The sequence below is a fragment of the Mesorhizobium sp. dw_380 genome, from assembly GCF_018588885.1.
In the GTDB taxonomy this organism is placed as follows: domain Bacteria; phylum Pseudomonadota; class Alphaproteobacteria; order Rhizobiales; family Rhizobiaceae; genus Mesorhizobium.
The window spans coordinates 56,001-112,842 of the sequence record NZ_JAFFIW010000009.1; the positions used below are offsets into that span (position 1 = coordinate 56,001).

The following is a 56,842-nucleotide window of genomic DNA, read 5'->3' on the forward strand; positions in this document are numbered from 1 at the left end:
AAGTCGCCGCGCTCGGCCAGCGTCTGGGCAACCTGCCATTCATTGATGCCGCCGCCGAAAGCCTTGATCGCACCCTGGTCGCGCAGCGACAGCAGCCCGTAATAGCCCGAGCGCATGAACTCATCGATGCGCTGGTCGGACGCCTCCTTGCTGCCATGGGTGAAGATGTCGACATCGTGCACGAACAGGATGTCGATCCGGTCGACGCCGAGGCGCTCGAGCGAGGCTTCGAACGAGCGCATCACGCCGTCATAGCTGTAGTCATAGACCTCGCGCCGCGACGGCGTGTCGAAGAACTTGCCGATGCCGGTGCGCTCCTCCGGCGGGCAGGCGCGCATGATGCGGCCGACCTTGCTCGACAGCACATAGTCGTCGCGCTTCTTCGAGCGCAGGAATGGGTTGAGCCGTGTTTCCGACAGGCCAAGCCCGTAGAGCGGGGCGGTGTCGTAGTATCGGCAGCCGGTCGCCCAGGCGGCGTCGAGCGTCGCATTGGCATCCTCGTCCGAGACCGCGCGATAGAGATTGCCGAGCGGCGCCGTGCCGAAGCCGAGCTCCGTAAAAGTGATGCCGCCATTGCCGATGCGGTCGAAATGCCGTGTCTTCATGTCCTGCAGTTTTCCCGGATTGATTTGCTGCCATGACACTACCACGCCCGTGGCCCGGAAAAAGCACTGGTGGGCCTTGGACCGGCATTTTCGCGGTTGCCAGCATGGGCGAAATCAATTTGTTCGTGATAGAATCCCAGGATGATTTCGAGGGCGGGTTTGCTGTGAGCGACCGGAACGAAAGCCTGTTCAAGACCGCGCTCGACGAACTCGGCGGCGTGCTGGCGCGTGTGGATGAAGGCCGCATCGACGCCGCCTGCAAGCTGCTGGCCGATGCCGGGCGGATCGTCGTCTATGGATGCGGCCGCGAGGCGTTGCAGGTCAAAGGCTTCGCCATGCGGCTCTATCATCTCGGCTTGCCGGTCTCGGTGGTCGGCGACATGACCACCCCGCCGCTGGGGCCAGGCGACGTCTTCCTGGCCAGTTCCGGACCGGGAGAAACCTCGACGGTGCTCACCTTGATGCGCGTCGCGCGCGATGCCGGCGCGACCAACCTGCTGTTGACCGCCCAGGCCGGCGGCAGCGCGGCGGGGCTGGCCGACACCACGCTGCTCATCCCGGCCCAGACCATGGCCGATGACCAGGGACCGCAGAAAACTTCGGTGCTGCCGATGGGCTCAGTGTTCGAAGGGGCGCTGTTCCTGCTGTTCGAGATAATGGTGCTGAAGCTCAAATCCCTGACCGGTGCGTCGCCTGAAGCCATGCGCGCCCGCCACACCAACATGGAATAGATCATGCGCTATGAACTGATGCTGCCGCACCAGATCCGCACCGCGATCGCCGAGAATTGGCCGGTCGCGCTGCCGCTCGGCGTGCTCGAATACCATGGCGAGCACATGGCGGTCGGCATGGACACGCTGGCCGTCATCAAGACGCTGGAGCTGTTCGAGAAGGAGAGGGAGATCGTCATTCTGCCGCCCTTCTACTACGGTGCCGCGAGCTATGCGGTGGCGCCGCCGGAAGGTACTGGCTCGGTGCAGGTCGGCGGCAATCAGCTGGCGCCCTTCGCGGAGGAGCTGTTCTACAGCCTGCTGCGCATCGGCTTCCGCAACATCCACGCCATCATCCATCACCAGACCGAGAATTTCGCCGCCGGCATGCCGACCGATCTCGCTTTCAAGACCGCCGGCCGTCAGGCGATCTTCCGCTTCCTCGAGAAGCAGCGCGGCGAGGGCTGGTGGGGTTCCCCAGCGATGGCCGACTACTATGCCGGACATGCCAAGGGTGAAAACTTCTTCAACTGGGTGCAGGTGCATCCGCTGATGCCGGCCGCCATGAACGGCAAATACCCGTTCGACCATGCCGGCATCGGCGAGACTTCGCTGATGCTGGCGCTATGTCCGGAAGCGGTGGATGCCGCCCATTTTGTAGACAATGCCGGCTGGTATACGGCAAGCGCGCCGGACGCCTCCGCCGAGCTCGGGCAGAAGGGCGTCGCCATGATCCTCGATCACCTGCGTGCGACGCTTTTGCGCTAGCCGGTACCCTTCGAACGGCAGGAAGCCCCTCCGTCTATATATTAGCAAGTTCGAATAATGTATATTGGTTCCAACTAAGCTTGGAGCCGCTCTGTGCACGCGGTCGGAAAACGACGCATGACAAGCGTGGCAGGCGTGATCGCCACGGCTGCAGCACTTCAAAACGTTTCTGCGTTTGCGCACAGTACCGACAGCGGCTGGACTTATCCGCCAGCCTGCTGTCATGGCGATCTAGTGGCAGGCGAATGCGGTAGAATTCCCAGCATCACCGTTACACCACAGGCCGATGGCTATGTGATCATCTTGCGGCCGGGAGACCATCGGAAGGTCACTCACCAAAACCGCTATTTTGTTCCTTACGACAGTGTCATTCCGTCAGGAGACGACAACTTCCACATCTGCCTGCATCCGACACAGGAGCACGAAAACTGCTTCTTCGCGCCGTCGGAGGCGATGTAGGTGAAAACCCGCGGCATGCTTGCCCTACCGCGCTCGGCCCCTATACCCGGCGATCAACAGCCGATCAGGGCGCCGACCGGCATCGCCATGCCTACTTCACCGCTCCGGCCGTCATGCCCATGATCAGATAGCGTTCCAGCGCGATGCCGATGACCGCCAGCGGCGCGATGGCCGCAGTGGCAAGCGCTGCCATCGACCACCAGTTTATGCCTTGCGAGCCGGTCTGGCTCGCCACCATGACGGGAATTGTCTTGGCATCGGTCGAGGTCAAAAGGGCCGCGAAAAAATACTCGTTCCAGCACAGCACCATCGCCAGGATGAAGGCGGCGACCATGCCGGGAAGGGCGATCGGCATGACGATGCGGAAGAATGCGCCCCAGATCGACAGGCCATCGACGAGCGCTGCTTCCTCGAGTTCAACGGGGATCGAATTGAACTGGTCACGCATGATCCAGATGACGATCGGCAGCACCATCAGCGTGTAGAGCAGGATCAGCCCGATGCGCGTGTCGAGCAGGCCGACTTCCCGGTAAAGCACCAGGAAGGGCAAAGCGAGCACCACGGGCGGCAGGATCAGTTGCGACAGGAAGAAGAAGGAGATGTCCTCGTTCTTGAACCAGGCGAATCTATAGCGGTAGCGCGTGAGGCCGTAGGCCGCCAAGCTGCCGATGATGATGGCGAGGCTCGACGCGCCGACCGAGGTGATGACCGAATTCGTGAAGCGCTTGAGGAACTCATCGCGCACCGTGGAGGTCTGGAAGATCGAATCCGGCGAGAGGCCGAGCGATCGCCAGCCCTTCCAGTCCGGCTGGAAGTCGACGAAGGGAATCAGGTGACCCTGGGTGACATCTACCGCCGTCTTGAACGAGGTGGTTATCGTCCAATAGATCGGGAACAGGCAGATGAACGCCCAGAAGGCGAGGGCGCCGTAGACGAAGACGCGGCTGGCGACGAAGCTCGCCGGTGAGCGGATCTCCGAGGCGACGTATTCAGTGGTCTGGACGCTCATCTTGTTTCAATTCACATTGCGCACGAAGCGGTTGGCAAATTTCAACAGCCACGTGACGAACACGACGATGATGACCAGATAGGCCATCGCCAGCATGGTGCCGTAGCCGACATTCGAGCGGTCGCGGTATTCGCGGTAGATGAAGCTGGAGACGGAATCGGTGGCGCCGCCCGGGCCTCCGGACGTCACTGTGATGATGATGTCGGCAAGCTTCAGCTTGAAGATGATGCGCAGGATGACGGCGGTCACCGAAACCGGCAGCATCAGCGGGAAGGTGACCTGCCAGAAGGTCTGCCATGCATTGGCGCCATCGACCCGTGCGGCTTCGAGTACCTCGCGCGACATCGCCTGCAGCCCGGCCAGCAGCATGATCATCATGAACGGAATGAAGGTCCAGGCATCGAGCAGCATGATCGCCATGCGTGCAGTGATTGGATCAGAGAAGAAGGCGGGATTTTCCCAGCCGAGATGGCGCGCCAATGTGGCCGCCGGTCCGAACCGGTACTCCATCAGCGATTTGCCGATCATCCACGACACCGCGACCGGCGACAGCATCAAGGGCAAGAGGAAGACAACGCGGAAGAATTTTCGCGCCCGAATCTGCGCGTTGAGCAACAGCGCCAAGCCAAAGGCAATGACATATTCGACCGCCACCGCCAGCACATAGAGCACCATGTTGAGCAGCGCGTTGCGGTAATAGGGGTCGGCCAGCATCTGCCAGAAATTGTCGAGGCCATTGAACCTGCGGCCGCTGAAGGAACTGAGATTCCAGTCGGTCAGCGCGATGTAGAAGCCGAACAGCGTCGGGAAGATCACCATGGCGATTGTGAAGAGCAGCGCCGGCAGCAGGAACAGCGCGCGCTGGCCGTCCTCGCCTCGCGTCAGCACTTGGCCGATGCCGAGCGCCACGCCCCATAGCACATAGGCGTAGACGACGGGACGCCAGGTCTCGAAGCCGATCGTGTCGACCTCGCTCTTGTACAGGATCTCAACCACGATCGTCGCCAGCAGGCCGAGCGTGGCTGCAGCCATCAGCGCCCATCCAAGCCGTTTGCGGGCTGGAGAAATCAGATCGTAGGGGACGGCATCTGCCGGCCACTGGTTCGCGGTCGAAGTCTGGTCTGCCACAAATCTCGCCCGTTTGGGGGCTCCTCACAGAGCCGGAGCCGGAAGGCTGTGGTCCGGCGTTGCCGCCGGACCACGGTTCACAATGCAGCCTACATGCCGAGCGAGGCCTTATAAAGCTTGACCTGCTTGTCGCGGCCGATCTGGTCGGTCAGCTTTTCCCAGGCGGCGGCGATTGCATCGGCGCCTTCCTGGGCCTTCATCTTGCCGGCGAATGTGTTGGCCAGAATGTCCTCGGCGGCGGAATAATATTGGAAGATGCCGGGGATGCGTGGCTCGATCGCCGCGTTCGGATGGTTGTAGCTGTCGCCTTCCGACTTGAGGTACGAGGTGATGAAGGCCTCGTCATATCCGGCCGCCACCCATTCCGGAATGTCGAAATGCGAGTTGCGGTAGGGCTGGAAGCCGGACGGATACATCGCCGTCCAGATCGACAGGTCCTTGCCGCCGAGATGGGCTGCGGCCGACCATGCCGCCTTCTTCTTCTTTTCGTCGCTGTCGACTCGGGCCATGACATAGACGCCCCAACCGAGATAGGCGCAGTTCGGCGAATAGTTCGGGCCGCTGGCGAGCTTTTCCCACTTGCCGGTCTTGGAATTATAGACATCGTCTGAACCCGGCAGGATCGAGAAGCCGGTGACGTCGCCGACCACCGAGGTGTCGTTGGTCTTGACATTGGAGCCGACGTCGCCCCACCACGCCACCATCGAACCCGTACCGCCGAGAAACTGGCTGAACGCGGTCTGATTTGGGTCGGCGTTGATTTGATCTTGCGGCTCAGAAGGCAGCGCATCGATCACGTCCTGAATCGCTCGCACCCAGGCCGGATTGTTGACGCGCGGCTTCATCGTGTCGGCGTCGAACAGCCAGGCCTTGTCGTCGGGATGCTTGGCATAGGCGGTGGCGCGGCTGCCGAGGAAATAGAAGCCGAAGCCGCCCCAGGGCTTGGGCGCATCGAGATAGCCGTAGACATCCTGCCCCTTGAACTTCTTGCCCTTGAGGAACTTGGTTACGGCCTGCACCTGCTGCCAGGTCTTCGGCACGCCCCATTCACCTTCGCCGCCGCCATCCTTCCAGGCCTTGGCGAGATCGGCATCGGCGAACACGTCGGTGCGGTAGTTGAAATTGTGCGTGTCGCCGTCCACGGTCACGCGATACTGCTTGCCGTTCCATGTGCCGACCGGAGGCTTCAGATAGGCCACGAGGTCGTCCATATCGATCTGCTTCTTGACCCAGTCCGGCATCTCCGAGGTCAGGCCCTTGCCGCAGACATCGCCTTCGAAGGGCGCACCCATCTCTACGATATCAAAATCGATTGTATTGGTGGCAATCGCTTGCTGCAGGCGCGGATTGTAGTCGGCCTGCGCCAGGTCGATCCAGTTGATCTTGGCGCCGGTATAGGCCTCCCACGGCTTCAGGAAACCGCGGAACAGCACATTGTGCAGGTTCTGATTGTTGAGGCCCATGAAGGTCAGCTCAACGCCGGCAAATTCGCCTTGCTTGACATTGGCCTTGGTCGCGTCGAGGCAGAGCTCGCCCACCTTCTGGAAATCGGAGTCGGTCGGCTGGCCTTTGCCAACGCCGGGAATCTGCAGGATCTTGGAACGAAGTTCGCTTGCCGCGGAGGCAGGACGCGTCAGGGCGCCGAGCCCTGCGCCGGATGCCGCCGCGATCGCGGCCATGCTGGCCGCGCCCTTCAATATGTCGCGCCTTGTAGCGCCGGCACGGATCAGTTTTTCGTAAAGATCGACTCTCATGTACTATTCCTCCCAGAACAACAGCCGTGATTGAAATGCCAACTTCTTTCGGACGCCGGAACGTCGACGGTTCTCCTCGATAAAACAGGGACCTGAGACCCCACCCAGTGTCCGCCTGGAACTCCGTCTTCCGGGTCAAAGGTCCGGCATTCGGAATTGGCGATCATCACTATTCTCGCAACGTGATGGCGTGTCAACGAGAATGGATTTTATCTATAGGAGATCGACTTGCCCTGACAGGTCGCGTTGGTTAGCTTCTGCGCCTACGGCTAATGAAAGCCGATGGGGGAGACATGGCGCAAGTCGCGATCAGCAAGGTGGCCAAGGCGTTTGGAACCGTCAAGGTTCTGCACGAAGTCAGCGTCGATATCGCCGACGGGCAGTTCGTGGTGCTGGTCGGCCCTTCAGGTTGCGGCAAGTCCACGCTGCTCAGGATGGTGGCCGGGCTGGAGACCGTCTCTGGCGGCACGATCGCCATCGGCGACCGCGTGGTCAATCATTTGCCGCCGGCCAAGCGCGACATCGCCATGGTGTTCCAGAACTACGCGCTCTATCCGCACAAGACGGTGGAGCAGAACATGGCCTTTGCCCTCAAGCTGCGGAAAACCGATCCGGCCGTGGTCGCCGAGCGGGTCAAGCGCGCCGCCGACATCCTCGATCTCAACCCCTATCTGAAGCGCTATCCCCGGCAGCTCTCCGGTGGCCAGCGCCAGCGTGTGGCGATGGGGCGCGCCATCGTGCGCAACCCGCAGGTTTTCCTGTTCGACGAGCCGCTCTCCAATCTCGACGCCAAGCTGCGCGTGCAGATGCGCACCGAGATCAAGGAACTGCACCAGCGGCTGAAGACCACCACGATCTACGTCACCCACGACCAGATCGAGGCCATGACGATGGCCGACAAGATCGTGGTGATGCGTGACGGCCGCATCGAGCAGGTCGGGGCGCCGCTGGAGCTGTTTGACCGGCCGGCCAACCTGTTCGTCGCTGGTTTCATCGGCTCGCCTTCGATGAACCTGCTCAAGGGTGTTGTGCGCAAGGGCGACAAGCCGGGCGTCGAGATATCAGGCACACTGTTCCCGCTTGCCCCAGGCAACGCCGCACAGGAGGGGCAGGCGATCGTCTATGGCGTGCGCCCGGAGCATCTCGAAATCCATCCCGATGGCGTGCCGGCGAGGATTTCGGTGGTCGAGCCGACCGGCTCGGAGACCCTGGTCTTCCTGCGCTTCGGCGAGGGCGAGATGGTGGCGCTGTTTCGTGAGCGTCACGACTTCAAGCCCGGCGACACGCTCACGCTCCGGCCAAGGCTCGACCACATCCACCTGTTCGACGCCGAGACCGGCAAGCGTCTCTGATCTCAAACGCACTTCACGAGGACTATCATGCTCAAAGGCATCAATCCGCTGCTCAATGCCGACGTGCTGCAGGCGTTGCGGGCGATGGGGCATGGCGATGACCTGATCATCGCCGACACCAATTTCCCGTCCGATTCGGTGGCGCGCCAGACGGCGCTCGGTCGGCTGCTGCGCATCGATGCGTCGGCGGCGCAAGTCGTCAAGGCGGTGCTCTCGCTCTACCCGCTGGATACGTTCGTCGATGATTCCGCCGCGCGCATGGAGATCGTCGGCAAGCCGGACGAGATTCCGCCCGTGCAGAAAGAAGTGCAAAAGGAGATCGACGCCGCCGAAGGCAAGTCCTGGCCGATGCTGCCGGTCGAGCGTTACGCCTTCTACGAGCGCGCCAAGCAGGCCTATTGCGTCATCCAGACCGGCGAGCGCCGCTTCTATGGCTGCTTCGCCTTCCGCAAGGGCGTCGTCCCGCCGGATGCGGAGTAGCGGCATGGGCTTGGGCAAGCCGATCGTTATCCTCGGTGTCTTCGTCGCCGATACCGCTTACCGCGCCGATCGCCAGCCGAGGCTGGGTGAAACGATCCTCGGCAACTCTTTCAAGCTCGGGCCGGGCGGCAAGGGATCGAACCAGGCGGTGGCCGCCGGCAAGCTCGGCGCTGACATCACCTTCCTGACCCGGCTTGGTGTCGATGCCTTCGCGGATATGGCCAAGCAGACCTGGAAGGATGCCGGCGTGAAAAGCGCCGTCATCGATACGCCGGACAGCTATACGGGCGCCGCCTACATCTTCGTCGAGGAGGGAAGCGGCAACAACGCCATCATCGTCAGTCCCGGTGCGGCCATGCTGATCTCGCCAGCCGATATCGAGGCCAATGCCGATCTGATCCGTGGCGCCGGCGTCTTTGTCACGCAGCTCGAACAGCCGATCGACGCGGCGCTCAGGGCGCTGGAGATCGCACGCGGGGCAGGGGTGACGACCATCCTCAATCCGGCGCCGGCGGCAAAGCTTCCCGAACACATCTACACGCTCTGCGACTATCTCACGCCCAACGAAACCGAGGCGGAGGAATTGACGGGACTGAAAGTCTCCTCGCTTGACGACGCTCGAGCCGCTGCCGGAAAGCTGCTCGAAAAGGGCGTCGGCACGGTCATCGTCACGCTCGGTGACAAGGGCGCGCTGCTGCACGCGAAGGACCGCTCAGAGCATGTTCCCGCCATCAGTGCCGGTCCCGTGGTCGAAACCACCGGCGCGGGGGACGCCTTCAATGGGGGCTTTGCCGCCGCTTTGTCGCGAGGCGTCGAGCCGCTGCAAGCGGTGCGCTTTGCCTGCGCCGTAGCTGGCATCTCCGTGACGCGACACGGCACGGCACCGTCGATGCCGACATTGCCGGAAGTCGAGCTGCTGCTGGCCAAGGGCTGAAACCCATTGCCTAGAGTTTGCCGGGCGCCCGTGACGCCCAGCCTGCTCTAGCCCAGATGGCTCGCGACCAGCGGTGTGAAGAAGCTATTGCCTGACATAGCAGCGCTTTCCTTGACCGGGCGCGGGATCGCCGAATGCATCATTGTCGCATTCGACACCGTTGCGGAACACGTCCTGCGTGAACCGGCCGCGCGCGCCATACCTGACCACCTTGCGGCCATAGAAGTCGCAGAATTCGCCTTCTTCGGCACAGACGGCCCAACTGTCGCGGCGAGGCTGATCGTAATCGTCATTCGACTCGCCCCGGTCGCGCATCACGATGAAGCATGATTTTCCTTGGCCTGGCGCGGGGTCGCCGAACACGCGGTTCGAACAGGGTACCGCGTTTCGCTCAAAATAGCGCGAGGTTGTACGGCCGTTGGCGCCGTAGACGACCTCTGCGGGATACGGAAGGCGGCAGATTCCGCCCTCGCGCGCGCATCGCTGCAGCCGGTCGGCCGACGCGGCGGCGGGGAAAAGGACGGAGGCGGCCGTCGTCGCGCCGCCCAGGCAAATTAGCGTGAATATCGTGCGCAGAGAATTGTTTGGTGCAATTGACATTGTCTCCTCCATGCCGTTCCCGCAACATACTGCAACTTAGTACCTTAGTACCTGCACATGAATCGAGCGCTTTGTGGGCGAATCCGCAAGTGGATTCGCAGCGATAGCTCGTCCCGGCCTGCTCCACCGCATCGGCCGTCGCTTGTCAGCCTATTGGAGCCGCGTCTTTCCACATTGTCGGTGGTGTTTTTGGGGCTGGCTGTTCCTGATCGAGCCAGCAAACGATGGCAGGTGTCAAAGGGAACGCCAGGCCGGCGAGGTCTTCGGCACATCGTTTCTGAAAGAGGACTTTGACAATTCATGTCGACATTTCCCTGGTGCCAAGGATCGCGATCCTTGAGGGAAATGGCGCGAGTGACGGGGCTCGAACCCGCGACCTCCGGCGTGACAGGCCGGCACTCTAACCAACTGAGCTACACCCGCGCATTGACGAGCACGTGTCAGCCGTGTTCGTCGTTGGGGCGGTGGATAAGGGGTTCGCCACTGGGTGTCAAGCGCACGAAACCATCATAACGGCAAACTGGAGAAGGTTTTTTGACAGCCGGCGTTTTGTTCGCAAATACGGCCCGCAACCGGGGCGCCCCACGCTCATTTGGCCTTGCGAAGCCGATCCCGACCGCTTAAAGGTCCGGCCCGGAGCGGGCGATTAGCTCAGTTGGTAGAGCGCTTCGTTTACACCGAAGATGTCGGCGGTTCGAGCCCGTCATCGCCCACCATTCCAATCTTAGAAGAATAGCGCTCTTCTGCTCCCAAAACGCTGAAAAATCAGTTGCTTGCGCAATCTACGACATTTTGAGGTCGCACGTCAAACAAGTTGACTTACTGAGCTAATCGCCCGCCAAATTCGGACCGAATCGCTGTCAGTTGTGACCCCATTGTGACAGGGACGACTGGCGCTTCTTGATGATCGAAAGGGCTTTGGTGAGGTAAACCAGGAGGACAATCCCCATTCCCAGGCGGTGTCACAGAAGGAAAATGGGCCCCATCGACGGCTGCAAATGCCCCAGGGCTGTCATGGGACTGTTTAACGGGCCGAGCAGGGATAAACTCTGCATTTCCATGATCTGAGGCACGAAGCCATCAGCAGGCTCTTTGAGCGAGGTCTTCACTATGCCCGAAGTGGCATCGGTTAGCGGACATCGCGACACGACAATGCTCTTACGAAACGCTGATGCTTGATACGAAAAGCGTCCGCTGCAAACTGGACAGAAAAAAGTTACGGATCGATCCAAATGCCCTACCGAACTCCGACTATTGACGACTTTCGCCATGCCAAGTGGCTAAGAAGGAACTTACGGCTCGGCGAAGGCTTTGATCGATTTGTCAACGAGATGGCGGAAAGGGTGAGGGTCAGGGCCGGAAGAGCAGACAGGATTGACGTAGTCGGAAATTTGAGAAATGCACTAAGTGTAATAGTGGCTAATCTATATAAATCTCATTTAAACGACGAGAATAGATATGTAATAATAGATCGAAGCAATGATGGTTATCCAACAGGCCCGTACAATCCCTTGAGAATAAACAGGAGAGCAATTCAAGATTGTTTGGATTACCTGTCTAATGATCTCCCCAGCTATGTTGAACAGAGGGGAGGTAACTTTGATTCTATTGCTGGTATCGGATATACCACAAGATTCAGATCCACGATAAGGCTGGTATCGGAACTAGAAGAGTATAATATACCAGAGGAAATACAACACGATATTGATCCGGCGGGTATTATTAGGAACACTTTAAGGGACAACCCCCAATCTCCTTTGCTTTCATATCTCTTCAGAGCGGAGCCTTTGCCTTCAATAAGGCTGAAAGGTGAAAAGCCTGCCAGAGGCTCAGCCCTCCTTCTCAATTACGAACCAACTGACGATACCATGCGGATGGAAGCTAACCTGAGAACGTACAACAGATTCCTTTTCGATCATCACTGGCTAGACATACTCATTTCTAACGAGGAATTCCGAGACCTTTCAAGGCTGGTGGACGATGAACCTGACGAGTTTGGTGATGAAGACGATCGTCGCTGGGATCTCGACATTCTATGGAGAAACACGCTGTACCGCGTATTCAACAACGGGCGCTTTACTGATGGAGGAAGATTTTATGGTGGTTGGTGGCAGGGGGTGCCCAGCCGTCTCAGAAGGCATTTGACGATCAACGGCTATCCGACTGCCGAACTGGACTACTCAAACATGCAGATCGTCATGCTGTATGCCGACGAGGGATTGGAGCTTGAGGGCGATGCATATGAGATTGAGGGCATTCCCCACGCATACCGCAAGTTAATCAAGCGGACCGTATTCAAAATAGTCAATGCCGATGGGCAGATACGCTCAGCGAAAAAAGCCGAGCTTCCTGTGGGATGGACCTGGCGACAACTCATGGATGCAGTGAGAGAGAAGCATCGGCCTATCGCTAAGTATTTCGGCACAGGCGAAGGCATCAGGCTTCAAAAGAGGGATGCAGACATTGCCGAGAGTGTCATGCTCACGATGATGGACGAAGGAACCCTAGTTCTCCCCATTCACGACAGCTTTGTCATTGAAGATGGCCGCCAGGATCGCCTCAGAGAGGTGATGGTTGCTGCCTACAGGCGCCGTTTGGGTTTTGACATTAATGTAGACGCCAATCCCACGTGGTTGGAGCAACTGCCGGCGCAGGCGATAGAACTGGACCGGCTTGGTGTACGAGATCTAACTGATTGGATCGCAGAGCTAGAGCAGCGCCCTCAGTACGAAAACTACCGCGACCGCAAGGCCGCCTTCTTGCAAGCCAGAGGTGAAACATGGGGCCATGAGCATCATTTCTTTTATTAACTGCAGCTTATACAGGTTATAAAGTCATTATGCCTCTATATGACACACAGGAGCCCGTACAGAGCCGTAATCATAATTCGGCATACACATAGCCGAAAATAGGAGGGGCGCTCCTAAGGACTTCTATTGCCACGACAAGACATATGGCGAATATAAATTTAAAACTGCGTGAAGCTACGATTTGAGATACATACCGATATAAATTAGAATTCAAAAGTTTACAATTCCACGCTTCTTCCCTTCGATTAGTGAGCGGGAACGATGGTGTCGGGTATTATCGGCAATTCACGATACAGCGTTCTAGCTGCCTCGCTAAGTGGCTTAAGCGGATTTTGATCGCAATATTTTAGTATAAACGCTAGCTGTTCTGAGACCGATGTGGCCGATAAATCGTGCCTCGTGTATGCTCCTGCTTCCTCAACGAGTTCAGCTTGTTTGTTTTTCCCAAGCAAGACTTGCTCCCACCACACATGAGCCATGTTGATCCCGCTCAAATAGCCATCGGCCCAGGACAGGATCATGTCACCGCTATCGTTTTGGTCAGTCGGGCCCCATCGGAGGATCTCAGCGCAGGCGGTGTTCCCTACCCCCATCATGGTGGAAGGCCCATCAGCCAGCGATACGGTGCAAGACATTCCGAGCAAGGCTATGGCGATCGCCCACTTCATACGCAGTTCTCCCGCTGTCCGATCACGACTTTTGTTTAATATATCGAGGTGCGTATTTTGAGCAACTGGGTTCGTTTCCCGCATGGACTTGCGGGAAGTGCTTGCTGCGAATTTGCGCCGATTGAGACACCTAAGAGGGCTGTCTCAAGACGACCTTGCGTATGATGCAGGGGTTAGCCGGAGTTACCTTAGCCAGATCGAGAAGGGTAAATATTACGCAAGCCTAAAGTTCCTCGGGAAGCTTTCGGTCGTGCTCCAGGTTGAAGCATGGGAGCTTCTGAAGCCGCCAGACGGCAAGGAATAGGGCTAGCTGACCGGCCGATTCATCCCTCTGATTCGAGCGTATGCGTCAGCTGCCCCCTGCGGATTGTGCGTAGGTTTACAAAACGGAATTTCCCAAATTGCGCAGAGACCGTATACGATACCGGTACCCCCCGGCCTACCACCTTCGGCTTTTCCCAGCGGCCCTTGGATTCACCGGTTCATGATGCCGATGACTGTTCCCTGAGGTTCTATGACGCTTTTAGGGAAAAGGTTTACAGCGCAGAAAATGAAGGGGTGGGTGGCGGTTTGATGCATACGTTTGCACGAGGCGCTCTGTAAACCTATTAGGTCCCTGCTCCCTCACAGATTGCGCCGAACAGACTTGGGATGCTGCATCGGCAAGCCGTTCATAAAACCCCTGTGAAATTCCTTCAGCTGACCCGTTGATTTCCTTGACTTTGAACGAGCCCAATCGGATGTTCATAAATGGAGTGTATTCTGAACGGGGACGCTAAACATGAAACGGGCAGCGCTATATCTGAGGGTGAGCACGAAAGAGCAGACAACCGACAATCAGCGGATGGAACTCGAACGAGTTGCGCAGGCTAAAGGGTGGAATATAACCGTCATTTACGAGGACGAGGGTATCAGCGGCGCAAAGGGTCGAGACAAACGCCCAGGTTATGACCAGTTGCTGAAAGACGCGGTCAGAGCCAAATTCGATGTGGTCATGGCTTGGGACGTATCACGTTTGGGAAGGAGCTTGGCAGGGCTTGTAACTGCTCTGGACGAGCTTCACGCTCATGGGATTGACCTCTATCTGCATCAACAGGCGATCGACACTACGACCCCGTCTGGCAAAGCGATGTTTCAAATGACCGGGGTGTTTGCTGAATTTGAACGGTCGATGATCCAAGAGAGAGTGAAGGCCGGATTGCTTAGAGCGAAGGCAGCAGGCATCAAATTGGGAAGGCCAACAAAACTTCTCAATACAGAACAGATAATTGCCGACAGAAAAACAGGAAAGACGACAAGGCAGATTGCGCAAAAATATAATATATCGATCGGGAAAGCACACAACATTATAAAAACTTCGTCGGATGAGATCCTGCGGCTCCCATGAAGTGATCTCACTTCAGAAGCTTGAGCGTCCTCGTATCGTTCTAAGCGCCAGCCTTTGGCAATGTCCTTTTTTTGCGATTCTTGTCTGTTAGTGAAGCAGAAATGGCGTCTAAAAGCTCGCGTGTCGCCTTGCCCATTTCATTTTTGTCAAGAAGGGCCGAGTAATCGACCAGAATGGAAAGCAAATGGCTTGCCGCCCTGTCACTACCAATATTGACACGGTTGCGTTCAACCAATTTCTCCATCCGCAACTCACTCCAGAACAAAATAATGTATATGAAGAAGGCCTTTGCCATAGCCTCATCGTCATGACGAATTTTCTTCCCTGATGCATCTTTCAGATGAAAAAGTCCCATCATTTCGTCTATCAAACCATGAGCGCGCCATATCTGACTGTCTGTAATTACCTCCCCTAACCTGTCTTCCTGCCAAATTCGCAACAAGTCTTCTGACAACATGCTGAGGATGGCAGATGCTTGCTCCCTGTTGAATGAAAACTCAGAATAATTGCGATCCGATCGTTTTTGAAGCGCAGAAACCGCTGCTGCTACAATAAAGTAAGGCAATGCACCAATTGTAAATGGCACTAAAGATGACGAAAACATGAAAACCAGTGGCAGCTTAAACCGTTCATACAATTCTACAATGTTGTCATTGTAGACGTAGATATAGGATCTTGCCTCAACAGCATCGATCTTAGCTCGCTCCCACTGGTCTTTCTTAGTTTCAATTCGGCTCCGCTCAAAGGTCTCCCAAACCAATGCAGAGGGAGCATAGAAACCTGAACGCTGGGACCGATACCCGGAGTTCCGTGCACCTATCATGTACAAGGTAAAAGACCGCGCGGGTGAACTCGTACCGTGCAATATCGGCTTAGCGAGTTGGACGAGCCTGGTCCCTACGTAGCCATGGCGCCGGCTGCATGAATTAAGAACGTCATGGATAACCTCGATCGCCTCTAGATTAAAGACAGATCCCAAGTGTACGACTCGAGAGAAAATGAAATCGACAGCTTCCCTCAGCGTAGACTCGGGTACAGTGAGATATTCGAGTGCCCGCGCCACAAACGTAAGGAAATTAAGTTCCTGCTTCGGCTCGTTTCTGGCATCCAATCCATATTTTAGCAGAGCATCGAGAGCCTGAACTGACTTTGGCCCACTTCGGAAAGTCGCGATCTGAACGGCTAAGTGGCTGACCACATCCCACTGCGCGTCTACCACCTTGGATATCAATCGGGATTGAATTAGAGGAGCTACACCTCCCGCTTCTTCCTCAAGGCGCCTAGCAAAGAAGTATTCAAGAAATGTCCTATGAGTGAATTTAAACACCCCCGGGCCTATCTCACACATCACCCACGCTCGACCCGTAATAAATTCAACAAGTACCTTAGCCGCAGCTACTGATCGAGCCCTGTCTTCATACCACATATTGAAAAATGATCTGAGACGATCGCTCAACCAACTCTCTGAAACGCCATCCTCGGTTTCTGCGTTCCCAAATATTTCAGCTGCGAGATAACCAAAGAGATCTAGAAGATCAAAATCTGCGGGAAATTGAAAAATAATGCCGCGCCTCTGATCCCACTTTTCAAACATTAAAAGCGAGCACTCCTTGTATATCTCTGGACGATTGCTTGGAACCTCTCCCCGTGCATTAAAAATATAAACCATAAGTCCAAGAAGAAGTGGGTTTTCTCGGAGGTCTCCTGCGGCTGCTTCAGTTTGCCGCAGAAATTCCACAGCTTTCTTCTTCGCTTCAGCCAACGTCACGCCCGCGACAGCTCGGATAAGGAGTTCCGAGAATTTTCGCACTTCATCTGTATTGAATCTAGATAAAGTAAACGCTTGGAACTCCTCGCTAAGTGGTGCGTCTCTATAGCCAACAATTCTAGAAGTGACAAGCGAGGGGCAAGACGCATACGCATGCGTAAACTGTTCAATAAGACCAGCCATAGCTCTTCTTGAGCCAATATCTAAAATCTCATCTAGCCCATCAAACAAAAGTATACCTTCGCCTAGAGTAAATAGCTGCTTCAGAAATTGAGAGGCGATATCTTCATTATTATCGCAATAAACCTTTATCTCATCAATAAAATAATCGAAGATGCTATATGATGGGTTTTGCTGCTGCCGTTTTTCAAGAGTCCTGAGAACGACCTTCAATGGAAGGCAAAGATCTCTTGAATCAAATAGCGGATGCCTTGGAGTTGTAGATTCTAAGCCGATTTGAGAGGCCAGATCGTAGCAGAGCAATTGCGTAAGCGTCGACTTCCCCCCGCCGGGATCTCCTAAGATTACCGCGCGGTTAAATGCTCTACGAAAAGGGACATACCCAGTCGATTGTTGCTTTGAGTAGGGATAGTCTCGATGTGGAGAAGGGATGTCGGCTTTGCTCCCAACAGCGTTTAGCCGCGCAGGTATAACAAGTTTCAATATGTTTACTTTTCTCGTTCCTTGCGTTGTCTCAACGTTAATCTGTCGGTTCCCATTTTCTACACCTTTAGCAATCTTGATACGCAAGTCTGCAAACTGAGATGCTGGAAGTGGGTACAACGATCCTGCATTACGAAGACAGGCGCTTAGGGCATCAATACGCGAAGCCAAATCACCGCTATGAGCTTTAAAGGCTTCGAATAGGACCTTCTCTTCAACCGCTTGCTCTAGTCGGGTGCTAATAGCTACGAATAGGGCTTCAAAAAGGGCCTTACTCGAAAATGGCAGCAAATCATATGATTTGTAGATCAAGTCGAAGGCCGGGAATACAGCAGATGAGTCATGACCACAAAGAGCGAACTGCTTCAATGCGTCAGGTATAGCGCTTCGTTCTACTTCCTCTAGAAAAGTCGCGACGTTTGTATCATATAATCCATTGTCATTACCAATGACTTTGATAATGTCCTGTATCGCAGGATTTGCGTTTGATTTCGATATAAGATCTGGTTGAGTTCCCAGTGCGCGATTTATGTTTTTTCTCCGCGCGACAGCGTCAACTAAACCTTTGTAGGGGCGCTTCAATCCGTCGTATATAATCGACCCTAAAATGCCGGTGACTATCTCCACCCCAACTGTCATCTGCAAGTCCCATCCCGACGATCCCAAGAAAACTTGCTCAATCCGTGCGTCAGAATGTCATGGGAAGTCAAGGGTGGATATGTCTTGAAGCACAGAGAATTGCACTAACGGAGATTGTGCAACTGGGCAGGGTACATGATCGTTCGACGGTTGCTATCACTCTGAATTGATCTTGTTGCGGTTTTCAAAATCTTTTCCTGCGGGCTTGTCTTGGAAGTGCCTGGCTTGGCGCTTGCCCCCTAATAGTCTCCTGAGTGGCGCGTGAGTACCTCATTAATTGAGCGAGGATCCTGTGGCCAGATCTCAAGGCGAACTCGCGGACGTAGAGACGAGCTGAGCGCTTTTTCCTGTTAAGGATTGAGTGTAGCAAAGAAAGATCGTAGACTTCGTAAGCGGTTGAATTAATGCAATCTTTCGACAGGAGCGAAGGCGACGTTCAGCGGGCGAGCACTGTATCGACATTGTAGGGGTTACAGGTTCAACCCCTCTCATCGCCAACCATCCGCGTAGTGGCTAGGACCAGCTACACCGAGGGCTTATTACTTCATTTCGTTTCAGGATGATCCCAGCCAAGGGGCAGGCGCATATAGGTCTCGCTCATGTCCGAGCTTTTCGCGCTTCTTTTTGAGATCGCCTTCAGGCAGAAGATGCGTTTCTATCCGGATTTCGACCCAAGCAAGATCTTGCGCCAACGAGTCAAGCTCTGCTGTCGTGAATTTCCTTTCCGTTCTTTCCGGTTTGTATAATGGAGCGTATAGTACATGAGAGTCATTGCCGCTTTTGTCCCATATCCAATGAATTAATTGATTACGCGACGCAGTTAATTCCCTAAGATCGTGGAATATGTCCTTCAAATCTTCCACTATGATCCTATGGACATTAGATGCCTGTGCCAATTTAATTATATCTTGAGTCAATCGGCTTGGGCGCATCTCTCCCGTCACGATCTGACCGCACTTTTCAGACAGATTTGCGTATTTCCAATGCATGGCATGCAGGCAGTCTTCTATTCCTGCGGCGACAACTGCAATATAGCCAATTGCCTTCAGAACGTCATCTGTAGGGACCAGGTTGGGATCTTCAAATGCGACCGGTCTTGGTGATTTCAGCATATTCCCCCCCCAAAAGGCATCTCAGATATGTGTTGGTGGGACGCCCGCTTCCTCGACTGAGCGATTCGAGGTCGGTTAGTTAACGCTGCAACGGGGATTAGTTGTCGGTCAATGGTGAGAGGATTCGCCAGTTTCCGGACCTTGAAGCTTGGTTCTTACTGTCTCCTGATTGGCGTGGCTGTACCTCATCAATTGAGCGAGCGTCCTGTGACCTGAAATTGAGGCAACCTCAGGAACGGTCAGACCGAGTTCGAACAGCCTAGAAATGGCCTCGTGCCGAAGGTCGTGGAAATTTAGACCGTCTATCCCGGCCCGTGCAGTCAGCCTGTCCCATTGGAGTCTCAAGGCTATCGGTGTGATAGGAAAGGCTAGGTCCGTAGGCTTTGCATCTTCTAGCCGTAGGGCCTCCAAGATCGCAACGGCCCGCCTCGTCAGTGGGATGACCCTCGAATAGCCCGATTTTGACTCGGGGATGACCAAGGAGAGGCGTCCGAAGTCGACATGGCGGAACTGGATCGTCAGTATCTCTCCACGCCTCATGGCCGTCTCTAGGGCAAACAGAATGATAGGTGCGACTAGTTTGTTCCGACCCTTCTTTGTAGATTCGAGAAGCCTGTCGAGTTCACCAACCAGGAGCCTCCTTTCCCGCTTGTTGTCGACCACTCGGAGCTTCAACCCGTCGAGCGGATTTCTCAGAGGGATTTCCCATTCGACTACCGCATGACGGAACATGTGGGAGAGGGGAGAAAGCTCACGCTTCAACGATTTGGGAGTGACCGGCTTGTCTGATCGGTGCTTAGGCTCCTTCAACCGTTGATCCCTGTAGGCCGCGAAGTCAGCCGTTGTTAGGTCGTTCAGCGTCTTCTGGCAGATCGGGTAGCGGAGGAAGCGGTTTAGTAGAATCGTCTCGACTGCCGACCCCCGCTTTTGGGGGACGATTTCGTCCCTGTATCGGGCGACAAGATGAGCAAGGGTGATAGACTTCAGGGCTTTTCGGTCGGGACCAAGCTCTTGTCTGTCCTGCTGACGTTCAATCAGCCTCGCCCATTCGTTGGCATCTGCCTTCGATCGGAATGAGCGCGATTGGATAGGAAAGCCTTGGCGTCTGACCTGGACCTGCCATCTGCCGTTACGCTTGCGAAGAGTAGCCATTCTTAGCTCCGGTGTGACTGTGCTGTGACAGCAACCGATCCGGTCAGCTTCTGGCTATTGAGGAAAAGAGCTATATCTTTGATTTTATGAGGGGAATATCGCTAAATGATATCGCCTCAGTTGGTAGAGCGCTTCGTTTACACCGAAGATGTCGGCGGTTCGAGCCCGTCATCGCCCACCATTCCATCCCTTTGGTTTCCTTGTGGAATCCTTGGGATGATCCCTCCTGAAGATCGACGAATTGGCTGCTGGTCACACTCTGGTCACAGCAAAGGTTTGTCATGACTTCAATCCGCAAACACAGGGACAAAAATATCAGGTCCAGGTACGCAGGCAGGGTTTCCCTTCCACGTCCAAATCCTTCAATGAGGGCTAATCAGACCATAACCTTTGTCAACTACGATGGCCTTTGAAGGGAACCAGAATGAGCCCGTTTCAAATCGCCGTATCCATAGCCTTATTGGCCACCGCTGCCATGGGTGGTTGGATGTACCGATACGACACCAAGCCATCTCAATACGGAACAAGCATCGTGTTGGACCGATGGACTGGTGAGGTGTTTCAATGTGGCGTTTATGCGTATGAGCCCGACACAAGCCGCCTAGGATGCGTCCGCCAGAACTGACCAGACCGGGGCCGTTCCAACTGTCTTTATCGTCTCAACCTCAGCACACCATCTTTTTCAATAAACCCATGAGATTGCTTTAGGCCGAAGGCATTGTGGATGAGGTCGCTCAGTTTTCTCGCATCCTGAATATCATAGGCTCCGTTAATAACGCGCTCGGGCAAGAGCACATTGGGTGACGGTGTTCGGCTCCTAGGCTCGCTTATCGTCTCGTGTTGTCCATAGTTCAGCCGATGGCTAGTGAGACGGATCAGGCTGACAAGGATGTAGTAGGGGCCGTCAACATTCTCTCTCGCGAGCCGTTCCAGATAGCTTGGAACACTATAGCAGAGCGTCTCCTCAATCTGAGATGCGTATACAAAATCGGTCTGCTTTGAATAGTGACCTAGGTGGTCCACCGCCTCAACAATGCCATTGCGGAAGAGAAGACCGTAGCCGGCATGTTCTCCTTTGTCGTTGAGGCTCCCTCCTGCACTTATAAATCCTTCCAGTGAATAACGGATGTGCCGGCCACCTGTGGACGCACCCGGTGGCGAGATCCCGGCTTCATTCGTGCCGAAGGCGATTTCAGGTGGAGCGGTAAATGAGACAAGAGGAACGATGTGGACTACGGCTAGCGGACCAGACAATAGTGGGAATGGGTCTCCCCGCGCTCGATCATCGCTAGGCGGTGTAATGGAAACCTCTTGATCCGTTCAAATATGGTCTCAGAGAAGGTGAATGCCTGACGGAGTTCGGTCACGTCCATCGCGTATTTCCCATTGCTGTGTCGTGCCCAGAACTTGTGGTTCGGCTTGACGCGGTGTGGTGCGATCCAGCTGCGAGGAATCCTTACCGCGATCACTACATGGCCATTGCCGAGACCTCGAACGGATGGTTATCCCTGATATGGGCGGTTCGAGGTTGTCCCTCAGGATGCTCTGAACCCTCAATAGCTCCGCATCAGGATCAGCCAAATCTAATCCGGCGACATCAACAGCTTTCCCGGCTTCCTCCCTGATACCGAACAGAAGGTCACCGCCTCCCGTGTTGGCAAAGGAGGACACATCGGCAAGTAGTTCCCGTTTCTGCTCGTCATTGAGCGTTCGTGACCGTCCATTGGGATGACCGTAGTCAGCTTTGAATTCCAGAGTCCGGCTTTCCTCCACCCCGTTCTCAACAAGCTGACGAAGGTGATCCGCTGTGATTTCGTCAAAGGCCTGTCTGAGCATTCTACCCCTCCGCTTTAGTGACGAGGCTATCACCTCTGCCGGTTTTAACGGAGCCCTTTGGTTTCAGAATTTCTGTGAGCGATTGTGACGTAGCGCGGACAGCTGCCAAATTGACCGGCAGGATTTCTGGGACGATAAATCCTGAGAAGAGGGGCGGGGATGGATGTCCCCGCCCTGGTGTGCCTTTAAGCCTTGATGAATTTCAAATTCGAAGACGGCCAGATCTTTTCTTCTTTGCCGAGCCAGACAGCCTGTGTCGAACGCTTCCTTCACCGCATCTTAGCGGCCCCAAATTCCCTGGCCGGATTCGTGGGGGGCGGACTGGGTTTGCACTGTCGTGCTGTCAGCGCTTTGCTCAGACGTGAACAGCTCGCCGATCGACGCGGTAGACGGGCTGTCGACGTCGTCGGAAGTGGCGACCGGCTGGTTGGAGCCGTAGTTTTCGCTGCCAGCGAGAGCGGCTCCCGTGGCAACGAGGGAGGCGGCCGCAAGCGCGATAGCCTTTGTGATCGTAGTGAGCTTTTTCATTGGATACTTCTCCCTAGACGTATTATGCCCCGGGCCTTCTGGAATTATAAGACTCCTAGCGAGGGCGATCTATTCACCATTCGATATATATCGAACGATATCCCCCGCGGGAGGTCACAGGGAAGGAAGCCGAGTTACCTGCTGTTGGCGCGGAAGCTTTAGCGATGGCTAATGTTTGATGCTGGCGGAAGGCGGTGACACCTCCATCGCCTGCCGAAGATCGGGTCTCCGATCGGCCCGGCGTCCTCCGCCAGAGGCGCGGGCTTTCACTCACGGTCGGGAAAGACATGACCGGCAAGCAGGGCACGACCTATGGCGTCAGCGTTTTTGAAAAGCCCATTGGCGCACTGTGCTGACTACCAAAGACAAAGCCAAAGCCAAAGCGCCGTCGATGGCCAAGGAGATCGGCGACAAGGCCCGGATTGAAGAGATGGCTCCGAAGAAGCGTTAGCCAAAATGATGGCCGGCGCCCGTTGGGCGGGGGGCTTGGGGTAAGGCGCCGGCCAGGCGGAGCAGGTCCGCCGCCAGATAAGCTAACGGGCGGGCCGCTCGGGCCTATGGTGCGATCGCGGAAAGAGGCCGTTGGCCTTGCAGGTGCTCGCCAAAGCCTGTGCGCTGTTCAAGGATCGGGCCGTCGGGATCGGTCGAGAGACCGGCCTCTTCTGGGCTGATCTCTCCTGCCTCGCCCGACCTGAGCTCTCAAGGCGGCAGCAGCCGGAAATCATTGCCCTCGGGCAGCAATTGGCCGCCGTCGACGATAATGGTCGTGCCGGTGATGTAGCTCGCGTCGTCCGAGGCGAGGAACAGGAAGGCGTTGGCGACGTCGCGGGGGCTGCCGAGCCGGCCGAGCGGGATGGAATCCTCCATGTTCTTGATATAGGCGGCGCCGCGATGCAGCTCAATCGCTTCGGTGAGGATGTTGCCGGGCTCGACGCCGTTGACGGTGATGCCGTAGCCGGAAAATTCCAGCGCGGCCGCGCGGATGAAGCCGTTGATGCCGGCCTTGCTGGCCGAATAGTGGCCGTGGCCCGGGCTGGTCACATGCGGACCGGTGATCGAGGAGGTGTAGAGCATGAGCCCGAAGCGCTGCGCCTTCATCGGCACCAGCGCCGCGCGGCTGGCATTGAAGGTGCCGCGCAGATTGACGGCCATGACGCGGTCCCAGTCGTCGGCGCTGGTGTTTTCGATAAGCTGCCAAGGATAGATGCCGGCATTCTGCACGATGATGTCGAGGCGGCCGTGGTGCTTCAGCGCCAGCGCCACCGCCGCCTCGGCGTCGCTCATTTGCGAGATGTCGGTGCGGATGAAGGGGACGCCGAGTTCGTCCGCTGTCGCTTGCCCGGCCTCGACCTCAGTATCGGCGAGCAACAGCTGCGCGCCTTCTTCGGCGAAGCGCAGCGCGATGCCCTTGCCGATGCCCCGCGCGCTGCCGATGATCAGCGCCACCTTGTCTTTCAGTCGTCCGGTCATGCCTGCCGTCCTCTCATGCGAGTCTTTGGCGAATGGTTTGCTTGAAGGCGTCGAGCAGCACGGCGGCCAGCACCAGCAGGCCATGGATCACCTGGGTGAAGTTGGCCGGCAGCCCCATCAGGTTGATCGCGGTGTTGATGGCCGAGAGCAGAAGCACGCCGGCATAGACGCCGGGCAGGGTGCCGACACCGCCCTTGAGGCTGACGCCGCCGATGACCACCGCCGCGAAGGCGTTGAACAGCAGGCCGACGCCGAGATTGGCGGTGGCGCCGGAGGTGCGGATCGCCAGCAGCCAACCGGCAAGGCCGGCAATGGCGCCGGCAAGCACGAAGGCGATCACGAGGTTGCGGTTCACCCGGATGCCAGCGCGAAAAGTCGCCGTCTCGTTGCCGCCGATCATCACCAGATGCCGGCCAAACGGTGTCTTGGCCATGATCAGAGAGAAGACGACGAAACAGGCGATGGCGATCCAGGCTGTGAGCGGCAGGCCGATCAGGCGCTGGATGCCGAACCAGCGGATGGCTGGCGCCAGATCCTGCGCCGAGCGGCCACCCGAAATGACCAGCACCAGGCCGCGCACCCAGATGTAGGACGCCAATGTGATGATGAAGGCGCTCATCTTCACCCGCACCACCAGAAACCCGTTGAAGGCGCCGATCAAGCCGCCAACCGCCAATGCCAGCAGCAGCGACACCGGCACCATCAGCCATTCCGGATGCAGTTGAATGCCAAGGCCGATGCCCGAGGAACAAAACAGGATGCCGACCGCCATGGCGCTGAGCGCGGCAACCGATTCGACCGACAGGTCCATGTGACCGGCGATGATGACCAGCGCCAGGCCGATCGACATGACGCCGAGCACGCTCGATGCCTCGATGATGTTGGCGAAGATACCGAGCTGAAAATAGTTCGGGATGAAGAGGGAAAAGACCACCAGCACGAAGACCAGCATGAACCAGACGAGGTTGTCGAGGACGAACTCCAGGGCGTGGCGCGTGCGGAGGTTCATGGCTGATCCGGCTGGCGCATGACCCGAAACTCAATTTTCGGTGACGATCTTGCGCGGATTGGAGTTGCGGAGAGCGGCTCCGGACCGGGTGGCCCGGAGCCGCTTATGCGACGGCCTATTCGACCGATTTAACAGTGTCCGTCGGCGCTTTCTGGTTGCCCCAGAAGGCCGGATTGTCGACGTTTTCCTTCGTGATGGCGGCACCCGGGATCTTGATGTTCGGGCCCCAGGTTTCCTTGGTGACGACGGATTTCAGGCCGAGCACGGTGTAGTCGCCGGGCTTGATCTCCTGCTTGTTGGCGACCTTGTCCATGAACATGGCGACGGCCGCCGCCTGCGCGTAGAGCGGCTGCTCGACTTCGACGTTGAGCCAGCCCTTGCGGATCAGGTCGAGGCCGACCGGAGCGCCGTTCGAGCTCATCAGCATAACGTCGCCCGGCTTCTTGCCGGCGGCCTCGAGCGAGGCGACGGCAGCGACCGAGAGATGTGCGGCATGGCTGAAGATCAGGTCGATGTCCGGATTGGCCAGCATCTGGTCGGCGACGATCGTGCCGGCGTTGCTTGCTTCCCATTGCATGGCCGGCAGCGAGATGATCTTGACGTCCGGGAACGCCTTCATCTTCTCCTCAAAGCCCTTCTGGATGTCGAGCGTGTAAGGGTCGCCGGGATCGCCGAGCACCTGCAGCACCTTGCCTTTGACCGACCCGTTCTTCGCCTTCAGCAGCTTCTCCGCCTGCTCCGCGGCGATGTGGCCGATCTCGACGGTACCCGCCACCGACGTGAAGTCGGAAGCTGTCGACGTGATCTGGCGGTCGAACTCGACCACCGGGATGCCGGCGGCGCGGGCCGCCTCGATCGATGGCTTCAGCGCGTTGAAGTCCACCGCCGCCAGGATGATCGCCTTCGGCTTCAGCGCGATGACGTCGTTCATCTGCGATTGCTGCGCGTCGGTCTTGTTGTCGGCGTTCAGCGTCTTCATGTCGTAACCGACCTGTTTCAGGAACAGCTCCAGAGCGGTCACCGAGCCGGTCTGGAACTCGTCGAGCAGCGTCGGCACCATGTAGTAGACGGTACCCCTGGACTGGGCGAATGCCGGCGTGAGCGTGGCAAAGGCCAGTGCCAGGATACCGAAGACAGCAAGAAGTATTCGCTTCATGTCTTTGGCTCCCTGTTAAGCCGGACCCCTCTTTGTCCCTCAGCCTCCCGGTCCGGCACCGGCAAGCGTCTCGCCGGTGATCATGTTGATCACCGCATCGGGACTTGTTTTGTTGCGCGCGACATCGCCCGCCACGACGCCTTGCCGGATCACCACGATCCGGTCGGCGACCTGAAAGGCCTGTTGCATGATATGGGTGATAATGACGACGCCGATGCCCTGGCTCGCCACCTGGCGGATCATGTCGAGGCCGCGCCGCGTCTGCTCGACGCCAAGGGCGGCAAACGGCTCGTCGAGCAGCACCAGCTTGCCGCCCCAGTGCACGAACCGGTTGAGCTCGATGGCCTGCCGCTGGCCGCCCGAAAGGTGCTCGACATTGGTGCGCAGTGAGGGGATGCGAGTGCCGGCGCTGGCCAGCGCCTTGCCGACGACGGCCTCCATGGCGCGCTCATCGAGCACGGGAATGCCGAAAATCTTACGGGTGATCTCGCGGCCCATGAAGAAATTCGCCACCACGTCGACATTGGTGCAGAGCGAAAGGTCCTGGTAGACGGTTTCGATGCCCGCCGCCTTCGCTTCGGCCGGCGACTTGGCAAGAAACTCCTTGCCCTCGAACAGCATGCGGCCCGAGGTCGGCTCCAGCCCGCCTGATATGATCTTGACCAGCGTCGACTTGCCGGCGCCGTTGTCGCCGAGCAGCGCCACCACCTCGCCCTTGCCGATCGAGAAGCTGATGCCCTTCAGCGCTTCGATCGCGCCGTAATTCTTGGTGACGTTGTCGAGCACCAGCAGCGGTTCGCTCATGCGGCAATCTCCTTGGCGGCCAGGAGATCGCGACCGCGCTCGCGCTCGGCCGTGAACATCTGGCCGAAGCGCGGCGAGAAGACACCCGCAATGGCAAGGGCCGCCGCGCCGCGCAGCACGGCCTGCTGGCCGCCGCTTGCGACGATAACACGCGGCGTGTCGCGGTCGGCACGGGTCGCGACCGAATTGTGCAGCGGCGCCGCCGCCCGCGCCAGGCGCTCGAGCAGGTCCGGCGGCGCCAACCCGCCGAGCACGATCGTCTCGGGGTCGAAGAGGTTTTCGATGATGGCGATGGCATTGCGGAAGATCGGCGTGACTTCGGTCACCCAATCGGCGTCATTGCCGGTCCAGCGTCCTCGCGCTTCGAGCGAGAGGTAGCGTTCGAGGCAGCCCCGGTTGCCGCACGGACAGACCTCGCCGTCGGGAACGACGGGAATATGTCCGATCTCGCCGGCATTGCCCCAGGCGCCACGCAGCACGTTGCCGTCATGCATCATGGCGCTGCCCAGGCCGACGCCGAAATAGAGATAATAATATTCGGAATGGCGGGCGCCGATGCCGTAGAGCCGCTCACCCATCGCGGCCGCTGCCATGTCGCTCTCGAAGAACGCCGGCAATCCTGTCGCCGCCGTCAGCCGCTCGCGCAGCGCCACGTCCTTCCAGCCGGCCATTGTGGTCGGGCCGACGAAGCTCATGGATTCCACGCCAAACGGTCCGGGAAGCGCCATGCCGATGCCGATGACACGGCCTCCAGCACGCCGTTCGGCGAGATCGTGAACCATGGCGCCGATCTGTTCGAAGGCATGGTCCGGCGTCGCGTTGGGCGCCTCGCGATGCGTGCTCTCGACGACATCGCCGCTGAGGTTGATCAACGCCGCATCTATTCCGAGCGGCGTCAGATGGATGCCAACGGCGTAGCCACCTTCTGGATTGATGCGCAGCGTCGTTGGAGGCAGCCCGCGTCCCTTGGGTTCCTCGCGCACGGAGAGGATGTAGTCCTGGTCCTCCAGTTCGCGAACGATGGTCGACACGGTCTGGACGGTAAGCCCGACGCGCTTGGCAATATCGCCTCGGGCAATGGGGCCATGCAGGCGGATGGACTCGAGCACGATGCGCCGGTTGTACGGCCGCCCGAACTCTTGATTGGTCCCCCGCAGCGCCATGGATTGTGCCCCTAGCTGACGCAAGGTCGCATCAAAGATTTATTCAGTCAAATGGAATTCAAAAATAAATCAGCGCCGAACACAAATGGGCCAAGCCCCATGGATGGCCCGGTCAGGACCTGCTGACCTGCTGCTCTTGGCCGATTGCCGGCGTATCGAACCCGTAGATAGAGTGGCTACTGCCTGGGGCGCCGGCCGGCAGAGCGGAATCAGAAATATGGAGCGCCAATGCCCCGGCTCTGATTGTCTCAGAGAAACCGCGCGACCTTCTTGCCTACAGTCAAGAAGCGCAGGGGATCGATCGCTTCGCCATTGTGGCGGACTTCATAGTGCAGATGCGGGCCGGTCGAGCGGCCGCTGCTGCCGGTCTTGCCGATGATGGCGCCGGCGTCCAGTTTCTCGCCGACGGTCACGTCGATTTCGCTGAGATGCCCGTAACGGGTCGCAAAGCCGTTGCCGTGGTCGACTTCCACCATGCGGCCATAGCCACCGTTCCAGCCGGCCTTGGTGACGACACCGGGCGCGGTGACCCGCGCGGCCATTCCGACAGGCGCCCTGAAATCCATACCGGAATGCAGCGCGGCGGTGCCGAGAAGGGGATCGGTGCGCACGCCGAACGGGCTGGTGACGGAGTGGCCAGGAGCGGGGTTGGCAAGCGGCAGCCGGCGCGCTTCCTTCTTCAGTTGGTCGAGCGTGTCCAGGGCTTCGTCTAGCTCCTTGACCCTGCTGTCGAAGATCATCGAACTGTCGAGCGGGATGAGGGGGCCGCCGACGTCACTTTCGTTCTTGCCGAAATCGCCGTCGACCGGCAGTCCGGCCGCCTGCAGCGCCTGCTGGATGGCATCGGCGCTCTTATACGCATTGTCCGCTAGGGTGCTGATGCGGGTGAGCTGTTCGTTCTCGATGGATTTCAGCGACTGGTTGATCGAGACGAACAGTCTGTCGGCGCGATCGGCGGCTGAATCGTTGGGCAGCGGATCGGTGCGGGTCGACCACAAGGAGAACGGCCTGGTGTCGGCGGCGCCGAGGTCGGCGCTCAGGCTGGCGACCGCGTAGTTCGGCGCAGGCTCGTTGATGCTGCCGGTCACCTCGGCGTGCTTGTCGGGTTTGGCAGGCGCTGCCGGATCTTCGGCTGGCACCGTTGCGGCTTCATTCTCGGCGCGTTCGAGCAGAGGGCCAAGGCGGCCGTGACGCTGGCTGAGCTGCGTCTGGCGCTCAAGCAGTTCGCTGACCTTGGTCTCCATCAATTGCTGGTCGAGCAGCTGTCGGCTGGTGATGCGGTCGACCTGGGCGCGAAGCGCCGAGATGCGGTCCTCATAGGCCTGCTGCATGCGCGCCTGGCGCGCGGTGGTGGCGCCGATCAGGTCGTCGCGCAGCACGAGATAGGACGTGGCCAGGAGATATCCGATGGCAATGGCGGCGAGTGCTGAACCGATGAATGCCGCGAGCCAGGGCCGGATGGTGAAGTGCCTGATCTCGTTGCCCCGGGCGATGATGACGGTGTGGGGTTCCTTGCGCCTGCCGAAGACTGCGGACTGACCGGTTGCGTTCACGGGACCAAGCTTTCGTTTACGACACCACGACAGCTTGATTACACATTATTAGGGTTAACAAAGGCTTGCCGCAATGATCGCGCGGCAACGAATACACGCGGTGCGGGAAAAAGGTTGTATGAAGTCGGCCTGGAAATACCGATCCCGCGCAGGGCTGCCTCTGGCTCGGCGGTCCTCGCGCTCGTCAAAGCGCGCGGACGGCTTCCAGCACTTCCTCGGCATGGCCCTTGACCCGGACCTTGCGCCAGATCCGAGCGATGCGCCTGTCGCCGCCGATCAGGAACGTCGCGCGTTCGACGCCCATGTATTTGCGGCCGTACATAGATTTCTCGACCCATAGATGATAGGCCTCGATCACCTTGCGCTCCTCGTCGGCGGCGAGGTCGATGGTGAGGTTGTATTTCGACTTGAACTTGTCATGCTTCTTGACGGGATCGGGCGACAGGCCGATCACGAGGGCGCCGGCCTTCTCGAATTCGGGTTTCAGCTGTGAAAAGCTGATCGCTTCTTGCGTGCAGCTTGTCGTGTCGTCCTGCGGGTAGAAGTAGAGCACCACGGAGTTGCCGGCGGATGCGGCAAGGCTGAGCGATCCGCCGCCATCGCGCGGCAGGTCGAATTGCGGCGCAAGATCACCCACGTCGAGGTCAGCCATACCGATGCCCTTGTTTGAGGTTACGCGCGAAGCCACACCGATATAGTGTCGACCGGGGATTCGTCCACGAGCGAATTCGTACAACGGAAGATTGCGTGGATCAGGAGCAACCGCAGCACGAGAAGATCAGGTTCAGGCGTGACGAGATCACCGACCTGGGGGCCTTGCCGTCCGCGTGCCGCGTTCCACCGCTCGGTCAGGCGTCGATCGACCGCGGCTTTCGCATCCTTTCGCGCGTGTTCGCCGGCGTGCTCAGCCTCGTGCTGCTGGCGGCGGTCATTGTCTATCTGGTCGGGGTATCCGGCATCGGCTCCGAGCGGCTTCGGGCGGAAGCGGAAATCGCAATCGAGAAACTCGCCGGCGTCGATGTCGATGTCGCGGTCGGGCCGGCGCGTATCACGCTCGACAGTTCGAGCTTCGTCGCGCTTCAGGTCAGCGACGTCAGCCTGAAGACCGCGGACGGCAAGCCGATGGCGGATGCCGGCCGCGTGCGCTTCGGCATGCGCCTGATACCGCTGCTGTGGGGAGAGGTGCGGCTGACCAGCGCCAGGATCTCCGATGCGCGCATCGTCACGGCGGCGATGCCGTCCGGCGGCGACTGGACCGCCGAATTGCGCAATGAGAACGGGCTCGTCGATCCGGAGAAACTGTCCGACGCGGTGTTCGGCAACATCCATCGCGCGCTCGACGCGGTGCGGGAAGATTCGATGCGCCGGATCGATCTCGCCAATGTCGAATTCGTGCTGCCCGATACCGGATCGATCAAACTGGTCAGAGTAGCCGACGCCAAAGTCGTTCAGTCGGGGCCGGGCGGCATGGAGTTTTCCTCCGAGGCGGATGTCGATGGCAGAAAGGTCAGCGTTGCCGCTTCCGCCACCCGCGACATCGCGGCGCACCGGGTGACGGCGCTGAACGCGAGCATCGATCTGGCGGCTGCCGATGAAACGACGGCCGGCGCCGGCAAGTTGGGTGCGGTCGCGTTGACGCTGACAGGGTCGGAAGGATCCGGCACCAACGCATCACGGCTGACGGCGGCCCTGTCGTCGACCGGGTCGGTGCTGGACCTTGGCACGCGCGGATTGCTGCCGGCCGACGTCGATGTCAATGCGACGCTTGTCTATGGCAGCAACAAGATCCAGGTGGACAAGCTGCTCTTGAAAACCGGCCGGTCCTCTTTCGATTTTGGCGGCTCGATAGGGCCAAAGCCCGCGACAGGAGCAGCGGGCGAGGAACCCTCCTATCGTTACGACCTGACCAGCGACGGTTCGACCCTGGCGCCTTCGGAATCGCCAGAGCCCGCGCTGAACTTCCTTGCGCGCATCGCCGGCGTCTACCAGACCAAGAGCCATAAATTGGTGGCCGAGCAGATCGCGGTTCGGTCCGCCGCTTCCAGCGAGGTGCTTGGCACCGCGGCCGTGGAATTCGTCGAGGGCAAGGCTCCCGGGATCAATCTGGCGCTCAACGTGCATGACATGCCGGTCTCGCACGTCAAGCAGCTGTGGCCGTGGTTTTCGGCGCGCAATGCGCGGCTCTGGGTGCTGGACAATCTGTTCGGCGGCCGCGTCGTCGATGCCAATCTCCAGTTTCAGGTGGTGCCGGATCGCCTTGGCAACGGTGTGCCGCTTTCGGCCGACGAGGTGTTCGGCCGCTTCCAGATCGAAGGATCGCGCTTTGATACGGCCGGCCGCATCCCGCCGATACGCGATGCGGTCGGCGTCGTCTCCTTCCACGGCAATGACGTCGACATCTCGCTCTCCTCGGGCAGCGTCTTCATGCCCAGCGGCCGTACCGTGGCGGCCAGCAACGGCACGCTGACGGTCAAGGCGGCGAACCGTCCGCCGGCCATCGGCGCACTCGACATCGATGTCGAAGGGGAAGCGCCGGCTGTCGCCGAACTTGCCTCCTACGAACCGATCAACGCCATGCGCCATGTCGGCTTCCTGCCGGACGACCTGTCGGGCAGCGTTACCGGCCATGTCAGGGCCAACATACCGTTGCAGTCCGGCGTCGACACATCGAAGCTCGACTGGCTGGTGTCGCTCGACTACACCGGCCTGTCGCTGGCCAAGCCGTTCGAGGGACAGACCGTGACGGATGCCGATGGTTCGATCACGGTCGACCCTGAAAAAGCGGTGATTTCCGCCAAGGCATCGCTGAACGGCATTCCGGCCGAACTCCACCTCCTCGAGCCGCTGGCGGATGATGGGCCGCCGCGCAGCCGCAAGGTGGCCCTGGTGCTCGACGACAAGATCCGCGCCGCCGCCATGCCCGGCCTGGCGCCGCTGCTGGGCGGAACGGTGAAGGTCGCGATCGACAAGAGCGGCAGCGGCAATCAGAACGTATCGGCCGATCTGACCAATGCCAGGCTGGACATCCCCTGGGCCGGCTGGAGCAAGGGGGCAGGGGTTCCCGCCAACGTCACCTTCGTCATGACAAAGGCCGGCGACACCACGACACTGTCCGATTTCAACCTCGACGGAAAAACATTCTCCATCGACGGCAGCATCATGCTGGTCAACGGCGCCTTGTCGTCGGCAAAGTTCAGCAAGGTCACCCTGAACCGGGGCGACGATGTGTCGGTGTCGGTGAAGCGGTCAGGCAAGGGCTATGCGGTCGACATCAATGGCAACGCGCTCGACGCTCGCTCCCTCATCAAGCAGTTCACTTCCGATGTGGACACCGCAACCAAGACGACGGGAACCGACAACATTTCCGTCAGCGCCGACGTTGATCAACTGACCGGTTTCCACGACGAGCAACTGTCCAACCTGAAGCTCGATTACAGTGCCGCCGGCTCGAGGGTGAACGGGCTGAAGGTCAGCGCCACGGCGAGTTCCGGCGCCGCCATCACCATCAGCAACACCACCGGCGACGGCCGGCGGGCGCTCAACGTGCAGTCCGCGGACGCCGGCGCTATCCTCAGGTTCCTCAATATCTATGAGCACATGGAAGGCGGATCGATCACGCTGGCGCTGACGGGGGCCGGCGACGGACCGATGAAGGGCAAGGTCGATACCAGCAACTTCTTCGTCGTCAACGAGCCTAAGCTCGCCTCCATCGTCTCGACCACGCCGGCCGGCGACAGCCGCAGTCTCAACCAGGCGGTCAAGGGCAATCTCGATACGTCGCGGGTCAAGTTCGAGCGCGGCTACGTCGAGATCGAGAAGGGCAGCGGTTATCTGAAGCTGGCCAATGGCGTGCTGCGCGGTCCGCGCATCGGCACGACGTTCCAGGGCATCCTCTATGACCAGAACAACAATATGGACATGACCGGCACCTTCATGCCGGTCTATGGCCTCAATCGCATCTTCGGCGAATTGCCCATCGTCGGCGCGCTTCTGGGCAACGGCCGCGACCGCGGCCTGATCGGCGTCACCTACCGGCTCAGGGGCAACGCCAACAAGCCGGTGCTCGATATCAATCCGCTCTCGGTGATCGCGCCGGGGATATTCAGGTCGATCTTCGAGTATCGGTAACGGTTGGGCGTTTGGACCTTGTTGTCGCAGGATCAGCCAATCACGGCCTTGGCACTTGCAAAATATGAACTTTAAGGCCAGCCTGACAGGATCATGGCCCGGCTGTCGCCAAACCACCTCCTTGTTATGCTGCTCGCGGTCTTCCTGACCGCGGGGTTCAGCCTGTCGGTCGCTCAAGCCAATATCATGTCGGCAAAGATGGCAATGGCGAGTGATGACGGCATGGCCATGTCTTCCGATGCCGGTATGGCCAAGATGGCCGGCAGCAACATGACCGGCGATTGTAACGCTTGCCTCAAGCACATCGGCGACAAAAGCAACCCAATGCACTGTCCGCCGAACTGCGTTGCGCCCGTCCTGGCCGTGCTGCCGCAAGGCCTAGCCGAGGCGGTGCTTCCGCAACTACAGCAGGCGTCGGCGCTACCCGCCCCGTTCCTGCGCGGGCGAAGTTCCTTGCCCGATCCATACCCTCCCAGACCCAGCGCCTGACGCCATTTCAGTCGTAACACGGCTGATTTCCCGCGTCTGATCGCCTGCGCCGCGCATCGTCGCGCGGCCGCGCACGCAATCCAGTTCGATGTCGAGCCGCTCGCCATCGATCGAGATTCGCAGGGGTTGAAGGGTGAAACACGATTTCCATTACACCATGTCGCGCCGGGGATTTCTCGTGGTGGCGGCGGGCGCTGCCGTGTCGGCTTCGCTGCGTCCCACGCGCGCCTCGGCCGTGGACGAACGCCAGATCAAGGTCGGGCCAGGCCAGGCGCTTTTCAATGGCGCGAACGGCGCGTCTACCGCCGTCTGGACCTACAACGGCACCGTTCCCGGTCCGGCGCTGCGCCTGCGGCAGGGTGAGCCGGTTCGCATCACCGTCGAGAACGGGCTGGACGAGGATACCACGGTCCATTGGCATGGCATCCGCTTGCCGAATGCCATGGACGGGGTGCCGGGCCTGACCCAGCCGCCAATCAAGCCCGGCGGAAGTTTCACCTACGAATTCACGCCGCCGGATGCAGGAACCTTCTGGTACCATCCGCATGCCGACAGCCTCGTGCAGCTCGGCCGCGGGCTCGCGGGTCCGCTCATCGTCGAGGAGCGTGAGCCCGTCGTCGTCGACCGCGACCTTCTCTGGCTGTTGCAGGACTGGCGGCTTACTGCCGACGGGCAGATCGCCGGCGGCTTCGGCGGCATGATGGATGCGTCGATGTCGGGTCGCGTCGGCAATGTCGTCACCATCAACGGCGAGGTGCCGGCCGACCTCGGCGTGAGGGCGGGCGAGCGCGTCAGGCTGCGGCTCGCCAATGCCTCGCTTGCCCGGATGATGGCGCTGCGCTTCGAAGCCCACCGTCCGGTCGTCGTCGCCGTCGACGGCCAACCCTGCGACCCGCACGAGCCGGAGAACGGCCGTATCGTGCTGGCGCCGGCCATGCGCGTCGACATCGTGCTCGACATGCAGGGCGACCCCGGCAGCCGCCACGCCGTGATCGACGACTTCTATGACGGCCTTGCCTACACGCTGGCCAATGTTGCCTATGACAAGGGGCCGCCGCTGAGGGCGCACCCGCTCGATGCGCCTGTCGGCCTCCCGCGCAATCCACTGCCGGCTCCCGACCTCGCCAGGGCCGTGCGCCAGGAGATCGTGCTGCAGGGCGGCATGATGGGCGGCGGCAAGCTGAAAGGCCTCGGAGGCATGATGGGCATGGGAATGCCCGGCATGAACGGTGGCGCTGCCTGGGCGATCAACGGCATGTCGATGACCGGCGACGGCCACGCCGGAATGGCGCCGCAATTTGCGCTTGAACGGGGCGCCACCTGTCATCTCACCATGCGCAACGAAACCGCGTGGTGGCATCCCATGCATGTCCACGGCTTCAGCCTGTCGGTGCTGTCGCGCAACGGCGCGCCGGTGCCGCACCGGCAATGGCAGGACACGGTGCTGCTGGCCCCCAGGGATGTGATCGAATGCGCCTTCGTCGCCGACAATCCCGGCGACTGGATGCTGCACTGCCATGTCGCCGACCACCAGATGGCCGGCTTGATGACAGTGTTCCGTGTGAAATGAATTTGAACCGCACCATCAAAGGAGAACTGCAAATGAAACTGACTTACGCCCTCACCGCATTCGGCCTCGCGGCCGCCACGCCGCTGCCGGCGCTCGCGGCGACCATCAACGCGGTGATGTACAAAAACCCGAGCTGCAGCTGCTGCGAGACCTACGCAGCCTATCTCGAACAGAACGGCTTCAAGGTCGATATCAAGCCGACCAACGATCTGTCTCAGGTCAGCGCCGGTCTCGGCGTTCCGGCCAATCTCGAAGGCTGCCATTCCGTCGTCGTCGGCGGCTACGTGGTCGATGGCTTCGTGCCGGTGGACTTGATCAAGAAGATGCTCGCCGAGCACCCCGCCATTACCGGCATTGCGATGGCCGGCATGCCGATGGGCTCGCCGGGAATGGGCGGCCAGAAAACCGAAAGCTGGAAAATCTACGCTTTCACCAAGGATGGCAAGGCGCCGACCGTCTACGCGACGGAATAGCGGCCGACCTCGGTTTCTGTAACCAATGGAGATTTCAATGAAGCTGACCTATCGCCTTGCCGCCCTTTCGCTGCTGATCGCGACGCCGCTGCCTGCGGTTGCCGCGACGATCGATGCGGTGATGTATAAGAACCCGCAATGCAGTTGCTGTGAATCCTATGCCGCCTATCTCGAACAGAACGGCTTCAAGGTCGATATCAAGCCGGTCAACAACCTGTCGCAGATCAGCAGCGACGCCGGTGTGCCCGCCGACCTCGAAGGCTGTCACACGCTGATGGTCGACGGCTATGTCGTCGATGGCCTGGTGCCGGTCGATATCGTCAAGAAGTTGTTGACCGAACGGCCCGCCATATCTGGCATCACGCTGGCCGGCATGCCGGCCGGCGCGCCCGGCATGGGCGGTGAAAAGGATGGCAAATGGACGATCTACGCCTTCACCAAGGACGGCAAGGCACCCACCGTCTACGCGACTGAGTGAGCGAGCGCCCATGACCGCAAGCAAACTGGCCGTGGCTCTATCAGCGATGTTGCTCACAGCATGGCTGCCAGCAGCAGCGACGGAGGCGCCACAGAATTTCGCCGTTCTCGATGTGCCCGCCGCCGTGCCGGAGATCAGCTTCGCGGACGCCGCCGGCCAGCCGAAGACGCTCGCCGACTATCGCGGCAAGGTCGTGCTGCTCAACGTCTGGGCGACATGGTGCGCGCCCTGCCGCAAGGAAATGCCGACGCTCGACCGGCTGCAGGCAAAACTGGGTGGGCCGGACTTCGAGGTCGTCGCGCTGTCGATGGACCGGAAAGGGCCCGACGCCGTGAAGAAATTCTTTGCCGAGATCGGAATCCAGCATCTCGCGCTCAGCATCGACACATCGGCCAAGGCCATGTTCGCGCTCGGCGCGGTGGGCCTGCCGATGACTTTGCTGATCGACCGTGACGGCAAGGAAATCGGCCGGCTGATCGGCCCGGCTGAATGGGATGCGCCCGAGATGATCGACTTCATCCGCGGCCGCATCGCCGCCAAATGAGAAAGGAAACGACATGACCACCACTGAACTGACCCGAGCCAGCGAGACTCCGTCCCGCCGCGACTTCCTGCCGGCCGCTCGATCCTATCTCGGTGGCCGGCGCGGCCTGACTGCAGCGGGCGCCGCCATCGTCGCCGCCGGCATCGCCTTCAACTGGTCGTGGCTTGTCGCCGCCGGCATCGCACCGGTGCTGCTCAGTGTCTTGCCCTGTGTCGCTATGTGCGCGCTTGGCCTGTGCATGAACCGGATGATGGGCCGGTCGCAATCGACGCCCCACGGCACGCCCGATGGCCCACCCGATCTTGCAGTTCCAATCGACGAGGCAAACCAAAGGAACAATGAAAGCTGCTGCCAACGGGCTCGGTGAAAGGTTTCCGCATTTGAATTAGTTACGTGAACGAAGCTGAAATGAGTCAGAACACTCGTACTCCAGACGACAAGCAGGCGACTGAGCTTCGTCGTCTCAACTATGCCTGGACGTTGTTGCTTGGCCTTTCGCTCGCTCTGGCGGTGATGCTTGCAGCGATGCTTTCCTATGAACTCTACCTGGCATTTTCGGCCTCTGAAGCAACCAGCGCCGAGTCTGAAGCAAGTGGGATAAGGTCAGCGGAAGATTTGCAGCTTTTGTTCCAAGATAAGCCCGCCGACCTGCCGGATATCCGTTTCGTCGATGGCGATGGCCGCGCTCTCTCGCTTCATGATTTTCGCGGCCGTCCCATTCTTCTCAACATCTGGGCGACCTGGTGCGTGCCTTGCCGCAAGGAAATGCCGTCGCTCGAGCGCTTGCAGGCGAAGTTCGATCTGTCACGGTTTCTCGTACTGACGCTGTCGATCGACAGTCGGGGCATTCCTGCCGTCAAGCAATTCTATCAGGAGCTTGGGCTGAAATCGCTCGGCATCTATGTCGATCAATCCGGCGCTGCCCTGGGTCTCGCTGGAGCCCCGGGCCTGCCAACAACCTTGCTTCTCAACGAACAGGGCCAGGAAATCGGGAGGAAGATTGGCCCCGCCGAATGGGACACTCCTGCCAGCCTCGATCTGCTTCGCCAACATATGCGCCTGCCAGCCGATGGGAGCGCGAAATGAGCCGCCGCGTCAAATGGCTCTTCCTGCTTTTCGCTGCTTTCGCCGCCTTCGATATCGCCGCTCTTGCCACGCTGATGATCGTCCGGCGACCTCCGGACGCCGCGATATCCTGGAGAGGCGTTTCGACCGGCACAGCCGACATTCGCGGTCCCTTCATCCTGAAGACGACTGACGGAAAGACGGTGACCGACCAGACCTATCGCGGAAAGTGGGTGGCGGTGTTTTTCGGCTACACATCGTGCCCCGACGCATGCCCGACAGCGCTCAGCAATATTGGCGTGGCACTTGGAAAGCTTGGAAACGACGCCGGGAAAATCCAGCCGCTGTTCATCAGCGTGGACCCCGACCGCGACACGAGCGAGGTGTTGTCGGCCTTTATCGATTCCTTCGACCACCGCATTGTCGGGCTCTCGGGCACGCGGGCACAAATCGATGCCACGGCCAAAGCCTATCGTGTGTTTTATCAGCTGCACAAAGAGCAGGGCGACAACTACACCGTCGATCACAGCGCATATTTCTATCTCATGGACCCGGACGGCAAATTCGCCGACGTGGTCGAGGGCACAACGCCCGGTGAACAGATGGCCGACAAGATAAGCAAGCTGATCGCGGATCGTCCAACTTAGGAGTGAAACAGTGAGAACCATTTACGCAACTCTCGTGCTGGCCCTTGGCCTGCTGGGCGCCGGGAGTGCTGTCGCGGGCTCGAACCAGATCGTGGTCGAAAAGGCATGGGCGCGGGCTACGCCCAAGATGGCGGTGACCGGCGGCGCCTATCTTACGGTGACAAATCGCGGACCCGGTGAAGATCGCCTGCTGAGCGCGACCAGTCCAGTTGCCGAAAAAATTCAGTTTCACGCCATGGCTATTGACAACGGTGTGGCGAAGATGAGCCAGCTTTCGGCTATCGAGCTGCATCCCGGCGTCCCGGTCGTCTTCAAGACTGGCGGCATCCACATGATGTTGCTTGGGCTGAAGCACCAGCTCAAGGAGGGTGAGACCGTACCGCTCACCCTGACGTTCGAAAAGGCCGATCCAATCGAAGTGGATGCCCGGGTGTTGGGGATAGGTGCGACGGGCGATGCCGGCAATCAGGCCAGTAGCGGCAACTGAAATGTCCAGCTCAGTTCAGGCCAATCTGCACCCGGTCCCGATGCGCCGCCCCTGGGGTCCAATTGTGGCTGTCCTATCGCTCGCGGTGGCCGTTACCTCGGTCGTCTGGCTGCATCGGCGCCAGGGCCCAACAATTGGGGGGCCGTTCCAACTGGTCAATGCCGCGACCGGGCACGAAGTCTCGGATCGGGATTTCCGAGGCAAGTGGCTGCTGATCTTCTTCGGCTATACGCATTGTCCCGATGTCTGTCCAACAACTCTCGGCAACATCGCCGAGGCGATGAGCCAACTCGGGCCGCTCGCCAAGAGTGTCCAACCGCCGTTCATCACGGTCGACCCGGGGCGCGATACCATCCCGGTGCTCGTCGACTATACCAGCGCCTTTGATCCCAGGATACTGGGCCTGTCCGGCAGCGCAGACCAGATCGCGAGCGCGGCGAAAGCCTATCGCATTTACTACGCGAAGCGCGTGATTGGCGACGACTACTATATGGACCATACCGCGACCATCCATGTCGTCCGACCCGATGGGTCCTACTCGTCGCCCTCCTTTCAACCGCCGGCCCGTCGGACATCGCAAAACGTCTGCGAACACTGCTCGGCGAAACCTAGGGATATCGGACAATGCACCAATCTTCTTACTGGGAGGAACACATATGATCGCACATCAATATGGCTGGCTGGCGCGCACTCTCCTGCTTGCCGCCCTGGCAGGATGGTTCCTGCTCAATCCAGGCTTTCAGGGTTCACAGCGATCGGCGCTGGCCGCCGGCGAAATGTCCCAGGACCAGTTCGACCAGCGGATACACGACTATATCCTGGCGCATCCGGAGGTTCTCGTGCAGGCGCTGCAAAGCCTGGACCAACGCCAGCGTGAAGCAGAGGCAGCCCAGGCAAAGCAGGTGCTCAAGGCGCGCGCGGACGACATCTTCCGCGACAAGCAGAGCCCGGTCGGCGGTAACGCGCAAGGCGACGTCACCCTGGTGGAATTCTTCGACTACAATTGCCCCTATTGCCGGCAGATGGCGCCGGTCATGGAACAGGCCGCGGCCGACGATCCGCAGCTCAAAATCGTCTACAAGGAATTCCCGATCCTCGGCCCGGATTCCTTGTTCGCGGCCAAGGCGGCACTGGCGGCCGAACGGCAAGGCAAATATCTGGAATTCCACAAGGCGCTCTATGGGTCCAGGACAAGAGTGACAGAGGCGGTCGTACTCAAGATCGCTGGCGAGGCCGGGCTCGACGTCGTCCGCATGAAGACCGACATGCAGCAGCCCGACATCCAGGCATTGATTGATCGCAACGCGGAGCTGGCCCAGGCGCTGAGGATCACGGGAACACCGAGCTTCGTCGTCGGCGACCAGATTTTTCCGGGTGCAACCGATCTTGAGACCATGAAGAAACTGATCCGGCAGGCAAGGGCTGCCAAATGAGCCGATGGTCGAGGCGCTGAGCAATGTCCGCGATTTCCAACATCAGCGTTCTTGCTGCCTTTGCGGCGGGCATCGTCTCGTTTCTTTCGCCGTGCGTGCTGCCGCTGGTGCCGGGCTACGTGTCTTATGTCGCCGGCAGGACGACTACAGACGTGTTGGCCGATCGGGCGACCCGCTTGTCGACGGTCGGACTGAGCCTTTGCTTCGTGCTCGGATTCTCGACCGTTTTCGTCGTGCTGGGCGCGAGCGCCACCGCGCTGGGGCGGTTGCTGCTCAGCTACCGCGTCGAACTCAATCTTGTCGGCGGCGCCGTTGTCATGCTGTTCGGCGTCTTCCTCATCGGGCTCATCCGCCCGAACTGGATGATGTACGAGGCGCGGTTTCATGCAACTGCTCCGGGCGGGCGCGCGATTTCCGCCTACGCTCTCGGCCTGGCCTTCGCCTTCGGTTGGACGCCATGCATCGGCCCGATCCTCGGCTCGATCCTGACCGTCGGCGCGGCATCCGCCACCGTCGCCGAGGGCGCTGCCTTGCTTGCGATCTATTCGCTTGGCCTCGGCGTTCCGTTCCTCCTTGCCGCACTGTTCACCGACAGCCTGACGCGGCGGATGAAAGCGATGCGCCAGACGGGCCGGCTGCTGCAGCCCGCCGCTGGCGCGATCATGGTTGTCATGGGGCTCGCCATGATCACCGGTCAGATGTCGACATTCTCGTTCTGGCTGCTCGAACAGTTCCCCATATTCACGCGTATCGGCTGAAGGCCGGGAAAGGGATTTGCCATGATCCGGACAATGTATCCAAACAGACGAACGGTCATTCTGGGCGGCGTTTTTGGCGCTGTTACGGCCGCAGGGTTTCTCCAAGGGCCAGATTTCGCAATCGCCGCCGAGAATCCGGAATTGGCCAAGCGCTTCAAGGATCTCAGCCGGAACGGCAACAGCACCTGCTCGGCCAAGTTCACCGAGTCGATCGCGACTATGCCGGCGATGTCGCGGATCACCGGCTCATGTTGCAGTCCGATGGAGATGAAGCGTTATGCCGAGCAGGTGAAGGGACTTACCAAATACCGCGCCATTCCGATGATCCCGAGCGATCCCTACGACATACCGGCAGCGACCGCGCAGCAGATGTTGCCTTACTATGATCTGAAACTCACCGGCGATGAGCAGAAAGCTTATGACTACGCGATGGCCAATTCCGAGGAGAAAGGTCCCTGCTGCTGCCCATGCTGGCGCTGGAAAATGTACGGCGGGCTGGCGAAATACCTGATCCACGAGCATGGCTTCGACGGCAGGCAGATCGTCGATGTGTGGGACCTTTCCGACGGCTGCGGCGGAGGCATGTAGGGGCTGACAGGGCGCCTCCTGCAACCGCAATCCTTGTCGTCTTGATACGGTGAGCTAGCTCTTACCGCAGCCGCTAACTTGCGCCGGGGAAGCCGGCTTTTGCCATGGAGGATGATTGCCATGATGGGTGGCTCAGGCGCCATGTGGATGATGGGCGGCATGGCCCTCACCTGGATACTGGTGCTTGTCGTCCTCGTGCTGGCTATCGCAGCGCTGATCAGATACCTGCGAACCTGATCGCTCACTTCTCTGCAAGATCGCGGTCGATTGCAGGCGTCTGAGTATGGCGCATCTGGCCGAAGCTATCCAATTTGGCTCAGCTGGGCCGCACCAAAATGTGCTTTTTCCTGCCGAGGGAGAGCTTTGCGACGTTTTGCGGGCCCAAATCCTTGGATGTCACCAACAGGCGCTCATCGCTGACAGGCTGATCGTTCAGCCGCACGGCGCCGCCTTGCACATGCCGCCGCGCCTCGCCGTTCGACGCCGCCAGCCCGGCGGTCACGAGCAGCGACAGGATACCGACCCCGGCGTCGAGCTTGGCGTTTTCGACCTCGACGGTCGGCAGCGATTCGGAGAGTGCGCCTTCCTCGAACGTCTTGCGCGCCGTTTCGCTGGCCTGTTCGGCGGCCCCGCGACCGTGCAGCAAGGCTGTGATCTCCGTGGCGAGGACCTTTTTGGCGTCGTTGATTTCGGATCCGCCGAGCCGCTCAAGGCGCGCGACCTCGTCCAACGGCAGCGTTGTATAGAGTTTTAGGAAGCGGCCGACATCGGCATCCTCGGTGTTGCGCCAATACTGCCAGAATTCATAAGGCGAGAGCATGTTGGCATCAAGCCAGACCGCGCCCGAGGCAGACTTGCCCATCTTGGCGCCCGACGAGGTGGTGAGCAGCGGCGTGGTCAGCGCATAAAGCTGCGCGTCCTCCATGCGGCGACCGAGGTCGATGCCGTTGATGATGTTGCCCCACTGGTCGGAGCCGCCCATCTGCAGGCGGCAGCCGAGGCGCTTGTAGAGTTCGACGAAGTCGTAGGCCTGTAGGATCATGTAGTTGAATTCCAGGAAGGACAACGACTGCTCGCGGTCGAGCCGCAGCTTGACGGAATCGAAGGCCAGCATGCGATTGACCGAAAAGTGACGGCCGACATCACGCAGGAAATTGACGTAGTTGATCTCCATCAACCAGTCGGCGTTGTTGACCATGATCGCGTCATTCGGGCCGCTGCCGAATTTGAGGTACGGCATGAAATTACGACGAATGCCGGCGAGATTGTCGTCGATATCCTGGGGAGTCAGAAGCTTGCGCGCCTCGTCCTTGAAGGAAGGGTCGCCGATCATCGAGGTGCCGCCGCCCATCAGCGCGATCGGCCGATGGCCGGTCTGCTGCAGCCAGTGCAGCATCATGATCTGGATCAGTGAGCCGGCGTGCAGGCTCTTGGCGGTCGCGTCGAAACCGATATAGGCCGTCACCGTTTCCGTGGCGAAGAGATTGTCGAGGCCGGCATCATCCGAAGTCTGGTGGATGAAGCCGCGCTCGCTCATCGTGCGCAGGAAATCGGATTTGAAGGCTGGCATGGTTTCTTTCCCGAAAGCGTCCGCCCGTCGGCGCGGGCATATGTGAACGCGCGCGTTTAGCATCCAAGCGCGATCAGCAAAAGTGGAATCCGGTTTTGCGTCGGATCGCGCTTCAACCCGGAACCCGCGATCAGCAAAAGTGGAATCCGGTTCTGCATCGGATCACCCAAGCCGCCAGGATTACACCAACGAGCCGATCACCCGTTGTTGAAATGGTGCAGCGAGCCTTCCGGCACGAATGCTTGCTTCATCGTTTCGGCTGGCGTAATGAGGCGCCGCGCCACAAGGTTCTTGCAGCCCACGACCTCGAGCGGCACCGCACGGCATCCATCTAATGCCATATCCGACGACAGAGCCCCGACGCGACATGCCGGACGCATTGATATCCATTGTCATTCCCTGCAGGAACGAGGCGGCAAACCTGCCGCTGCTGATCGACGAGATCGAGGCGGCGATGGCCGGACGCGACTTCGAACTGATCATCGTCAATGATGGCTCGACCGACGAGACTGCCGCGGTGCTGGCCGAACAGGCGGCACTTCGCCCATTCCCTGTGCGGGAATTGCGGCACCGGAAATCCGCCGGCCAGAGCCTTTCGGTGCGTTCGGGCGCTTGGGCGGCGCGCGGCAGCATCGTCGCCACGATCGACGGCGACGGCCAAAATGACCCGCAATACATTCCGGTGCTGGTCGACGCCTTGCGACAAGCCGGCCCTGATTTCGGCGCCGCGCAGGGGCAGCGCCTCAAGCGCCGCGACAGCAAGGTCAAGCAACTGGCGTCGCGCTTTGCCAACTGGTTGAGAAACGCGATCCTGCATGACGAGACGCGCGACACCGGATGCGGCCTGAAGGCGGTCCATACCGAAATCCTGCGCAAACTGCCGTTCTTCGACGGCACGCACCGTTTCGTCCCCGCCCTGGTCATCCAGGAGGGCTATTGCGTCGTGCATTGCGACGTCGTCGACCGTTCGCGCCGGCACGGCAAATCGAATTATGGCATTTTCGACCGCGGGCTGCAGGGCGCGCTCGATCTCGGCGGCGTCTGGTGGCTGCGCCGCAGGCGCCGCAGAATGCCGAAAGTAGAGGAAATCACGCGTGGTTAACGTGCTTCAGGAACTGGCTACCTGGCTTCACCAGGTCTTCATCAAGCAATTCGACGCGTGGGTCCTGCTCGGCTTCATCGCCCAGTTCTTCTTCACCATGCGCTTCGTCGTGCAGTGGCTCGCCTCGGAAAAGGCCAAGCGCAGCGTGGTGCCGGTGGCGTTCTGGTTTTTCTCGCTATTCGGCGGCGGCCTGCTTTTGATCTACGCCATCCAGCGCCAGGACCCGGTGTTCATCGCCGGCCAGGCCATGGGCATGTTCATCTACATCAGAAATCTCTGGCTGATCGCCAATGAGCGCAAGGCGGCGATGACCAAGGTCGACTGAACGGCCTGGGCATATAGGAAAATGGTCGGAGAGGCTCAGACATGACGTTGAACAGGAACTATGTCCTTCTCTTCCTGTTCAGCCTGGTGATGACGGTTACGGGGCTGGCATCGATGCCGCCGCTCGACCGTGACGAGCCGCGCTTCGTCCAGGCCACCAAGCAGATGGTCGAAAGCGGCGACTATGTCGACATCCGCTTCCAGGGTGCCTCGCGCTATCAGAAGCCGATCGGCATCTACTGGCTGCAATCGGCGGCCGTTGCGTTGAGCGGGAAGGGCGCCGAAGCGCCGATCTGGGTCTACCGCACGGTCTCCGCGCTTGGCATTGCCATTGCCGTATTGGCGATCGCCTGGACGGGAACCAATCTTTTCGGAGCCAGCGCCGGTATCGCCGCCGGCCTGGTCATGGCCGCGATCTTCGCCACCGCCTTCGAAGGCCGCGATGCCAAGACCGATGCGATGCTGCTGACCTGCTGCGTGGCGGCGCAAGGCGCTTTGGCGCAGATTTATCTGGCGTCACGCAGCAACAAGCCGGTCGCCGGCCATCTCTGGTGGATTTTCTGGGTCGCGCAAGGGGCGGCAATCCTCATCAAGGGGCCGATCGCACCGCTGCTTTCGGCGCTGACCATCGCGGTGCTGTTCGCCTTCGAGCGTGACGGGCGCTGGCTATCGAGGCTCAAGGTTGGACGCGGTTTGTTGCTTGTCGTGCTGGTTGCGCTGCCCTGGCTCGCCGCGATCACCTGGAAGAGCCACGGCGCTTTCCTGCAGCAGGCCGTCGGCAAGGACATGCTCGGCAAAGTGGCGTCGGGCGAGGAATCGCATGGCCTGCCGCCCGGCTTCTACATGCTGACCTATTCGCTGTTCATGTGGCCCTTCGGCCTGATCGCGGTCGGTGCCGGCCTGCAGGCCCTGAACCGCTTGCGCGACGATCCCCGGCTGCGCTTTTGCCTGGCCTGGTACATCCCGTTCTGGCTGGTTTTCGAGCTGATCCCGACCAAGTTGCCGCATTACGTGCTGCCGGCCTATCCCGGCATGGCGCTGCTGATCGGCTGGCTTTTGACATTGCAGCCGCAGGACGCCAATGCGCCGCTCAAGCGCTGGCAGCAATGGTTGTGGTGGTCGACGGCATTTGGCCTGGTCGTGGTCAGCCTTGGCCTGGCAGCAGTCTGCGTGGGCGCGCCGATCTACCTCGCACACAGCTTCTCATGGTGGAGCATCCCGGCGGCGGTGGCAGCACTCGGCGCCGGCTACCTTGCCTTTTCGCGTCAGCTGCAAGTGCCGCTGCCCCGCATCGGCGTCATTGCCGCCTGTGCCGGCATCACCTATGGCTTGCTGTTTGGCGTCATCGCCCCATCCTTGAAACCCATCTGGCTGAGCCCGGCGATCAAGGCGGCCGTCCTTGCCAACGAAGCTTGCGACACGACGGTACTGGCTTCGGCGCGGTATCAGGAGCCGAGCCTGGTGTTTCTGGTCGGCACGAAAACGGTGCTGACCGATGTCGGCGGCGTGGCGCAACATCTGCTTGCCGATCCCGCTTGCGCCCTGGGGCTGGCGCCGATCGAGGATGAGCAGAAACTGAACGGCATGCTGTCGGTGCGCGGCAAATCGGCGAACCGCGTCGCCCGGATCGATGGGCTCAACTATTCGTCGGGAGACAAACTGTCGCTCGGCCTTTATCGTGTCGCGCAATGACTTCGATGATGGGGTCGGGTTCCCAATGCTCGTGAAATCGCGCCCACCCATTTCTGGCAGGCTCCTGGGGATAGGGCGCCGATCGGTCGACAATTTTGTCGATACGATGCGGATCGCGAGGCGGCGATTTGCCGTTCGTCCCGCCAGGTACCCGAATACCTTGTGGTCGGTCTGGGCCCTGGTCTGGGTGTTGCTGACGGCGGCGGCGTTCGTTCGCCTCGACACGCCGGCGGGAATGCTTCGAGATCAATGGTCGCCGCGATTCGTCCATTTCGCCGACTTTTTCACGCAGTTCGGCCTCGGCGGCTGGTATCTCATCCCGTCGGCGGTTTTGCTTGTCGCGGCCAATCTGACCGATTGGCACGGCCTCTCGAGACGATCGCTGATGCTCATCTACAACTGGACCTGCCTGGCGTTGCTGGTGTTGAGCGCCGTCGGCCTGTCCGGCCTGACGGTCAATCTCCTGAAATACGCGATCGGCCGGGCTCGCCCGCTCTACTTCCAGGATTTTGGCGTCCTGTCGCTGCATCCCTTCGCCTTCGATGCGCGCTTCGCCGGTTTCCCCTCGGGCCATGCCACGACGATGGGCGCCGTGTTCGGCGTTCTCCTGCTTCTGTTTCCGCGACGCTGGTACATCGCCCTGGCGATCACGGCTTGCATCGCCTCGACCAGGGTCTTCGTCGGCGCCCACTATCCGAGCGACACCGTCGCCGGCTTCGGCCTCGGCTGCGCCTTCGCGCTCGCCTGCGGGCTGGTCTTTGCCCGGCTCGGCTTCATCTTCCGCCCGACAGCCTCGGGTTTGCCGGTCCGCAAAGCATCGTTCCGGCTGATCGCTCCAGCAAAATAGGCCGCTGCGGATTGTTCTAGTTGCTGTTCAAGCCGCAAATCCAGCGGATGCGCCCGGATCAGTGCATGCACGACATCCGGCCGCGTTTCCTGGAAGTGGGGAGGCTCGTATATCCGCGCTGCGCCTTCCCTGCTTATCTCAGCCGCTTCGGCCGCGGATCGGACAATTCCCCGGCCAGACGGCGGTCGAGATAGTCGGCGCATTCCTCGATCAGCAGGTCGGCGTCGTTGGAGAAGAAGTGGTTGGCGCCGGGCAAGGTCTTCTGCGTGATGGTGATGCCCTTCTGCGTGTGCAGCTTGTCGACCAGGCCTTGCACATCCTTCGGCGGCGCAACCTTGTCGGCATCGCCATGGATGATCAGGCCCGACGATGGGCAGGGCGCCAGGAACGAGAAATCATAGGTGTTGGGCTGCGGCGCGATCGAGATGAAACCTTCGATCTCGGGCCGGCGCATCAGGAGCTGCATGCCGATCCACGCGCCGAAGGAATAGCCGGCGACCCAGCAGCTCTTGGAATCCGGATGCAGCGACTGCACCCAGTCGAGTGCGGCGGCCGCGTCCGACAATTCGCCGGTGCCGTGGTCGAATTCGCCCTGGCTGCGGCCGATGCCGCGGAAATTGAAGCGCAGCGTGGTGAAATCGCGCTTCTGGAACATGTAGAAGAGGTCATAGACGATCTTGTTGTTCATCGTGCCGCCGAACTGCGGGTGCGGATGCAAGACGATGGCAATAGGCGCGCTTTTTTCCTTGGAGGGCTGGTAGCGTCCCTCCAGGCGGCCGGCCGGACCGGTGAAAATGACCTCAGGCATGAAATACTCCACTTGGTAATACAAATGCGCGGCGCCCGGAACGTGTCTTCCTCTGGCCTTGACGCAGGGCGAGCGTCTTCCTAGAAGCTAGTTTAGAACTGTTCAAAACTGAGTGGCCTGACGTCGAGCCCGGCCACCCGCGCCGCAAGCCGCGTAAATAGGACGGCTCGCCTTGGAATTTCAAGGAAATAACGCCATACGACAACCGAATGGCTTCTGACGGGAACAACTGGACGAAAATGGCCACAAAACGCGCCTATCTCGACTACAATGCCAGTGCGCCGCTGCTCCCAGCGGCACGCGAGGCTATGGTCGCGGCGCTCGACGTGACCGCCAATCCGTCATCGGTCCATGCCGAAGGGCGCGTCGCGCGGCGCCTGATCGAGACTGCAAGGCGTGAGGTGGCAGCGCTGGGGAATGCCAGGCCCGAACACGTCGTGTTCACCTCCGGCGCCACCGAAGCCGCCTCGACGCTGCTGACATCGGACTGGCAGATGGGTCGCGGCAGCGTGCGCATGAGCCGGCTTTACGTGTCGGAGGCCGATCATCCCTGCCTGTTGAATGGCGGACGCTTCCCGGCGGCGCAGGTGACGCGCATCGGTGTAGATGCCAACGGCGTTGCCGATCTCGAAGCCCTGGCCGCGGCATTGAGCGGTCACGACATGGCCGATGGCCTGCCGCTGGTAGCGATCCATGCCGCCAACAACGAGACCGGCGTCATCCAGCCGATCGACCGCATCGCGGAGATCGTCAAGGCGGCGGGTGGCGTTCTCGTCGTCGACGCGGTTCAGGCCGCGGGCCGAGTTTCGATCGATATGTCAGCGGGTTATGCCGACTATTTGATTCTCTCGTCGCACAAGATCGGCGGCCCCAAGGGCGTTGGCGCCATCGTCGCCGCTTCGGATCTGATGATGCCCAGGCCTCTGATCAACGGCGGCGGGCAGGAAAAGGGCCATCGCGGTGGCACCGAAAACCTCGCCGCCATCGCAGGTTTTGGTGCGGCCGCGCGCGAGGCCCTGGCCGGATTGCAGACTTTCGATGCGGTGGGCAAGCGCCGGGACGAGATCGAGGCTATCGTAAAACTGCTGGTGCCCGAGGCGGAAATCTTTGGAACCGGCGCGCCAAGGCTTGCCAACACGACATTCTTCGCTATTCCCGGCATCAAGGCTGAAACCGCGCAGATCGCCTTCGATCTAGCCGGCGTGGCGCTGTCGGCCGGCTCGGCCTGTTCGTCGGGCAAGGTCGGGCCGAGCCACGTGCTGAAAGCAATGGGCCATGGTGACAGGCTTGGCGCCTTGCGCGTGTCGATCGGCTCGGTGACCGGCGCCGAGGACATCGAGCTGTTCCGCACCGCGCTGGCCGGGATCGCCGCGCGGCAAGCCGCCAGGGAAAAGGTGGGTAGGGAAGAAGCCGCGTGAGTGGCTGGCATCGGGAGAACCCGATGCCAGAAAAATGAATTCGGGCCGTTTGGCCTGGTAGAGCCGTGCGTTTCATGCTGGCCGGGTGAATTTCCGGTCGAAGCGCACTATATGGGACTTACGCGGCCGCGAACGCTTCTTGGGCGTTCATTTCGGCGGTGCCATAGTTTGAAAACTGTCGGGCCTTGACCCCGGCGAGGATGGAGAACGCATATGCCTGCTGTGCAGGACACGATCGATCGGGTCCGAAAGATCGACGTCGACCAATACAAATATGGATTCCAGACCGAGATCGCTGTCGACAAGGCTCCCAAGGGGCTGAGCGAAGACATCATCCGTTTCATTTCGGCCAAGAAGGACGAACCGTCCTGGATGCTGGAATGGCGCCTGGAAGCCTATCGGCGCTGGCTGACGCTGGAAGAGCCGACATGGGCGCGCGTCAACTATCCCAAGATCGATTTCCAGGACATCTACTACTATGCGGCGCCCAAGAGCACTCCCGGCCCGTCGTCGCTCAGCGATGTCGATCCGGAACTCTTAAAGGTCTACGAGAAGCTCGGCATTCCGCTCAAGGAACAGGAAATCCTGGCCGGCGTGCAGAAGACCGATGCTTCGGAGCTCGAGGAAGCCAGCGACAATGTCTACAAGTCGGGCCGCGTCGCCGTCGATGCGGTGTTCGATTCCGTCTCCGTCGTGACGACCTTCAAGAAGGAGCTGGCGCAGGCCGGCGTCATTTTCTGCTCGATCTCGGAAGCCATCCGCGAGCATCCGGAACTGGTGAAGAAATATCTTGGCTCGGTCGTGCCGACATCAGACAATTTCTACGCCACGCTGAATTCGGCTGTCTTCACCGACGGATCGTTCGTCTTCGTGCCCAAGGGCGTCCGCTGCCCGATGGAGCTGTCGACCTATTTCCGCATGAACGAGAAGAACACCGGCCAGTTCGAGCGCACGCTGATCATCGCCGAGGAGGGGGCTTACGTCTCCTATCTCGAAGGCTGCACGGCGCCGCAGCGCGACGAGAACCAACTGCATGCCGCGGTCGTCGAGCTGGTGGCGCTCGACGATGCCGAGATCAAATATTCGACGGTGCAGAACTGGTATCCCGGCGACGCCGAGGGCAAGGGCGGCATCTACAATTTCGTCACCAAGCGCGGCGATTGCCGTGGCCATCGTTCGAAGATTTCGTGGACACAGGTCGAGACCGGTTCGGCGATCACCTGGAAATATCCGAGCTGCATCCTGCGCGGCGACGATTCCTCCGGCGAGTTCTATTCGATCGCCGTGTCGAACGGCTATCAGCAGGTCGACTCTGGCACTAAGATGATCCATCTCGGCAAGAACACGTCGAGCCGCATCATTTCCAAGGGCATCGCCGCCGGTTTCTCGCAGAACACCTATCGCGGCCAGGTTTCGGCCCATCGCAAGGCGACCAACGCCCGCAACTTCACCAACTGTGACTCGCTGCTGATCGGCGACCAGTGCGGCGCGCACACCGTGCCCTACATGGAAGCCAAGAACTCGACGGCGCAGTTCGAGCACGAGGCGACGACGTCCAAGATTTCCGAGGACCAGAAATTCTACGTCATGCAGCGCGGCATCCCCGAGGAAGAGGCGATCGCGCTGATCGTCAACGGCTTCGTCAAGGATGTCATCCAGCAGCTGCCGATGGAATTCGCGGTCGAAGCACAGAAGCTGATCGGCATCTCGCTCGAGGGCTCGGTCGGCTGACCGGACAGATATTTTAGGGACAAAAGAATGCTTGAGATCAAGAACCTGCATGCCCGCATCGTCGATGACGGCACCGAAATCATCCGCGGCCTGAACCTGACAGTGAAAGCCGGCGAGGTCGCCGCGATCATGGGACCGAACGGCTCGGGCAAATCGACGCTGTCCTACATCCTCGCCGGCCGCGAGGATTACGAGGTGACCGAGGGCGACATCCTCTACAACGGCCAGTCGATCCTCGAAATGGATCCGGCCGAGCGCGCCACGTCAGGCATATTCCTCGCCTTCCAGTACCCGATGGAAATACCGGGGGTGGCGACCATGGAATTCCTGAAGGTGGCGATGAACGAGCAGCGCAAGGCGCGCGGCGAGGAGCCACTGAAAATTCCGGAATTTTTGAGGCGGGTGAAGGAAGCCGCCGCCTCGCTCAGCATGGACATGGCGATGCTGAAGCGGCCGCTCAATGTAGGCTTCTCCGGCGGCGAGAAGAAACGCGCCGAGATCCTGCAGATGAAGCTGTTGGAGCCGAAACTCTGCGTGCTCGACGAGACTGATTCCGGCCTCGACATCGACGCGCTGAAGATCGTCTCGGACGGCGTCAACGCGTTGCGTTCGCCGGACCGCGCCATCGTCGTGATCACCCATTACCAGCGTCTGCTCGAACACATCGTTCCCGACAGCGTCCACGTGCTTTACAAGGGCCAGGTCATCAAGTCCGGCGACAAGTCGCTGGCGCTCGACCTTGAAGCCAACGGCTATGCCGGCGTGATCGGGCAAGCCGCGTGAGATGCCAGAAGGCAAGGTCAAACTGATGAATATGCACACACAGCCCCAGCGGACTCCCGCCGAAACGGCGCTGATCGACGCGTTCGGCGACCGGCTGTCGCTGCTGCCGGGCGACGGCGCCGTTATGCTGAAGCGCGACGACGCAATCGAATCGATCAAGCACGGCCTGCCAACGCGGCGCATCGAATCTTGGCACTATACGGACCTGCGCCGGCTGCTGAATGCGGTGCCGGACTTCGATCCGGCCGCGATGGCCAAGGCCCTTGCGCCGATCGTCGAAGGATCGACCGTCTTGCCGATCTTGAACGGCAAGTCAGACGCGAAGGTTCTTTCTGTGGAAGGCATTACCGTCCAGCGCCTGTCGGAAATGCTGGTCGACGGCAGCATCGCACCCGGCCTCGATCGTTATGGCAGCGACGATGCGATCGGCGCTCTGAACACGGCTTTCGTGGCTGATGGGTATTTTGTCGACATCGCCGATGGCACGGAACTCGAAAAGCCGATCGAGCTGCAGAATTTGCAGGCTGGCGGCCAGACCCATGTGCGCCTGCCGGTACGCGTTGGCGCCAACGCCAAGGCCGTTATCGTCGAACGCCAGGCCGGTGACGGCGTCGCTCTGGTAAGTTCAGTCAGCCAACTCGTGCTCGGCGAGGGCGCCGAGGTGACGTGGCTGATCGTCCAGGAGCAGCCGGAAACGGCAACGCATCTGGCGCAGTTCAAGGCCCATATCGGCAAGAACGCGAAACTGACGCTGTTCGTCATGAATGCCGGCGGCAAGCTGGTGCGCCAGGAGATCGTGGTCAAGACGACGGGCGAGGGCGCCGATTTCAAACTGCGCGGCATCAATCTGCTCGCCGGCGACACCCATACCGACGTCACCATGGTGCTCGACCACACCGTGTCGCATACGACCTCGACCGAGATCGTCCGCAACGTGGTGACGGGCAAGGCGCGCGGCGTCTTCCAGGGCCGCATCAACGTCCATCAATACGCGCAGAAGACCAATGCCAAGATGGCCTGCAACACGCTGCTCTTGTCGGACGATGGCGAGTTTTCCACCAAGCCGGAGCTCGAAATTTTCGCCGACGACGTCGTCTGCGGTCACGGCGCGACGGTCACCGAAATCGACCACGACCATCTGTTCTACCTGATGGCGCGCGGCGTCGACGAAAAGAGCGCTCGGGGCCTTCTGGTCAAGGCGTTCGTCGCCGAGGTGATCGAGGAACTGGATGACGAAGCGATCGTCGACGCGCTTGAAGCGCGGCTCGACGGCTGGTTTTTGACGCACGGATGAGGCCAGGCCGAAGCCAGCACCCCTCATCCGTCTCGGCGCTACGCGCCGATCCACCTTCTCCCACAAGGGGAGAAGGTCGGGCGCTCTTCCTTCTCCCCTTGTGGGAGAAGGTGGCCGAGCGAAGCTCGGTCGGATGACGGGTGTTGCGAGGAACGCGGCCTAGGACGGCAAGGACTTTGAAATGGACCAGAAAGTCGAAAACATCCCTTACGACGTCGAGGCGATCCGCCGCGATTTCCCGATCCTGTCGCGGGAAGTCTACGGCAAGCCGCTGGTCTATCTCGACAACGGCGCCTCGGCACAAAAGCCGCAGGTGGTGCTGGATACGATCCAGCATGCCTATTCCCAGGAATACGCCAACGTCCATCGCGGCCTGCATTTCCTGTCCAATGCCGCGACCGACGCTTATGAGAAGGCGAGAGAAACGGTGCGCCGCTTCCTCAACGCGCCGAGCACCGACAACATTGTCTTCACCTCCAACACGACCTCGGCGATCAACACCGTCGCCTATGGCTATGGCATGCCCAATATCCGCGAGGGCGACGAGATCGTGCTGTCGATCATGGAGCACCACTCCAACATCGTTCCCTGGCATTTCATCCGCGAGCGGCAAGGCGCGAAACTCGTCTGGGTGCCGGTCGACGATCTCGGCGTCTTCCACATCGAGGAATTCGAAAAGCGGCTGACCGATCGCACCAAACTGGTCGCCATCACCCATATGTCGAACGCGCTGGGTACGGTGACGCCGATCAAGGAGATCGTGCGCATTGCGCATGCGCGTGGCATTCCGGTGCTGGTCGACGGCAGCCAGAGCGCCGTGCACATGCCGATCGATGTTCAGGACCTCGACTGCGACTTCTTCGTCTTCACCGGCCACAAGGTCTACGGGCCCTCGGGCATCGGCGTGCTCTACGGCAAGAAGGATATTCTCGCTGGCATGCGGCCCTTCATGGGCGGCGGCGAGATGATCGAGGAGGTGACGCAAGACATCGTCACCTACAACGAGCCGCCGCATCGTTTCGAAGCCGGCACGCCGCCGATCGTCCAGGCGATTGGGCTGGGCGCTGCATTGAACTACATGCAAGCTGTCGGGCGCGAGCGTATTGCCGCGCATGAGGAAGACCTCAAGAATTATGCCCATGAGCGGCTGCGCGCCATCAATTCGCTGCGCATCTTTGGCGATGCGCCTGGCAAGGGGGCCATCATCTCCTTCGAACTGCAGGGCATTCATGCCCATGACGTGTCGATGGTGATAGACAGGCAGGGCGTGGCGGTGCGCGCCGGCACCCATTGCGCCCAGCCGCTGTTGAAACGCTTTGGCGTAACCTCCACATGCAGGGCATCGTTCGGCATGTATAATACCAGGGCCGAAGTCGACGCTCTGGCCGAAGCGCTTGAAAAAGCGCGCAAGTTTTTTGGATGACGACCATGGTTGATGCGAGCATCGCTGCCGAGACTCCTCCGGAACCCGCCGCCAACGCCGTGGTTTCGGCCTCCGCCATTCCCGCCGACGAACTGGCGCGGCTGACCGACGACATCGTTTCGGCGCTGAAGACGGTCTACGATCCGGAAATTCCGGCCGACATCTACGAACTCGGCCTCGTCTACAAGATCGACATCGAGGACGACCGCTCGGTCAAGATCGACATGACGCTGACAGCACCCGGCTGCCCGGTGGCCGGCGAAATGCCGGGCTGGGTGGAGAACGCCGTTGGCGCCGTGGAAGGCGTCTCCGGCGTCGAGGTCAACATGACCTTCGACCCGCCCTGGTCGCCCGACCGCATGTCGGAAGAGGCGCAGGTGGCGGTGGGCTGGTACTAGGTGCAAGCCGGAAGGCGCACTTGCGCCAGCGGTAAAACTTCACCATTTTAGGTGAGGAATCATTCGGCGGGCCTTGAACCTGCAAGGAATGGAGAAGGAAAAGGAATGGGACGCTTTGCCGTCATCACGATGACTGAAAAGGCCGCCGACCGGGTGCGCGAGATCGTCGCCACGCGTGAGAACGCGCATGGCATCCGCCTGGGCATCAAGAAAGGCGGCTGCGCCGGCATGGAATACACGGTCGACCTGGTGACCGAGCCCAACACCAAGGACGACCATATCGAGCGTGACGGCGCCCATGTCTATGTGGCACCCGAGGCAGCGCTTTTCCTGTTTGGCACCGAGATGGATTTCGAGCAGACGACGCTGCGCACCGGCTTCACCTTCCACAACCCGAACCAGAGCTCGGCCTGCGGTTGCGGCGAATCCGTCGAACTGAAGCCCGCTGACCTCAAGGCACTGGCCGAGGCGCGCGCCTCCGCCTGATCCTCCTTCGCCCCGTTCACGGGGAGAAGGTGTCACGAAGTGACGGATGAGGGGCAGCGCCAGCCTCTCCAGACTTAGCTCCGCCCCTCATCTGCCTGCCGGCATCTTCTCCCTGTAAACGGGGAGAAGGACCTCACTCCACCCACATGCCCGTCCGCTTATGCCAATCGGCGATCGATTCCTCGGGATAGACGTCGAACGTCTTGTCGCCTTTGCCGATATCAGGCTCGACCCAGTTCGCCTTGTATTTCAGCATCAGATGCACCTTTTCAGGTGGTTTGGGCAGGTCGCTGTCGATCGCAGAGGCGAAGGGATGCACCAGCTCCGGCCATGTCGGGTCGTAGAGCCAGAGCGCCGACCCGCATTTACGGCAGAAATTGCGCTCGCCGGTCGAGACCTCGCAATGCGGATGCTCGTCGTCCTCGATCTCGGCCCGGTAGACGCCAAGGCTCCTCTTGCCCCTGACGTTCAGCGTCTCGTAGTCGGCGCCCAGATTGATGGCGAAACCGCCGCCGCCTTGCTGCTTACGGCAGATCGAGCAGTAGCAGAGCATGAACGGCACGGGCGTGTGGCTTTCCACCTCGAAACGCACGGCATTGCAGCGGCAGGAGCCTTTGAGCAGGACAGGCATGGCGGAGAACTCCGATCGATCCTCTTTCAACCTGTCAGCAGCATTTTGGTTGCGGCGATGACAAGTCCGGGGAGCGATGACATGATCGCGACATGGACAATGAACGCATCGCCGAACTGTTCGAGGGCCTCGGCCCGGTCAGCATCCGAAAACTGTTC

Annotated in this window: 56 protein-coding genes, 2 tRNA genes and 1 pseudogene (2 of these 59 only partly in view); 36 read left to right on the forward strand and 23 right to left on the reverse strand. The window is 59.9% G+C overall.

Translation table 11 applies throughout. The features are described 5' to 3' along the window. A protein-coding gene (locus tag JT360_RS11550; protein WP_214471748.1) for an aldo/keto reductase crosses the window boundary here: on the reverse strand, nt 1-605 show its 5' portion. It extends 418 nt beyond the left edge of the window; only the first 605 of its 1,023 coding nucleotides appear in the window; its start codon is at nt 603-605; its stop codon lies beyond the left edge, outside the window. Nucleotides 606-769: 164 nt separating this feature from the next. On the opposite strand from JT360_RS11550, the gene JT360_RS11555 reads away from it, so the two are divergent. From JT360_RS11555 to JT360_RS11565, 3 genes are all read left to right on the forward strand, one after another. Beyond that, nucleotides 770-1,336: an SIS domain-containing protein gene (locus tag JT360_RS11555; protein WP_214471749.1), complete on the forward strand. Its 567-nt coding sequence runs from the start codon at nt 770-772 to the stop codon at nt 1,334-1,336. 3 nt (nt 1,337-1,339) lie between these two features. Then, complete coding sequence (locus JT360_RS11560; RefSeq protein WP_214471750.1) at nt 1,340-2,083, forward strand: creatininase family protein; 744 nt, start codon at nt 1,340-1,342, stop codon at nt 2,081-2,083. A 117-nt stretch (nt 2,084-2,200) separates the two neighbouring features. Further along, nucleotides 2,201-2,542 carry a hypothetical protein gene (locus tag JT360_RS11565; protein WP_214471751.1) on the forward strand — a complete coding sequence of 114 codons (342 nt, stop codon included), beginning with the start codon at nt 2,201-2,203 and terminating at the stop codon, nt 2,540-2,542. 91 nt (nt 2,543-2,633) lie between these two features. On the opposite strand, the gene JT360_RS11570 is transcribed toward JT360_RS11565, so the two are convergent. The 3 genes from JT360_RS11570 to JT360_RS11580 all read right to left on the reverse strand — a co-directional run bounded on the left by JT360_RS11570 (nt 2,634) and on the right by JT360_RS11580 (nt 6,433). Next, complete coding sequence (locus JT360_RS11570) at nt 2,634-3,551, reverse strand: carbohydrate ABC transporter permease (protein ID WP_214471752.1); 918 nt, start codon at nt 3,549-3,551, stop codon at nt 2,634-2,636. Between the two features lie 6 nt (nt 3,552-3,557). Continuing rightward, nucleotides 3,558-4,679 (reverse strand): carbohydrate ABC transporter permease, encoded by a 1,122-nt coding sequence (locus JT360_RS11575; protein WP_214471753.1) that lies wholly within the window; start codon nt 4,677-4,679, stop codon nt 3,558-3,560. 89 nt (nt 4,680-4,768) lie between these two features. Beyond that, nucleotides 4,769-6,433, reverse strand: coding sequence for an ABC transporter substrate-binding protein (locus tag JT360_RS11580; RefSeq protein WP_214471754.1), 1,665 nt, complete (start codon nt 6,431-6,433; stop codon nt 4,769-4,771). 293 nt (nt 6,434-6,726) lie between these two features. On the opposite strand from JT360_RS11580, the gene JT360_RS11585 reads away from it, so the two are divergent. The 3 genes from JT360_RS11585 to rbsK are packed head-to-tail and all read left to right on the forward strand — an operon-like array spanning nt 6,727 to nt 9,199. Then, nucleotides 6,727-7,785, forward strand: a complete 1,059-nt coding sequence (locus JT360_RS11585) for an ABC transporter ATP-binding protein (protein ID WP_214471755.1) — start codon at nt 6,727-6,729, stop codon at nt 7,783-7,785. A gap of 27 nt (nt 7,786-7,812) precedes the next feature. Beyond that, nucleotides 7,813-8,265, forward strand: coding sequence for an RbsD/FucU family protein (locus tag JT360_RS11590; protein ID WP_214471756.1), 453 nt, complete (start codon nt 7,813-7,815; stop codon nt 8,263-8,265). A 4-nt stretch (nt 8,266-8,269) separates the two neighbouring features. Continuing rightward, on the forward strand, nt 8,270-9,199 hold the full coding sequence (gene rbsK, locus JT360_RS11595; protein ID WP_214471757.1) for a ribokinase: 930 nt from the start codon (nt 8,270-8,272) through the stop codon (nt 9,197-9,199). 84 nt (nt 9,200-9,283) lie between these two features. On the opposite strand, the gene JT360_RS11600 is transcribed toward rbsK, so the two are convergent. Next, nucleotides 9,284-9,799: a hypothetical protein gene (locus JT360_RS11600; protein WP_214471758.1), complete on the reverse strand. Its 516-nt coding sequence runs from the start codon at nt 9,797-9,799 to the stop codon at nt 9,284-9,286. A gap of 346 nt (nt 9,800-10,145) precedes the next feature. After that, nucleotides 10,146-10,222, reverse strand: a tRNA-Asp gene (locus JT360_RS11605). Between the two features lie 217 nt (nt 10,223-10,439). On the opposite strand from JT360_RS11605, the gene JT360_RS11610 reads away from it, so the two are divergent. Beyond that, nucleotides 10,440-10,515: transfer RNA gene (locus tag JT360_RS11610), tRNA-Val, on the forward strand. 516 nt (nt 10,516-11,031) lie between these two features. Further along, nucleotides 11,032-12,609, forward strand: a complete 1,578-nt coding sequence (locus JT360_RS11615; protein ID WP_214471759.1) for a hypothetical protein — start codon at nt 11,032-11,034, stop codon at nt 12,607-12,609. A gap of 245 nt (nt 12,610-12,854) precedes the next feature. Here the strand turns inward: JT360_RS11615 and JT360_RS11620 are convergent, their stop codons facing one another. Further along, complete coding sequence (locus JT360_RS11620) at nt 12,855-13,277, reverse strand: hypothetical protein (RefSeq protein ID WP_214471760.1); 423 nt, start codon at nt 13,275-13,277, stop codon at nt 12,855-12,857. An 82-nt stretch (nt 13,278-13,359) separates the two neighbouring features. Between JT360_RS11620 and JT360_RS11625 the strand changes: the two genes are divergently transcribed. Continuing rightward, complete coding sequence (locus tag JT360_RS11625; RefSeq protein ID WP_214471761.1) at nt 13,360-13,581, forward strand: helix-turn-helix domain-containing protein; 222 nt, start codon at nt 13,360-13,362, stop codon at nt 13,579-13,581. 477 nt (nt 13,582-14,058) lie between these two features. Beyond that, the gene (locus tag JT360_RS11630) at nt 14,059-14,664 is read left to right on the forward strand and encodes a recombinase family protein (protein WP_214471762.1); all 606 of its coding nucleotides are present in this window, start codon (nt 14,059-14,061) and stop codon (nt 14,662-14,664) included. A gap of 40 nt (nt 14,665-14,704) precedes the next feature. On the opposite strand, the gene JT360_RS11635 is transcribed toward JT360_RS11630, so the two are convergent. The 13 genes from JT360_RS11635 to JT360_RS11695 form a co-directional block, all read right to left on the reverse strand. Beyond that, a complete protein-coding gene (locus JT360_RS11635) occupies nt 14,705-17,740 on the reverse strand; it encodes an NACHT domain-containing protein (RefSeq protein WP_214471763.1) in 3,036 nt (1,011 codons plus the stop codon). A 548-nt stretch (nt 17,741-18,288) separates the two neighbouring features. After that, nucleotides 18,289-18,846 (reverse strand): hypothetical protein, encoded by a 558-nt coding sequence (locus JT360_RS11640; protein WP_214471764.1) that lies wholly within the window; start codon nt 18,844-18,846, stop codon nt 18,289-18,291. Nucleotides 18,847-18,954: 108 nt separating this feature from the next. Beyond that, nucleotides 18,955-19,998: a tyrosine-type recombinase/integrase gene (locus JT360_RS11645; RefSeq protein ID WP_214471765.1), complete on the reverse strand. Its 1,044-nt coding sequence runs from the start codon at nt 19,996-19,998 to the stop codon at nt 18,955-18,957. Nucleotides 19,999-20,649: 651 nt separating this feature from the next. Next, a complete protein-coding gene (locus JT360_RS11650; RefSeq protein WP_214471766.1) occupies nt 20,650-21,252 on the reverse strand; it encodes a hypothetical protein in 603 nt (200 codons plus the stop codon). 78 nt (nt 21,253-21,330) lie between these two features. After that, the gene (locus tag JT360_RS11655) at nt 21,331-21,834 is read right to left on the reverse strand and encodes an AlbA family DNA-binding domain-containing protein (RefSeq protein ID WP_214471767.1); all 504 of its coding nucleotides are present in this window, start codon (nt 21,832-21,834) and stop codon (nt 21,331-21,333) included. A gap of 279 nt (nt 21,835-22,113) precedes the next feature. Then, nucleotides 22,114-22,362, reverse strand: coding sequence for a DUF680 domain-containing protein (locus JT360_RS11660; RefSeq protein ID WP_214471768.1), 249 nt, complete (start codon nt 22,360-22,362; stop codon nt 22,114-22,116). Between the two features lie 699 nt (nt 22,363-23,061). Beyond that, complete coding sequence (locus JT360_RS11665; protein WP_214471769.1) at nt 23,062-23,832, reverse strand: SDR family NAD(P)-dependent oxidoreductase; 771 nt, start codon at nt 23,830-23,832, stop codon at nt 23,062-23,064. Between the two features lie 13 nt (nt 23,833-23,845). After that, entirely contained in the window at nt 23,846-24,841 is a 996-nt protein-coding gene (locus tag JT360_RS11670) for an ABC transporter permease (protein WP_214471770.1), read from the reverse strand. A gap of 115 nt (nt 24,842-24,956) precedes the next feature. Beyond that, the gene (locus tag JT360_RS11675) at nt 24,957-25,997 is read right to left on the reverse strand and encodes a sugar ABC transporter substrate-binding protein (RefSeq protein ID WP_214471771.1); all 1,041 of its coding nucleotides are present in this window, start codon (nt 25,995-25,997) and stop codon (nt 24,957-24,959) included. Nucleotides 25,998-26,036: 39 nt separating this feature from the next. Further along, nucleotides 26,037-26,801, reverse strand: a complete 765-nt coding sequence (locus tag JT360_RS11680) for an ATP-binding cassette domain-containing protein (protein ID WP_214471772.1) — start codon at nt 26,799-26,801, stop codon at nt 26,037-26,039. Next, nucleotides 26,798-27,964: an ROK family transcriptional regulator gene (locus JT360_RS11685; protein WP_214471773.1), complete on the reverse strand. Its 1,167-nt coding sequence runs from the start codon at nt 27,962-27,964 to the stop codon at nt 26,798-26,800. Before JT360_RS11685 ends, JT360_RS11680 begins: the two co-directional genes overlap by 4 nt. A gap of 248 nt (nt 27,965-28,212) precedes the next feature. After that, nucleotides 28,213-29,517: a M23 family metallopeptidase gene (locus tag JT360_RS11690; protein ID WP_214471774.1), complete on the reverse strand. Its 1,305-nt coding sequence runs from the start codon at nt 29,515-29,517 to the stop codon at nt 28,213-28,215. A gap of 184 nt (nt 29,518-29,701) precedes the next feature. Continuing rightward, on the reverse strand, nt 29,702-30,169 hold the full coding sequence (locus JT360_RS11695; RefSeq protein ID WP_214471775.1) for a peroxiredoxin: 468 nt from the start codon (nt 30,167-30,169) through the stop codon (nt 29,702-29,704). Nucleotides 30,170-30,264: 95 nt separating this feature from the next. Here JT360_RS11695 and JT360_RS11700 point away from each other — a divergent pair, with 95 nt between their 5' ends. From JT360_RS11700 to JT360_RS11760, 14 genes and pseudogenes are all read left to right on the forward strand, one after another. Next, nucleotides 30,265-33,645 carry a DUF3971 domain-containing protein gene (locus tag JT360_RS11700; RefSeq protein ID WP_214471776.1) on the forward strand — a complete coding sequence of 1,127 codons (3,381 nt, stop codon included), beginning with the start codon at nt 30,265-30,267 and terminating at the stop codon, nt 33,643-33,645. A 93-nt stretch (nt 33,646-33,738) separates the two neighbouring features. Beyond that, nucleotides 33,739-34,134 (forward strand): hypothetical protein, encoded by a 396-nt coding sequence (locus JT360_RS11705; RefSeq protein ID WP_214471777.1) that lies wholly within the window; start codon nt 33,739-33,741, stop codon nt 34,132-34,134. Nucleotides 34,135-34,267: 133 nt separating this feature from the next. Beyond that, nucleotides 34,268-35,704 (forward strand): multicopper oxidase family protein, encoded by a 1,437-nt coding sequence (locus JT360_RS11710; protein WP_352127175.1) that lies wholly within the window; start codon nt 34,268-34,270, stop codon nt 35,702-35,704. Nucleotides 35,705-35,736: 32 nt separating this feature from the next. Next, complete coding sequence (locus JT360_RS11715) at nt 35,737-36,177, forward strand: DUF411 domain-containing protein (RefSeq protein ID WP_214471778.1); 441 nt, start codon at nt 35,737-35,739, stop codon at nt 36,175-36,177. 37 nt (nt 36,178-36,214) lie between these two features. Then, nucleotides 36,215-36,655 carry a DUF411 domain-containing protein gene (locus tag JT360_RS11720; RefSeq protein WP_214471779.1) on the forward strand — a complete coding sequence of 147 codons (441 nt, stop codon included), beginning with the start codon at nt 36,215-36,217 and terminating at the stop codon, nt 36,653-36,655. Between the two features lie 10 nt (nt 36,656-36,665). After that, on the forward strand, nt 36,666-37,199 hold the full coding sequence (locus tag JT360_RS11725) for a TlpA disulfide reductase family protein (RefSeq protein ID WP_214471780.1): 534 nt from the start codon (nt 36,666-36,668) through the stop codon (nt 37,197-37,199). 13 nt (nt 37,200-37,212) lie between these two features. Then, nucleotides 37,213-37,566 carry a hypothetical protein gene (locus JT360_RS11730; protein ID WP_214471781.1) on the forward strand — a complete coding sequence of 118 codons (354 nt, stop codon included), beginning with the start codon at nt 37,213-37,215 and terminating at the stop codon, nt 37,564-37,566. Nucleotides 37,567-37,592: 26 nt separating this feature from the next. Further along, complete coding sequence (locus tag JT360_RS11735; protein ID WP_214471782.1) at nt 37,593-38,285, forward strand: TlpA family protein disulfide reductase; 693 nt, start codon at nt 37,593-37,595, stop codon at nt 38,283-38,285. Further along, nucleotides 38,282-38,911, forward strand: coding sequence for an SCO family protein (locus tag JT360_RS11740; RefSeq protein ID WP_214471783.1), 630 nt, complete (start codon nt 38,282-38,284; stop codon nt 38,909-38,911). Before JT360_RS11735 ends, JT360_RS11740 begins: the two co-directional genes overlap by 4 nt. A 34-nt stretch (nt 38,912-38,945) precedes the next feature. Further along, complete coding sequence (locus JT360_RS11745) at nt 38,946-39,398, forward strand: copper chaperone PCu(A)C (protein WP_214471784.1); 453 nt, start codon at nt 38,946-38,948, stop codon at nt 39,396-39,398. A 40-nt stretch (nt 39,399-39,438) separates the two neighbouring features. Continuing rightward, nucleotides 39,439-39,927, forward strand: a pseudogene (locus JT360_RS34060) (SCO family protein); the annotation flags it as partial. Between the two features lie 127 nt (nt 39,928-40,054). Continuing rightward, the gene (locus JT360_RS11750; RefSeq protein WP_214471785.1) at nt 40,055-40,831 is read left to right on the forward strand and encodes a DsbA family protein; all 777 of its coding nucleotides are present in this window, start codon (nt 40,055-40,057) and stop codon (nt 40,829-40,831) included. Between the two features lie 23 nt (nt 40,832-40,854). Continuing rightward, nucleotides 40,855-41,589: a cytochrome c biogenesis CcdA family protein gene (locus tag JT360_RS11755; RefSeq protein WP_214471786.1), complete on the forward strand. Its 735-nt coding sequence runs from the start codon at nt 40,855-40,857 to the stop codon at nt 41,587-41,589. Between the two features lie 21 nt (nt 41,590-41,610). Then, entirely contained in the window at nt 41,611-42,177 is a 567-nt protein-coding gene (locus tag JT360_RS11760) for a hypothetical protein (RefSeq protein ID WP_250888744.1), read from the forward strand. Between the two features lie 316 nt (nt 42,178-42,493). On the opposite strand, the gene tyrS is transcribed toward JT360_RS11760, so the two are convergent. Continuing rightward, complete coding sequence (tyrS, locus tag JT360_RS11765) at nt 42,494-43,747, reverse strand: tyrosine--tRNA ligase (protein WP_214471787.1); 1,254 nt, start codon at nt 43,745-43,747, stop codon at nt 42,494-42,496. 367 nt (nt 43,748-44,114) lie between these two features. Between tyrS and JT360_RS11770 the strand changes: the two genes are divergently transcribed. The 4 genes from JT360_RS11770 (at nt 44,115) to JT360_RS11785 (ending at nt 47,712) form a co-directional block, all read left to right on the forward strand. After that, nucleotides 44,115-44,849, forward strand: a complete 735-nt coding sequence (locus tag JT360_RS11770) for a glycosyltransferase family 2 protein (protein WP_214471788.1) — start codon at nt 44,115-44,117, stop codon at nt 44,847-44,849. Beyond that, nucleotides 44,842-45,174, forward strand: coding sequence for a lipid-A-disaccharide synthase N-terminal domain-containing protein (locus JT360_RS11775; RefSeq protein ID WP_214471789.1), 333 nt, complete (start codon nt 44,842-44,844; stop codon nt 45,172-45,174). The genes JT360_RS11770 and JT360_RS11775 overlap by 8 nt, the downstream gene beginning before the upstream one ends. Nucleotides 45,175-45,215: 41 nt before the next feature. Continuing rightward, nucleotides 45,216-46,865 (forward strand): ArnT family glycosyltransferase, encoded by a 1,650-nt coding sequence (locus JT360_RS11780; RefSeq protein ID WP_214471790.1) that lies wholly within the window; start codon nt 45,216-45,218, stop codon nt 46,863-46,865. 160 nt (nt 46,866-47,025) lie between these two features. Next, nucleotides 47,026-47,712, forward strand: a complete 687-nt coding sequence (locus tag JT360_RS11785) for a phosphatase PAP2 family protein (RefSeq protein ID WP_250888745.1) — start codon at nt 47,026-47,028, stop codon at nt 47,710-47,712. Nucleotides 47,713-47,845: 133 nt separating this feature from the next. Here the strand turns inward: JT360_RS11785 and JT360_RS11790 are convergent, their stop codons facing one another. Continuing rightward, the gene (locus tag JT360_RS11790; RefSeq protein ID WP_214471792.1) at nt 47,846-48,520 is read right to left on the reverse strand and encodes an alpha/beta hydrolase; all 675 of its coding nucleotides are present in this window, start codon (nt 48,518-48,520) and stop codon (nt 47,846-47,848) included. A 239-nt stretch (nt 48,521-48,759) separates the two neighbouring features. Between JT360_RS11790 and JT360_RS11795 the strand changes: the two genes are divergently transcribed. The 7 genes from JT360_RS11795 (at nt 48,760) to sufA (ending at nt 56,053) form a co-directional block, all read left to right on the forward strand. Next, nucleotides 48,760-49,938, forward strand: coding sequence for a cysteine desulfurase family protein (locus JT360_RS11795; protein WP_214471793.1), 1,179 nt, complete (start codon nt 48,760-48,762; stop codon nt 49,936-49,938). A gap of 213 nt (nt 49,939-50,151) precedes the next feature. Continuing rightward, nucleotides 50,152-51,669 carry a Fe-S cluster assembly protein SufB gene (sufB, locus tag JT360_RS11800; RefSeq protein WP_214471794.1) on the forward strand — a complete coding sequence of 506 codons (1,518 nt, stop codon included), beginning with the start codon at nt 50,152-50,154 and terminating at the stop codon, nt 51,667-51,669. 27 nt (nt 51,670-51,696) lie between these two features. Next, nucleotides 51,697-52,452: a Fe-S cluster assembly ATPase SufC gene (gene sufC / locus JT360_RS11805; RefSeq protein WP_214471795.1), complete on the forward strand. Its 756-nt coding sequence runs from the start codon at nt 51,697-51,699 to the stop codon at nt 52,450-52,452. Nucleotides 52,453-52,477: 25 nt separating this feature from the next. Next, entirely contained in the window at nt 52,478-53,746 is a 1,269-nt protein-coding gene (sufD, locus tag JT360_RS11810; RefSeq protein WP_214471796.1) for a Fe-S cluster assembly protein SufD, read from the forward strand. A gap of 181 nt (nt 53,747-53,927) precedes the next feature. After that, on the forward strand, nt 53,928-55,169 hold the full coding sequence (locus tag JT360_RS11815) for a cysteine desulfurase (protein WP_214471797.1): 1,242 nt from the start codon (nt 53,928-53,930) through the stop codon (nt 55,167-55,169). Between the two features lie 5 nt (nt 55,170-55,174). Then, on the forward strand, nt 55,175-55,567 hold the full coding sequence (locus JT360_RS11820; RefSeq protein WP_214471798.1) for an SUF system Fe-S cluster assembly protein: 393 nt from the start codon (nt 55,175-55,177) through the stop codon (nt 55,565-55,567). Between the two features lie 105 nt (nt 55,568-55,672). Then, entirely contained in the window at nt 55,673-56,053 is a 381-nt protein-coding gene (gene sufA / locus JT360_RS11825; protein WP_013895897.1) for a Fe-S cluster assembly scaffold SufA, read from the forward strand. A 133-nt stretch (nt 56,054-56,186) separates the two neighbouring features. Here sufA and JT360_RS11830 read toward each other — a convergent pair whose 3' ends face one another. Next, nucleotides 56,187-56,684: a GFA family protein gene (locus JT360_RS11830; protein ID WP_214471799.1), complete on the reverse strand. Its 498-nt coding sequence runs from the start codon at nt 56,682-56,684 to the stop codon at nt 56,187-56,189. 92 nt (nt 56,685-56,776) lie between these two features. Here JT360_RS11830 and JT360_RS11835 point away from each other — a divergent pair, with 92 nt between their 5' ends. After that, nucleotides 56,777-56,842, forward strand: the beginning of a protein-coding gene (locus JT360_RS11835; protein ID WP_214471800.1) for a TfoX/Sxy family protein. It continues 258 nt past the right edge of the window; the window shows 66 of its 324 coding nt (coding positions 1-66); the start codon lies at nt 56,777-56,779; the stop codon falls past the right edge of the window.

Excerpts from the sequence above, each read along its gene's own strand:
- JT360_RS11560 (WP_214471750.1), top strand. The coding sequence starts at position 1,340 with ATGCGCTATGAACTGATGCTGCCGCACCAGATCCGCACCGCGATCGCC.
- JT360_RS11565 (WP_214471751.1), top strand. The coding sequence starts at position 2,201 with ATGACAAGCGTGGCAGGCGTGATCGCCACGGCTGCAGCACTTCAAAAC.
- JT360_RS11570 (WP_214471752.1), bottom strand. The coding sequence starts at position 3,551 with ATGAGCGTCCAGACCACTGAATACGTCGCCTCGGAGATCCGCTCACCG.
- JT360_RS11580 (WP_214471754.1), bottom strand. The coding sequence starts at position 6,433 with ATGAGAGTCGATCTTTACGAAAAACTGATCCGTGCCGGCGCTACAAGG.
- JT360_RS11585 (WP_214471755.1), top strand. The coding sequence starts at position 6,727 with ATGGCGCAAGTCGCGATCAGCAAGGTGGCCAAGGCGTTTGGAACCGTC.
- JT360_RS11590 (WP_214471756.1), top strand. The coding sequence starts at position 7,813 with ATGCTCAAAGGCATCAATCCGCTGCTCAATGCCGACGTGCTGCAGGCG.
- rbsK (WP_214471757.1), top strand. The coding sequence starts at position 8,270 with ATGGGCTTGGGCAAGCCGATCGTTATCCTCGGTGTCTTCGTCGCCGAT.
- JT360_RS11600 (WP_214471758.1), bottom strand. The coding sequence starts at position 9,799 with ATGTCAATTGCACCAAACAATTCTCTGCGCACGATATTCACGCTAATT.
- JT360_RS11615 (WP_214471759.1), top strand. The coding sequence starts at position 11,032 with ATGCCCTACCGAACTCCGACTATTGACGACTTTCGCCATGCCAAGTGG.
- JT360_RS11620 (WP_214471760.1), bottom strand. The coding sequence starts at position 13,277 with ATGAAGTGGGCGATCGCCATAGCCTTGCTCGGAATGTCTTGCACCGTA.
- JT360_RS11625 (WP_214471761.1), top strand. The coding sequence starts at position 13,360 with ATGGACTTGCGGGAAGTGCTTGCTGCGAATTTGCGCCGATTGAGACAC.
- JT360_RS11630 (WP_214471762.1), top strand. The coding sequence starts at position 14,059 with ATGAAACGGGCAGCGCTATATCTGAGGGTGAGCACGAAAGAGCAGACA.
- JT360_RS11640 (WP_214471764.1), bottom strand. The coding sequence starts at position 18,846 with ATGCTGAAATCACCAAGACCGGTCGCATTTGAAGATCCCAACCTGGTC.
- JT360_RS11645 (WP_214471765.1), bottom strand. The coding sequence starts at position 19,998 with ATGGCTACTCTTCGCAAGCGTAACGGCAGATGGCAGGTCCAGGTCAGA.
- JT360_RS11655 (WP_214471767.1), bottom strand. The coding sequence starts at position 21,834 with ATGCTCAGACAGGCCTTTGACGAAATCACAGCGGATCACCTTCGTCAG.
- JT360_RS11660 (WP_214471768.1), bottom strand. The coding sequence starts at position 22,362 with ATGAAAAAGCTCACTACGATCACAAAGGCTATCGCGCTTGCGGCCGCC.
- JT360_RS11665 (WP_214471769.1), bottom strand. The coding sequence starts at position 23,832 with ATGACCGGACGACTGAAAGACAAGGTGGCGCTGATCATCGGCAGCGCG.
- JT360_RS11670 (WP_214471770.1), bottom strand. The coding sequence starts at position 24,841 with ATGAACCTCCGCACGCGCCACGCCCTGGAGTTCGTCCTCGACAACCTC.
- JT360_RS11675 (WP_214471771.1), bottom strand. The coding sequence starts at position 25,997 with ATGAAGCGAATACTTCTTGCTGTCTTCGGTATCCTGGCACTGGCCTTT.
- JT360_RS11680 (WP_214471772.1), bottom strand. The coding sequence starts at position 26,801 with ATGAGCGAACCGCTGCTGGTGCTCGACAACGTCACCAAGAATTACGGC.
- JT360_RS11685 (WP_214471773.1), bottom strand. The coding sequence starts at position 27,964 with ATGGCGCTGCGGGGGACCAATCAAGAGTTCGGGCGGCCGTACAACCGG.
- JT360_RS11695 (WP_214471775.1), bottom strand. The coding sequence starts at position 30,169 with ATGGCTGACCTCGACGTGGGTGATCTTGCGCCGCAATTCGACCTGCCG.
- JT360_RS11705 (WP_214471777.1), top strand. The coding sequence starts at position 33,739 with ATGGCCCGGCTGTCGCCAAACCACCTCCTTGTTATGCTGCTCGCGGTC.
- JT360_RS11715 (WP_214471778.1), top strand. The coding sequence starts at position 35,737 with ATGAAACTGACTTACGCCCTCACCGCATTCGGCCTCGCGGCCGCCACG.
- JT360_RS11720 (WP_214471779.1), top strand. The coding sequence starts at position 36,215 with ATGAAGCTGACCTATCGCCTTGCCGCCCTTTCGCTGCTGATCGCGACG.
- JT360_RS11725 (WP_214471780.1), top strand. The coding sequence starts at position 36,666 with ATGACCGCAAGCAAACTGGCCGTGGCTCTATCAGCGATGTTGCTCACA.
- JT360_RS11730 (WP_214471781.1), top strand. The coding sequence starts at position 37,213 with ATGACCACCACTGAACTGACCCGAGCCAGCGAGACTCCGTCCCGCCGC.
- JT360_RS11740 (WP_214471783.1), top strand. The coding sequence starts at position 38,282 with ATGAGCCGCCGCGTCAAATGGCTCTTCCTGCTTTTCGCTGCTTTCGCC.
- JT360_RS11750 (WP_214471785.1), top strand. The coding sequence starts at position 40,055 with ATGATCGCACATCAATATGGCTGGCTGGCGCGCACTCTCCTGCTTGCC.
- JT360_RS11755 (WP_214471786.1), top strand. The coding sequence starts at position 40,855 with ATGTCCGCGATTTCCAACATCAGCGTTCTTGCTGCCTTTGCGGCGGGC.
- JT360_RS11760 (WP_250888744.1), top strand. The coding sequence starts at position 41,611 with ATGATCCGGACAATGTATCCAAACAGACGAACGGTCATTCTGGGCGGC.
- tyrS (WP_214471787.1), bottom strand. The coding sequence starts at position 43,747 with ATGCCAGCCTTCAAATCCGATTTCCTGCGCACGATGAGCGAGCGCGGC.
- JT360_RS11770 (WP_214471788.1), top strand. The coding sequence starts at position 44,115 with ATGCCGGACGCATTGATATCCATTGTCATTCCCTGCAGGAACGAGGCG.
- JT360_RS11780 (WP_214471790.1), top strand. The coding sequence starts at position 45,216 with ATGACGTTGAACAGGAACTATGTCCTTCTCTTCCTGTTCAGCCTGGTG.
- JT360_RS11790 (WP_214471792.1), bottom strand. The coding sequence starts at position 48,520 with ATGCCTGAGGTCATTTTCACCGGTCCGGCCGGCCGCCTGGAGGGACGC.
- JT360_RS11795 (WP_214471793.1), top strand. The coding sequence starts at position 48,760 with ATGGCCACAAAACGCGCCTATCTCGACTACAATGCCAGTGCGCCGCTG.
- sufB (WP_214471794.1), top strand. The coding sequence starts at position 50,152 with ATGCCTGCTGTGCAGGACACGATCGATCGGGTCCGAAAGATCGACGTC.
- sufC (WP_214471795.1), top strand. The coding sequence starts at position 51,697 with ATGCTTGAGATCAAGAACCTGCATGCCCGCATCGTCGATGACGGCACC.
- sufD (WP_214471796.1), top strand. The coding sequence starts at position 52,478 with ATGAATATGCACACACAGCCCCAGCGGACTCCCGCCGAAACGGCGCTG.
- JT360_RS11815 (WP_214471797.1), top strand. The coding sequence starts at position 53,928 with ATGGACCAGAAAGTCGAAAACATCCCTTACGACGTCGAGGCGATCCGC.
- JT360_RS11820 (WP_214471798.1), top strand. The coding sequence starts at position 55,175 with ATGGTTGATGCGAGCATCGCTGCCGAGACTCCTCCGGAACCCGCCGCC.
- sufA (WP_013895897.1), top strand. The coding sequence starts at position 55,673 with ATGGGACGCTTTGCCGTCATCACGATGACTGAAAAGGCCGCCGACCGG.
- JT360_RS11830 (WP_214471799.1), bottom strand. The coding sequence starts at position 56,684 with ATGCCTGTCCTGCTCAAAGGCTCCTGCCGCTGCAATGCCGTGCGTTTC.